The sequence below is a fragment of the Xenorhabdus stockiae genome (assembly GCF_002632825.1).
Lineage (GTDB): Bacteria > Pseudomonadota > Gammaproteobacteria > Enterobacterales > Enterobacteriaceae > Xenorhabdus > Xenorhabdus stockiae.
In genome coordinates this window covers 1-57,671 of the sequence record NZ_NJAJ01000020.1, presented here as the reverse complement: position 1 = coordinate 57,671, position 57,671 = coordinate 1, and the positions used below count along the sequence as shown (strand labels likewise).

At 47.5% G+C, this 57,671-nt stretch carries 46 protein-coding genes, 1 tRNA gene and 3 pseudogenes (1 of these 50 running past the window's edge); 19 read left to right on the top strand and 31 right to left on the bottom strand.

Annotation, left to right across the window (positions count from 1 at the left end; all coding sequences use genetic code 11):
• From phoA to Xsto_RS11765, 4 genes are all read right to left on the bottom strand, one after another.
• Positions 1-480, bottom strand: partial view of an alkaline phosphatase gene (phoA, locus tag Xsto_RS11780; RefSeq protein WP_211284312.1) — the 5' end (the start) only. The gene continues 993 nt to the left of window position 1, outside the view; only the first 480 of its 1,473 coding nucleotides appear in the window; it begins with the start codon at positions 478-480; the stop codon falls past the left edge of the window.
• A 259-nt stretch (positions 481-739) separates the two neighbouring features.
• A complete protein-coding gene (locus Xsto_RS11775; protein WP_099125173.1) occupies positions 740-2,233 on the bottom strand; it encodes an aldehyde dehydrogenase family protein in 1,494 nt (497 codons plus the stop codon).
• 14 nt (positions 2,234-2,247) lie between these two features.
• A complete protein-coding gene (locus tag Xsto_RS11770; protein WP_099108853.1) occupies positions 2,248-2,628 on the bottom strand; it encodes a cupin domain-containing protein in 381 nt (126 codons plus the stop codon).
• A gap of 80 nt (positions 2,629-2,708) precedes the next feature.
• Positions 2,709-4,010 carry an NAD(P)/FAD-dependent oxidoreductase gene (locus Xsto_RS11765; RefSeq protein WP_099125172.1) on the bottom strand — a complete coding sequence of 434 codons (1,302 nt, stop codon included), beginning with the start codon at positions 4,008-4,010 and terminating at the stop codon, positions 2,709-2,711.
• 373 nt (positions 4,011-4,383) lie between these two features.
• On the opposite strand from Xsto_RS11765, the gene uriH reads away from it, so the two are divergent.
• Positions 4,384-5,337, top strand: a complete 954-nt coding sequence (gene uriH / locus Xsto_RS11760; RefSeq protein ID WP_099108855.1) for a uridine-preferring nucleoside hydrolase UriH — start codon at positions 4,384-4,386, stop codon at positions 5,335-5,337.
• Between the two features lie 109 nt (positions 5,338-5,446).
• On the opposite strand, the gene Xsto_RS11755 is transcribed toward uriH, so the two are convergent.
• Complete coding sequence (locus Xsto_RS11755) at positions 5,447-5,686, bottom strand: helix-turn-helix domain-containing protein (protein ID WP_099108856.1); 240 nt, start codon at positions 5,684-5,686, stop codon at positions 5,447-5,449.
• A 147-nt stretch (positions 5,687-5,833) separates the two neighbouring features.
• Here Xsto_RS11755 and Xsto_RS11750 point away from each other — a divergent pair, with 147 nt between their 5' ends.
• Together Xsto_RS11750 and Xsto_RS11745 are read left to right on the top strand one after the other, a co-directional pair.
• Entirely contained in the window at positions 5,834-6,046 is a 213-nt protein-coding gene (locus tag Xsto_RS11750) for a helix-turn-helix domain-containing protein (protein WP_099108857.1), read from the top strand.
• Between the two features lie 297 nt (positions 6,047-6,343).
• Entirely contained in the window at positions 6,344-7,585 is a 1,242-nt protein-coding gene (locus Xsto_RS11745; RefSeq protein WP_099125171.1) for an MFS transporter, read from the top strand.
• A 346-nt stretch (positions 7,586-7,931) separates the two neighbouring features.
• Here Xsto_RS11745 and sugE read toward each other — a convergent pair whose 3' ends face one another.
• Together sugE and efp are read right to left on the bottom strand one after the other, a co-directional pair.
• Positions 7,932-8,246 carry a quaternary ammonium compound efflux SMR transporter SugE gene (gene sugE / locus Xsto_RS11740; protein WP_099125170.1) on the bottom strand — a complete coding sequence of 105 codons (315 nt, stop codon included), beginning with the start codon at positions 8,244-8,246 and terminating at the stop codon, positions 7,932-7,934.
• A gap of 199 nt (positions 8,247-8,445) precedes the next feature.
• Positions 8,446-9,012 carry an elongation factor P gene (gene efp / locus Xsto_RS11735; protein ID WP_099108859.1) on the bottom strand — a complete coding sequence of 189 codons (567 nt, stop codon included), beginning with the start codon at positions 9,010-9,012 and terminating at the stop codon, positions 8,446-8,448.
• A 40-nt stretch (positions 9,013-9,052) separates the two neighbouring features.
• On the opposite strand from efp, the gene epmB reads away from it, so the two are divergent.
• Positions 9,053-10,081, top strand: a complete 1,029-nt coding sequence (epmB, locus tag Xsto_RS11730; protein ID WP_099125169.1) for an EF-P beta-lysylation protein EpmB — start codon at positions 9,053-9,055, stop codon at positions 10,079-10,081.
• Between the two features lie 128 nt (positions 10,082-10,209).
• Here the strand turns inward: epmB and Xsto_RS11725 are convergent, their stop codons facing one another.
• From Xsto_RS11725 to Xsto_RS11710, 4 genes are all read right to left on the bottom strand, one after another.
• Positions 10,210-10,551 carry a DUF4156 domain-containing protein gene (locus Xsto_RS11725; protein WP_099125168.1) on the bottom strand — a complete coding sequence of 114 codons (342 nt, stop codon included), beginning with the start codon at positions 10,549-10,551 and terminating at the stop codon, positions 10,210-10,212.
• Between the two features lie 220 nt (positions 10,552-10,771).
• Complete coding sequence (groL, locus tag Xsto_RS11720) at positions 10,772-12,418, bottom strand: chaperonin GroEL (protein WP_099108862.1); 1,647 nt, start codon at positions 12,416-12,418, stop codon at positions 10,772-10,774.
• Positions 12,419-12,473: 55 nt separating this feature from the next.
• On the bottom strand, positions 12,474-12,767 hold the full coding sequence (locus Xsto_RS11715; protein WP_099108863.1) for a co-chaperone GroES: 294 nt from the start codon (positions 12,765-12,767) through the stop codon (positions 12,474-12,476).
• 177 nt (positions 12,768-12,944) lie between these two features.
• Positions 12,945-13,451, bottom strand: a complete 507-nt coding sequence (locus tag Xsto_RS11710; RefSeq protein WP_099125167.1) for an FxsA family protein — start codon at positions 13,449-13,451, stop codon at positions 12,945-12,947.
• 525 nt (positions 13,452-13,976) lie between these two features.
• On the opposite strand from Xsto_RS11710, the gene aspA reads away from it, so the two are divergent.
• From aspA to Xsto_RS11680, 5 genes are all read left to right on the top strand, one after another.
• Positions 13,977-15,401, top strand: a complete 1,425-nt coding sequence (aspA, locus tag Xsto_RS11700) for an aspartate ammonia-lyase (RefSeq protein WP_099108866.1) — start codon at positions 13,977-13,979, stop codon at positions 15,399-15,401.
• 140 nt (positions 15,402-15,541) lie between these two features.
• Positions 15,542-16,843, top strand: coding sequence for an anaerobic C4-dicarboxylate transporter (locus tag Xsto_RS11695; protein ID WP_099125166.1), 1,302 nt, complete (start codon positions 15,542-15,544; stop codon positions 16,841-16,843).
• A 228-nt stretch (positions 16,844-17,071) separates the two neighbouring features.
• Positions 17,072-18,880, top strand: a complete 1,809-nt coding sequence (locus Xsto_RS11690; protein WP_099125165.1) for a protein-disulfide reductase DsbD — start codon at positions 17,072-17,074, stop codon at positions 18,878-18,880.
• 24 nt (positions 18,881-18,904) lie between these two features.
• Positions 18,905-19,477: a division control transcriptional repressor DicD gene (gene dicD / locus Xsto_RS11685; RefSeq protein ID WP_099125164.1), complete on the top strand. Its 573-nt coding sequence runs from the start codon at positions 18,905-18,907 to the stop codon at positions 19,475-19,477.
• Between the two features lie 129 nt (positions 19,478-19,606).
• Positions 19,607-19,682: transfer RNA gene (locus Xsto_RS11680), tRNA-Phe, on the top strand.
• Positions 19,683-20,034: 352 nt separating this feature from the next.
• On the opposite strand, the gene Xsto_RS11675 is transcribed toward Xsto_RS11680, so the two are convergent.
• The 11 genes from Xsto_RS11675 to Xsto_RS22175 form a co-directional block, all read right to left on the bottom strand.
• Positions 20,035-21,042 (bottom strand): tyrosine-type recombinase/integrase, encoded by a 1,008-nt coding sequence (locus Xsto_RS11675; protein WP_099125163.1) that lies wholly within the window; start codon positions 21,040-21,042, stop codon positions 20,035-20,037.
• 207 nt (positions 21,043-21,249) lie between these two features.
• A complete protein-coding gene (locus Xsto_RS11670; RefSeq protein ID WP_099125192.1) occupies positions 21,250-22,137 on the bottom strand; it encodes a TraI domain-containing protein in 888 nt (295 codons plus the stop codon).
• Between the two features lie 168 nt (positions 22,138-22,305).
• Positions 22,306-22,989 carry an N-6 DNA methylase gene (locus Xsto_RS11665; protein ID WP_099125162.1) on the bottom strand — a complete coding sequence of 228 codons (684 nt, stop codon included), beginning with the start codon at positions 22,987-22,989 and terminating at the stop codon, positions 22,306-22,308.
• A gap of 108 nt (positions 22,990-23,097) precedes the next feature.
• Positions 23,098-24,021, bottom strand: a complete 924-nt coding sequence (locus Xsto_RS11660; RefSeq protein WP_099125161.1) for a DUF1281 domain-containing protein — start codon at positions 24,019-24,021, stop codon at positions 23,098-23,100.
• 91 nt (positions 24,022-24,112) lie between these two features.
• Complete coding sequence (locus Xsto_RS11655; protein WP_099125160.1) at positions 24,113-24,406, bottom strand: TA system toxin CbtA family protein; 294 nt, start codon at positions 24,404-24,406, stop codon at positions 24,113-24,115.
• A gap of 15 nt (positions 24,407-24,421) precedes the next feature.
• On the bottom strand, positions 24,422-24,832 hold the full coding sequence (locus Xsto_RS11650) for a hypothetical protein (protein WP_244590387.1): 411 nt from the start codon (positions 24,830-24,832) through the stop codon (positions 24,422-24,424).
• Entirely contained in the window at positions 24,825-24,992 is a 168-nt protein-coding gene (locus Xsto_RS22180) for a hypothetical protein (protein ID WP_244590386.1), read from the bottom strand. Before Xsto_RS22180 ends, Xsto_RS11650 begins: the two co-directional genes overlap by 8 nt.
• Positions 24,993-25,085: 93 nt before the next feature.
• A complete protein-coding gene (locus tag Xsto_RS11645) occupies positions 25,086-25,499 on the bottom strand; it encodes an antirestriction protein (protein ID WP_244590385.1) in 414 nt (137 codons plus the stop codon).
• Positions 25,500-25,536: 37 nt separating this feature from the next.
• Positions 25,537-25,983 carry an antirestriction protein gene (locus Xsto_RS11640; RefSeq protein WP_099125157.1) on the bottom strand — a complete coding sequence of 149 codons (447 nt, stop codon included), beginning with the start codon at positions 25,981-25,983 and terminating at the stop codon, positions 25,537-25,539.
• A 591-nt stretch (positions 25,984-26,574) separates the two neighbouring features.
• Complete coding sequence (locus tag Xsto_RS11630; protein ID WP_099119852.1) at positions 26,575-26,934, bottom strand: hypothetical protein; 360 nt, start codon at positions 26,932-26,934, stop codon at positions 26,575-26,577.
• Complete coding sequence (locus Xsto_RS22175; protein ID WP_244590384.1) at positions 26,931-27,416, bottom strand: hypothetical protein; 486 nt, start codon at positions 27,414-27,416, stop codon at positions 26,931-26,933. Before Xsto_RS22175 ends, Xsto_RS11630 begins: the two co-directional genes overlap by 4 nt.
• A 194-nt stretch (positions 27,417-27,610) precedes the next feature.
• Here Xsto_RS22175 and Xsto_RS22860 point away from each other — a divergent pair.
• A pseudogene (locus Xsto_RS22860) lies at positions 27,611-27,694 on the top strand (SymE family type I addiction module toxin); the annotation flags it as partial.
• Positions 27,695-27,746: 52 nt separating this feature from the next.
• On the opposite strand, the gene Xsto_RS11615 reads toward Xsto_RS22860, so the two are convergent.
• The 6 genes and pseudogenes from Xsto_RS11615 to Xsto_RS11590 all read right to left on the bottom strand — a co-directional run bounded on the left by Xsto_RS11615 (position 27,747) and on the right by Xsto_RS11590 (position 44,664).
• Positions 27,747-28,094: an immunity 8 family protein gene (locus Xsto_RS11615; RefSeq protein WP_075489515.1), complete on the bottom strand. Its 348-nt coding sequence runs from the start codon at positions 28,092-28,094 to the stop codon at positions 27,747-27,749.
• A gap of 14 nt (positions 28,095-28,108) precedes the next feature.
• Positions 28,109-40,156 (bottom strand): hemagglutinin repeat-containing protein, encoded by a 12,048-nt coding sequence (locus Xsto_RS11610; protein WP_099125154.1) that lies wholly within the window; start codon positions 40,154-40,156, stop codon positions 28,109-28,111.
• Positions 40,153-40,704, bottom strand: a complete 552-nt coding sequence (locus Xsto_RS11605; RefSeq protein ID WP_099125153.1) for a toxin-activating lysine-acyltransferase — start codon at positions 40,702-40,704, stop codon at positions 40,153-40,155. Before Xsto_RS11605 ends, Xsto_RS11610 begins: the two co-directional genes overlap by 4 nt.
• A gap of 11 nt (positions 40,705-40,715) precedes the next feature.
• The gene (locus Xsto_RS11600) at positions 40,716-42,428 is read right to left on the bottom strand and encodes a ShlB/FhaC/HecB family hemolysin secretion/activation protein (protein ID WP_099125152.1); all 1,713 of its coding nucleotides are present in this window, start codon (positions 42,426-42,428) and stop codon (positions 40,716-40,718) included.
• Positions 42,429-42,809: 381 nt separating this feature from the next.
• Positions 42,810-42,977 (bottom strand): annotated as a pseudogene (locus Xsto_RS22855) (IS982 family transposase); the annotation flags it as partial.
• A gap of 769 nt (positions 42,978-43,746) precedes the next feature.
• Positions 43,747-44,664, bottom strand: a complete 918-nt coding sequence (locus Xsto_RS11590; protein WP_099125151.1) for an integrase domain-containing protein — start codon at positions 44,662-44,664, stop codon at positions 43,747-43,749.
• 1,381 nt (positions 44,665-46,045) lie between these two features.
• Here Xsto_RS11590 and Xsto_RS21420 point away from each other — a divergent pair.
• Positions 46,046-46,210, top strand: coding sequence for a hypothetical protein (locus Xsto_RS21420; protein WP_169926634.1), 165 nt, complete (start codon positions 46,046-46,048; stop codon positions 46,208-46,210).
• Positions 46,158-46,808, top strand: a pseudogene (gene vgrG / locus Xsto_RS11585) (type VI secretion system tip protein VgrG); the annotation flags it as partial. The gene Xsto_RS21420 and the pseudogene vgrG, both read left to right, overlap by 53 nt.
• Positions 46,809-47,074: 266 nt before the next feature.
• Here vgrG and Xsto_RS11580 read toward each other — a convergent pair.
• The 3 genes from Xsto_RS11580 to Xsto_RS21415 form a co-directional block, all read right to left on the bottom strand.
• A complete protein-coding gene (locus Xsto_RS11580) occupies positions 47,075-47,347 on the bottom strand; it encodes a helix-turn-helix domain-containing protein (RefSeq protein WP_099125149.1) in 273 nt (90 codons plus the stop codon).
• A 252-nt stretch (positions 47,348-47,599) separates the two neighbouring features.
• Positions 47,600-48,475 (bottom strand): integrase domain-containing protein, encoded by an 876-nt coding sequence (locus tag Xsto_RS11575; protein WP_099125148.1) that lies wholly within the window; start codon positions 48,473-48,475, stop codon positions 47,600-47,602.
• On the bottom strand, positions 48,472-48,624 hold the full coding sequence (locus Xsto_RS21415) for a hypothetical protein (protein ID WP_169926633.1): 153 nt from the start codon (positions 48,622-48,624) through the stop codon (positions 48,472-48,474). Before Xsto_RS21415 ends, Xsto_RS11575 begins: the two co-directional genes overlap by 4 nt.
• A gap of 908 nt (positions 48,625-49,532) precedes the next feature.
• Here Xsto_RS21415 and Xsto_RS11570 point away from each other — a divergent pair.
• The 7 genes from Xsto_RS11570 to Xsto_RS11530 all read left to right on the top strand — a co-directional run bounded on the left by Xsto_RS11570 (position 49,533) and on the right by Xsto_RS11530 (position 57,100).
• Positions 49,533-51,314 carry a type VI secretion system baseplate subunit TssF gene (locus Xsto_RS11570; RefSeq protein ID WP_099125147.1) on the top strand — a complete coding sequence of 594 codons (1,782 nt, stop codon included), beginning with the start codon at positions 49,533-49,535 and terminating at the stop codon, positions 51,312-51,314.
• 35 nt (positions 51,315-51,349) lie between these two features.
• Positions 51,350-53,362 (top strand): type VI secretion system Vgr family protein, encoded by a 2,013-nt coding sequence (locus Xsto_RS11565; protein ID WP_099125146.1) that lies wholly within the window; start codon positions 51,350-51,352, stop codon positions 53,360-53,362.
• Positions 53,363-53,364: 2 nt separating this feature from the next.
• On the top strand, positions 53,365-53,853 hold the full coding sequence (locus Xsto_RS11560; protein ID WP_244590382.1) for a DUF4123 domain-containing protein: 489 nt from the start codon (positions 53,365-53,367) through the stop codon (positions 53,851-53,853).
• A 5-nt stretch (positions 53,854-53,858) separates the two neighbouring features.
• Positions 53,859-55,304, top strand: a complete 1,446-nt coding sequence (locus Xsto_RS22165; RefSeq protein WP_244590381.1) for a hypothetical protein — start codon at positions 53,859-53,861, stop codon at positions 55,302-55,304.
• Complete coding sequence (locus tag Xsto_RS11545) at positions 55,301-55,936, top strand: hypothetical protein (RefSeq protein WP_099125144.1); 636 nt, start codon at positions 55,301-55,303, stop codon at positions 55,934-55,936. Before Xsto_RS22165 ends, Xsto_RS11545 begins: the two co-directional genes overlap by 4 nt.
• A 107-nt stretch (positions 55,937-56,043) precedes the next feature.
• A complete protein-coding gene (locus tag Xsto_RS22160; RefSeq protein ID WP_244590380.1) occupies positions 56,044-56,799 on the top strand; it encodes a hypothetical protein in 756 nt (251 codons plus the stop codon).
• 37 nt (positions 56,800-56,836) lie between these two features.
• Positions 56,837-57,100 (top strand): PAAR domain-containing protein, encoded by a 264-nt coding sequence (locus Xsto_RS11530; RefSeq protein WP_099125142.1) that lies wholly within the window; start codon positions 56,837-56,839, stop codon positions 57,098-57,100.
• Positions 57,101-57,671 lie beyond the last annotated feature (571 nt).

Sequence of the window (57,671 nt, the reverse complement as noted above, 5' to 3'; positions counted from 1 at the left end):
GAGCGCGCCATTATAGGTTTTCACTCCTGACGCCCACGCGGTAGCTGAAGCAGCGGAATCCGTGACATAATCTGGTTTCTTGGTCTCTTTATCCAGTGAGTAGTGTGTATATTGCCCCGTGAAAGGAAGAGCATCGATTCCCTCGAAAAAACCACCAGCACCTTGTGCGTAGTTGCGGGCCAGCGTAATTTCAGAATCCCCCATGCCATCACCAATAAACAAAATGACATTCTTCGCTTTTGTATTATTTAAAGCTGCTTTAAGTGCATCAGTTTGATCCTGAGTCAGGCGACGGGCACCACCAAACTGAGTAAGCTCACCATGAGCAGAACGTTTTTCTGCCATGATGTTATCCGCACTCGCACTATTAGCTTGCGCAGATAAACATACGCCTGACGCTAATATAGCGACAGTCATAGCAAGAAAATTTTTTGTACGATTATGAAATGTAGAGCGATGGGACAGGTCATTGCAGAACATAGGTGATTCCTTATGATCGGGAGAATTAAAAAACACCTTCTACCCAAATAGTAAACACCCAATATGGCATTTTTGTGAAACCGCAATGACACATTTATGACAATACTTATACAGCATTATGGAAACATTGCTTTTGGATCAATGGCTTTGGAAATATCAGCCTAAAACCATTTTTCAACATTGATAAACGATTAAGTTGCCTCGTTTTGTCTGACACGAAGCAACTTTAAACCACTTAAGCATCGATATTCTGCAACGATCAATACCGTATCATGACTGATTTCAGTTCTGTGTAATACTCGATGAATGCCTTGCCAAACTCCCGACCGAATCCTGATGATTTTATCCCTCCGAATGGAAGGGCAGGATCAAGATACGTATGCATGTTAACCCACAAAACACCGGCCTGAATACGCGGGATCATTCGCATCGCCTTGCTGAGATCATTTGTCCATAAGCTGGCGGATAAACCGAATGGCGTTGCGTTCATCATAGCAATCAGCTCCTCCTCGTCATCATAACTGAGGAAAGTCCCTATTGGCCCGAATGTCTCTTCTTTCATCAACGTATCATCTGCACTTTTGGCTCTGATCACGGTGGGCATTACAAAAAAGCCTTTCCCTTCCAGTGCGCGACCGCCATAGACAATTTCATTCCCTTCCTGACGCGCTTTTTCAAACAGGGACAGAATTTTTTCATAGTGCTCTTTATTGGCTAAAGGCCCCATTTCCGTCGTTTCATCAAGGGGAGAACCAATTTTCATCGCAGACAGACGTTCAGAAAGTAACTTCAAAACCGCATCCATATGAACAGAAGGAATATAGAAACGTTCTGCTGCTGCGCAGATTTGCCCCTGATTCAGATATCCGGCTTCCAATATTCCATCAACTATCTTCTCTACAGGCATATCTGATAGAAAAGCCGCTGCGTTTTTGCCGCCCAGCTCCAGCGTTGCACGGAACTGCCCCTGTTCCATGACAGATTTGCCGATAAGTTTACCTGTAGGTACTGATCCGGTAAAAGACACTTTGGAACACAACGGATGAGTCAACAGCTTAGTTCCTACACCGGCTCCGGAGCCATTAACGATATTAATCACGCCGTCAGGAATTCCGGCTTCTTTTGCCAGTTCCGCCACGCGCAACATTGTTAACGGGGTATATTCGCTTGGTTTCAGAACAATCGTACAACCGCAGGCCAAAGCGGCCCCCAGTTTCCAGATGGCAATCATGATCGAGAAATTCCAGGGAATAATCCCGACGACCACGCCGACAGGTTCACGACGGGTAAAGGCGGTATATTCTTCACCCTTGAAAGATGGCAAAGAAACATTCAGTGTTTCGCCACTTATTTTGCTCGACCAGCCAGCAAAATAGCGCAAGTATTGGACAGAGGCTCCAACCTCCAGCATACGTGATAACTGAATGGTTTTTCCTGAACATAGAGTTTCCAACTGGGCAAGTTCTTCGCTATGTTTTTGCAGCAAATCCGCCAGCCGTATCAGACAATCTCCACGTTCCATCGGTGAAGTCCTAGCCCATGAACCATGAAAAGCATCAGATGCAGCCTGCATAGCGGCATTGGCTTCGACCTCACTTCCCTGATTAACGGTAGCGATCACCTCATCAGACGCGGGGTTGACGACTGAAAAGGTTTTGTCTCCCTGACCACGAACGGATTGTCCATTAATGTAATGGCCATGAGTACGCTGCAAAAAAGCCGTAACGGACGCCAGCAAAGTGATGTCACTCATGATGTTACCCTCCGTCAGCCGGAAATCTGAGAATTGATACACGCCATATAATGTTTCACGAAGCGTTCACTGGTAATTTCCCACAAAACTTCCGTACCTTTGGCAGCAAACCATGAATCACCTTTGTGATATTCGGCCACAACACCGGTTTTAACATCCGTCAGTTTCACAGAACCTTCATGCACCGTTGCCATTTCATCAAAGGGATAAACCATCTTAAATTTCCCTCTGGTACAGGCAAAAATACCGCAGGTCAGATTATCATTTGGTTCCCCGTGAACCATGGCAACACTTGCCTGTGGGTCACCTTCCACTACAACAGAACCAAGATTAGTCACACTACCAATCGGCATTAACTCAGGAAGTGATTTCTCTAACAATAACGGCTTTATCATGACTTTTACCTTTCAGAATTTATTGTGCAAAAAAGAAATTTATGTGCAAAAAAACAGTGAAAACCCAAAAATCAGTAAAACTAACGACGCCCTTTCCAGTAGCCTGAAAGCTGATGCCAACTCTTTCCGAGAGAAAGATATATATGCCTCAGCTGCTCTTTACCAATAACATTCATATGCGGGATAGAGCTCAGCAGAGAATAACGATCGGAGCCCTCACTCATACCTTCTGCCAGCACTTTACAGATAATATGACTTGGTGTTACCCCAAACCCTGAATAACCCTGAACGTAAAAGACATTGTTATGCTGTGGCAAAGAACCTATTTGCGGGAACAGGCTGACGCTACAGCACATCGGGCCTCCCCATGCCAGTTCAATCTTCACATCTTTCAGGTAAGGATAAACATCCAGCATGCGATTCCGGTTCCATGCTTTTAAATCAGAAGGGATATATTCGAGATACTGCGTTGCACTACCAAACAATAGCCGGTTCTCTTTAGTCACCCGCCAGTAATTGATGATGGGACTGATATCGCTATAAGCTCCGTGGATAGGGCTGACTCTTTCGATCATTTCGTCTGACAGCTCTTCTGTCATTAACTGAAATGCATAAGTATTGATTGTTTTTTTATAAATTGTTGGTTCAAGACCATTCAGAAACGCATTACATGCCCACAGCATTTTATTTGCCCGTACAGAACCCATTGCGGTGCGTACGGTAACTCTTGGGCCATATTCAACATTCAAAACCTGACTGTTTTCGAAAATTTTGATGCCGTACTCTGTGGCAGCCTTAGCTTCCCCTAACAACAGATTCAGAGAGTGAACATGCCCACCTCCCATGTGTTTCAATGCAGAGGTGTACAGATCTGAACCGATGACTTTTTTAACATCTGAACCGGTATAAAGCTCAATTTCATCATCGGGGCAGGCTGCCTGAAACTCTTTCAGCCAACTTTGCAACGTCTTATCCTGCCTGGAGTTATACCCTAAATAGCCATAACCAGAGCAAAAATCCGCATTGATATTATATTTGGCAATCCGCTCCCGGATTATTCCTGCTCCCATGTTGCTGATTTTAAATATGGTCTCCAGACCTTTCTCACCGACGTGGCGTTTAATCCGATCCAAATCATGACCAATGCCAGCCATAACCTGCCCACCATTACGCCCTGTTCCTCCATATCCAAGCGTTCTTCCTTCCAGAATCGCTATATTGGTAATACCTTTTTCTGCCAGCTCCAATGCTGTATTTACACCAGAAAACCCACCACCAATGATAACAACATCAACATCCAGATCTTCTGTCAATGTTGGAAAGCGAAGATCATATTTTTTAGTTGCTGCATAGTATGTTAATGAATCGATCTGATTATTCATATTACACCCCGTGAGCATCAGCCTATACCCTGATATGTTCAAGGATACCTGTGCATTGACTGAATGTTATTTATTCAATTAACGTTTTTTATTCAAGCAACACGATAAAGCCAGATCAAAAAACATTAATAAATTAATAAATATATAAATTTGCCATCTGCCATTTCTTATCATTTATATATGAATCATACGCAATTAAAATGCTCAAATCCTTTGTTGTTTATATGTTAATTAAATCACAATAATAAAAACAATTGTTAATAGATTGCATTTTTTATCATGTCGTTTTGTGATGGTCAGCGGAGGAATTTTTATTGATGCTGAATTATTCTTTGTGGGTATATTTACTTTAGGCACCATAAAAGGAATGAATATGTCTCCCAAGAAAATTATTCTCGATTGCGACCCTGGTCATGATGATGCCATTGCTATGCTGCTTGCTCATGGCAACCCTGATATCGAACTCTTAGCTGTAACAACTGTTGTGGGCAATCAAACTTTAGATAAAGTTACCCATAATGCGCTTTCCATTGCCCGTATCGCTAATATCCGTAATATTCCTTTTGCTGCTGGCTGCTATCGGCCGTTGGTCAGGGAGATCAAAACAGCTCCTGACATTCATGGAGAAACGGGACTGGATGGCCCTATTTTGCCTGAACCGGAAATAAAACTAGACGCTCGCCATGCCGTTGATTTAATCATTGATATCATCATGGAACATCCGCCCAAAAGCGTCACATTAGTCCCAACCGCAGGCTTGACGAATATTGCTCTGGCTGTGCGTAAGGCACCACAAATTGTGGAGAGAGTAAAAGAAATAGTATTAATGGGAGGTGGTTACCATGAAGGTAACAGAAGTGCCGTTGCAGAATTCAATATATTAATAGACCCGGAAGCGGCACATATTGTTTTCAATGAAAAATGGCCTCTGACAATGGTCGGATTAGATCTCACCCATCAAGCACTAGCAACACCGGAAGTTACTGAAGAGATAGCCCAAATAAATACACGCCCTGCTCAGTTTGTGTTGGATTTACTCCAATTTTATGGAAAAAGTTATCGGATGACACAGCGGGGTTTCGACTACCCTCCCGTCCATGATCCTTGCGCTGTCGCTTATGTGATTGATCCCAGTGTTATGACCACACAAAAAGTTCCCGTTAATATCGAAATGTCCGGAACCTTAACCACAGGTATGACTGTTGCTGATTTTCGCTTCCCGCCTTCAGAGGACTGCCATACTCAGGTTGCTGTAAAACTGGATCAGGCAAAATTTTGGCGGATGGTTATCGATGCCCTAAAAAATATTGGTGAGACCGATCACTGAGAAAGCTACCTGACAAACAGACCAAAATCACCTTTGAGCTAGTTGTATATGCTCAAAGGTGATAAAACTTCACTTTCAGAACGATATAAGAAACAGAACAACGGATTATTTAACCGGAAGAAATAGAAGCTTTAAAATCAAACAATTCATTCAGCTCAATCTGCAACCCATTCGCAATCACATAAATAATTTCTAAGGTAGGATTTCTGACACCGCGCTCAATACCGCTGACGTAGGTTCGATCCAAACCACACTTATCGGCAAAAGCCTCCTGCGACATCCCGGCTTCTTTCCTGAGATATCTAATCCTTTGCCCGAAAAGGGATTTGATGTTGTTAGGTGTTTTCATCCGATAAGTATCGATTCGTGTTACTTATCCGACCACGGACTATGAGTCACATTTAAATCTAAGTTATGTTATTATGCGTGACTCATAGTCTACTAATAAATTATTTCTTTTTAATTGAAAAATGACAGGTAACCGGAGAAATTAAAAATGGAAAATAAAGATTGGCACTCCGCCGATATCATTGCTGAATTGAAAAAACGCGGCACAACATTGTCAGAAGTCTCACGTACAGCGGGGCTGGCATCATCAACACTTGCGAATGCTCTACAGCGTCACTGGCCAAAAGGGGAGCGTTTAATCGCAACCGCGCTGGGGCTTACGCCAGAAGAGATATGGCCTTCTCGTTATGAAAAAAAGTAAGCAAAATAAAACCCAGCATAATGCTGGGTTTTATTTCTGATGACTGACAACGTGCTAGTATTTTATTCGTATCCGGTGCTTTGATTAAATCAAATTCCGTTCACCCGACGGGGCTTGCCGCCATGTTAAGAATGTCTCCCTGTCTTTCCTTCCCGAAGCACTCCCACACAATGATCTCGCGTCCCAAACCTCTTAATCCGAAAAATAGATGTAACCATTGATTTTGAATTTATCCGTGGCTGGGTAAGCTATCCAGCATCTATTCAATGCACTCAAAGAAACGAAAAAGCTCAATGTATGAAACTCTACTATGCTCTGAAGAATCGCATCATCTTTCGTTTGTGGGCTGCATTAACCCTTTCCTGTGTAGGCGCGGAAATATACTCCTTTGCTGTAGTCTGGATTGCGACAGACAGGTTTGGCAATGATTCCGGCTATCTGATAGCCCTACAAGCAGGGATCATACTCTTTGCTACCTTAACGTCAGGAGCTCTTACTGAGGGTTTTTATCACCGCAATATGATGATCCTGTCTGATCTTGCTCGCTTTGTTGCGACACTGCTTCCATTCATCAGTTGGCAGGTAAATGGGATAGTACCAACGTGGTTATTGGTCTTTGTGATTGCGGTAGTATCTTGGTTCCGCCCGGTTTTTGATCCTGCACTACAGGCTATCTTACCTGCGATTTCGGCGGATCGTTCACAGTTACAGACAATCAATGGGCTGTTTGATATTGTCAGGCGGATTGCACGAATTGCTGGTCCCGCGTTTGCGGCTATGATGTTTACTGTTATGTCAGTTTACAATTTCTTCTTCTTCAATGCAGTTACCTATCTTATCTCAGCCGTGTTTATTTTTAGTATTTCATCGGTGCTACAGAGAATTGAAGGAGCACCAGCTAATTACACTCGCTCCGGTGGGTTTATCAGAAGAAATGCTGAAGCAATATTTGGTGGTTTCCTTGCCCTTAATCGTCAGTTTTCAATTAATTTTCACCTCATTGCCTATGCACTTTGTAATGCAGGATGGTACGTCAGCCTTGTTATCGGTCTCGCATTAAAACTACATCAACAGTTTCCTGAAAAATCAGAATATTTTGGCTATATACTTGGGATATATGGTGTTTTTAATGTGCTGTCGAATCTAATCTTTTCTGAACTCACCATTACACGTCCGGTTCTAGCTATGTCTGTGGGTCGTCTGCTTTCTGGCCTTGCATTACTGATGATGGCAATGAGTGACAATATTTTGTTAATTATGTTCTTGTCCGGTATCGCTGCACTGGGAGCTCCAGTAACGCAAATTCCTCTGGCTACTTTGATGCAGACACAGTTTGCCAAAGAGGATGTTGTCAGGGTATTTCGTTGTCGAATGTTTTATGAATGGTTTTTCTTACTGCTGGCACTGTTGGCTATACCTGCCTTAATTCATATTATCAGTCTTTACTGGGTTATGATGTTATCTGCCCTATGCTACCTCATTCTGGGATGCTCTGGTCTTATATTAACTCGAGAAGTTGTTCATACGGGGCAATCGTGAATATTATCGGTGAACGATAAAATTTTATTTTTATCAAAAAATTGTGCAGCTAAGCGTCCATATATGGTCAAGAACTTTCGGACGCTTTTCTAGCCTCTGACCACTGTCTTGCGTATTCAGCAGGGGATATTTCCTTATTAAAGCTATAGGAACGAATCTCGTTGTAATACCGAACCAAGTAGCAAGTGGTTTCCCTGATGACATTATAAATTTCCAGATTGCACCATCTTTTTTATGCGAAATAATATCATGGGCATCGTTACGTACATTTTCACGGGTTGTCAGCAATCTAAACCCAGCATAATGCTGGGTTTTATTTTAATGCTAATCAATGAATTACAAAAAATCAGCTGGCAAGTTTCAAACCAATAATGCCAACCACAATCAGGCCAAGGCTTAATATTCTGGCAATATTTGCAGACTCACCCAATATCATAATTCCAAAAATCGCTGTACCTACCGCCCCAACGCCTGTCCAAATCGCATAAGCTGTTCCTGCCGGAAGACTTTTCATAGCATAAGCCAGTAACCCTACACTGATAGCCATCGCACTGGCAGTGATCAAGCTCGGCACTAAACGGGAAAACCCCTGTGTATACTTCAGGCCCACAGCCCATACAACTTCAAATAAACCTGCAATGAGAAGTATCAACCAAGACATGTTTTAACCTTATATCTAATGGAAGCGGGGCCGTCCCCAATGAGATGACGTTTATCCGGGTCGTCCCAGATAACGATAGGAAATGAAAAGGAATTATAACGATCAACCCAAACCGCTGCAATGGTCGTAAAAATGACCATAAAAAAACCGCAACCTCTGGACGAAGAGGCTGCGGTTTTTCTAAAATAACAAAGCGAGATTATTTCACGCGAGAAACGTATTCGTTAGAACGGGTATCAACTTTGATAACTTCACCGATCTGGACAAACAGAGGTACTTTTACTACCGCGCCAGTGCTGAGAGTAGCTGGTTTACCACCAGTACCTGCGGTATCACCTTTCAGGCCTGGATCGGTATCAACAATTTCCAGCTCAACGAAGTTTGGTGGAGTCACAGCGATAGGACGGCCATCCCACAGTGTCAGAACACATTCTGCCTGATCGATCAGCCATTTAGCATTGTCACCAACAGCTTTCACATCTGCAGCTAACTGCTCGAAAGTTTCGTTGTTCATGAAATGCCAGAATTCACCGTCGTTGTACAGGTAAGTCAAATTGACATCCATAACATCTGCACTTTCAACGGAATCGGTTGATTTAAAAGTTTTTTCTAGCAGTTTGCCAGAAATCAGCTTACGAATACGAACACGGGCAAATGCCTGCCCTTTACCTGGTTTAACAAATTCACTGTCAAGAATAGCGCACGGCTCGCCATCTAACATGATTTTAAGACCTGAACGGAATTCATTGGTACTATAAGTAGCCATGGAGATCCTCTAATTTTTAACGAAATGGCTTAGCCAAAAAATGGCACACATTATAACCCATATTCACCCTGCCAGAGAAGTCTGGCTACAACAACTTACTGATGTTATCACTGATCCCAGTGAGTTGTTGCAATTGTTATCCCTGAACACGCACGCCTTATTGAAAGAAGGTAATGAGGCGCGACGCCTGTTTCCCTTGCGTGTGCCAAGAGCATTTGTATCACGAATGAAAAAGGGCGATCCGCAGGATCCCTTATTACTACAGGTTTTAACTGCACGAGAAGAGTTTGATACTCCAGCCGGATTTTCCACTGATCCATTAGATGAACAGCATCCGGTCGTTCCGGGGTTATTACATAAATATCGCAACCGGGCGTTATTAATGGTTAAAGGAGGTTGTGCGGTAAACTGCCGTTACTGCTTCCGACGACATTTTCCTTATGAAGATAACAAGGGCAATAAAAGTAACTGGCAATCAGCGCTAGAGTATATCGAGCAGCATACTGAGCTTAATGAGATCATTTTCTCTGGCGGTGATCCTCTGATGGCAAAGGATCATGAACTGGATTGGCTGATTACTCAACTTGAGTCTATTCCTCATATTAAACGGCTACGTATTCACACCCGTTTACCCGTCGTTATTCCCGACAGAGTGACGCTTTCATTATGTAATCGTCTGGCACAATCCAATTTGCAGGTCATTATGGTCACTCATATTAACCATGCAAACGAAATTGATGAGGCATTCCGGGAGAGTATGGCTCGGCTGAAACAGGCCGGAGTCACCCTGATGAATCAGAGTGTTCTGTTACGAGGCGTAAATGATGACGCTGATATACTGGCTGATTTAAGTAATTCGTTATTTGATGCCGGTATTTTGCCTTACTACATTCATGTGCTGGATAAAGTACAGGGTGCAGCACACTTTCTTGTCAGTGATGAAGAAGCAAAAGCCATTATGCGGGAGCTATTAACCAAAGTTTCTGGCTATCTGGTGCCGTGTCTGACAAGAGAAATCGGCGGTGAACCGAGTAAAACCCCATTGGACTTAGGGTTAAAAAATAATTAACCAGCGAAGTTTCTTTAATATTTTCGCAATAACAGGCAGTGCACAGAAATTCAGACAGCTAGCTCACCATGTTGCAAGCTGCTTTTCTGGGCATTGCCCGAATTCAATATGCTGCTTATCACATACACTCAAGGGCATTTATAGACTTGACCAACCATCTTGCTGTCGAGGGGAATAAAGCTATTTAACAATCCCTCTGACGGGCTATTTACGCCATATATCACGTTCCCACCCATCTCAGCGGCTTTATTACGCAAATCATTAGCCGCACCACGCATAGAACTGCTTTCACTACCGACACCATTAAGCCAGTTACTTTGAGTTCCCGTCACTTCACCTAACCGCTGGCATTCATTACCCGGCTGAGTGTCCACAAAACGTACACTGGAACCTGCTGAAGTTAATTGATTATTTGTCGTGCATCCCGCTAACAGCAACACCGATGCGCCGAGCAAAAATTTTATTCGCATGTCTTCCCTCGTTGATTACTCTAACTTCATACACTTCGTCTTTCAAATTGCCTCTTTGTTGGCCGCGACGCATTTTGAAATGCATTGTGTATATTACGATGATAAATTTAATCTTTTGTATGCTATTAACAGAAGAAAGTAAAAAGGCGAGCAGAAAAATCTGCTCGCCTTCAAAGTTTTAGCCTAATGGGTGGGAGATCCCATCATCAGGATGAGCGCATTACATCATGCCGCCCATTCCACCCATACCGCCCATGCCACCAGCTGCACCTAAGTCAGCTTTGTCATCTTTTGGCAGTTCAGTGATCATCGCTTCAGTTGTGATCATCAGACCCGCGATAGATGCTGCGAATTGCAGTGCAGAACGAGTTACTTTGGTTGGATCCAGGATACCCATTTCGATCATGTCGCCGTACTGTTCAGTTGCAGCGTTATAACCGTGGTTGCCCTGACCTGCTTTAATGTTGTTCACAACAACAGATGGCTCTTCGCCTGCGTTCTCAACGATCTGACGCATTGGTGCTTCCATTGCACGCAGTGCAACACGGATACCCACGTTCTGATCTTCATTGTCACCAGTCAGGCTTGTGATAGCACCTGCAACGCGAACCAGCGCCACACCACCACCAGCAACAACACCTTCTTCTACTGCTGCACGGGTTGCATGCAGTGCATCGTCAACACGTGCACGTTTTTCTTTCATTTCAACTTCAGTCGCTGCACCAACTTTGATCACAGCAACACCGCCTGCCAGTTTCGCTACGCGCTCCTGCAGTTTTTCACGATCATAGTCAGAAGTTGATTCTTCGATCTGCTGACGGATTTGACCAACACGCGCTTCAATCGCGCTTGCTTCACCTACACCGTCAATGATAGTAGTGGTGTCTTTGTTGATAACAACACGTTTTGCCTGACCCAGATCTTCCAGAGTTGCTTTTTCCAGCTCCAGACCAATCTCTTCAGAAATAACAGTACCGTTAGTCAGGATAGCAATATCCTGCAGCATCGCTTTACGGCGATCACCGAAACCTGGTGCTTTAACCGCAGCAACTTTCACGATACCACGCATGTTGTTCACAACCAGAGTAGCCAGTGCTTCACCTTCAACATCTTCAGCGATGATGAGCAGAGGTTTGCTTGCTTTAGCTACACCTTCCAGAACTGGCAACAGTTCACGGATGTTGGAAACTTTTTTGTCTACCAACAGGATGTATGGGTTTTCCAGTTCAACAGAACCTGATTCTGGTTTGTTGATGAAATAAGGAGACAGGTAACCACGGTCGAACTGCATACCTTCAACAACATCCAGTTCGTCTTCCAGACCAGTACCTTCTTCAACGGTGATTACACCTTCTTTACCGACTTTATCCATCGCTTCTGCGATCAGTTTACCTACAGTTTCGTCGGAGTTTGCAGAGATTGTACCAACCTGTGCAATTGCAGTGGAATCAGAGCAAGGTACGGACAGTTTTTTCAGTTCTTCAACAGCGGAAACAACTGCTTTATCAATACCACGTTTCAGATCCATTGGGTTCATGCCAGCAGCAACTGCTTTCAGACCTTCGGTGACGATTGCTTGGGCCAGAACGGTTGCAGTAGTTGTACCATCACCAGCCGCATCGTTAGCTTTAGAAGCAACTTCTTTAACCATCTGTGCGCCCATGTTTTCGAATTTGTCTTCTAATTCGATTTCACGTGCTACAGAAACACCATCTTTAGTAATTACAGGTGCACCAAAAGATTTATCCAAAACAACATTACGGCCTTTAGGACCCAGAGTCACTTTAACTGCATCAGCCAGTACATTCACACCACGCAACATTTTGCTGCGAGCATCATTACCAAATTTTACGTCTTTAGCTGCCATTGTATCTTTCCTTTAAATTCGTTCAATTAAGAAGATCTGAGCGTAAGATTTTCAATTACGCTTCAACAATTGCCAGAATATCGCTTTCAGACATGATCAACACTTCTTCGTTATCGATCTTCTCTGCTTTAACACCGTAACCTTCATTAAAAATAACGATATCACCCACTTTAACATCCAGAGCTTTAACATCACCGCTTTCCAGGATGCGACCATGGCCAACAGCAAGAACTTCACCACGGGTAGATTTGCCCGCAGCTGAACCGGTCAGAACGATTCCACCAGCAGATTTAGATTCAACTTCTTGACGTTTGACGATAACACGGTCGTGTAATGGACGAATTTTCATTGATAGATCTCCTATAAATAAAGTCCATATCAGGTAAGAGGATTGATACCAGAACCCAACAGAACCAGTACCATGAAGCTACAAGTTGGGGCTTATAGGCAGTACTTCAAGGGGGGATAGCAAAAAATATTTCACTTTTTTATTACCCGTGACACTCTCAGGCAGTATGGGCTGAAGTTATTTCTTATTATGGTCATTATCATTATGATTTTTTTGATCATCGCGAGTAATCTTATTCGAAGCATCATCCTGCCTGCGCTCATACTCTCCTTCAAATGTCTGACCATGATTACTATCCCGGCCATATCCACCACGAACATTCGGACGGTAAAAAGTCAGATGTGGCAGTAACTTAGCTGTCAGCAATTTTTGCACAGGCGGCAACAACAACAAGAGCCCGAGAAAATCGGTAAAAAAGCCGGGAATAATTAACAGGAAACCCGCAATGACCAAAGAAACACTTTTGATTGCTTCTTCCGCAGGGCTTTCTCCGGCAGCCATTTTCTGCTGCATTGACATAAAATTTTTTATGCCCTGATTACGAACCAGAGAAACCCCAACACAGGAAGTCAGAACAACCAATAACAGCGTTAACAGAACGCCGACCTCAGAAGCGATGCGGACAAACAGTACTGATTCGATATAAATCAGCAGACATATCAGGATAAGAGGAAACCAGCGCACGTTGTTCTCCTGTAGTTGAAGAAAATGAGTTGAAGAAAATGAAATTGGAGCAATTTAAGTTAAAGCAAATTAAGTTGAAGCAACTTAAAATGTGGCAGCCTAAAATGAGGCACCTGAAAGATGAAGGATATAAGCCGGTATTCTCATCCGCTTTAGGCGCTGTATATACTACCAACGCATTTTTATTACCACGAATCGCGTTTATAACCCAGCTCATTGATAGCAACATCTATAGATGACTAGTTTGCATGGATAACATATGTGGGGATAACAATAACGGTTTTCAATACTTAAGACATTTGACTTTTTACCTGAGTAACCGTGACCTCAATCACACATATGTCATTTCATTAGTAAAATCGTACTATAAAGTGATCCAGGTTCAAGGCATTTCTGACAAATCCACATATGATCGCGCCTGCAATTTTGTGGTAATCACCTAATATCACAGCGATTGCTGTCGGCAACATTATCTCAACAAACATATAACAAACAGTAAAACGTATCCAATTTAAGAAGGTTCTCATGTCAAACAACATTCGTATCGAAGAAGACCTGTTAGGTAAACGTGAAGTCCCTGCTGAAGCCTATTACGGTATTCACACTCTACGTGCGATTGAAAACTTCTATATTAGTGACCGCTCCATCAACGATGTCCCTGAATTCATTCGCGGCATGGTCATGGTGAAAAAAGCGGCAGCACTGGCAAACAAAGAACTCCATACCATTCCCGGCAAAGTTGCAGATATCATTGTCAAAGCGTGTGATGAACTGCTCAACACAGGCAAATGTATGGATCAGTTCCCTGTTGATGTTTTTCAGGGTGGCGCAGGTACCTCGCTGAACATGAATACGAATGAGGTGCTGGCAAATATCGGTCTTGAATTGATGGGGCATCAGAAAGGTGAATATGAGTACCTGAACCCCAATGATCATCTGAACAGAAGCCAGTCAACTAACGATGCCTATCCTACCGGTTTCCGTATTGCTGTTTACAACGCAATCATGCAGTTGGTTGATTCAATCGAATTATTAAAAGCGGGCTTCGACAAAAAAGGGATTGAGTTCGACGATATCCTGAAAATGGGTCGTACTCAATTACAGGATGCGGTACCAATGACTCTGGGTCAGGAATTCCGTGCTTTTTCCATGTTATTAAAAGAAGAAATTAAAAATATCACTCGTACCGCAGAGCTGCTGCTGGAAGTGAACCTTGGGGCAACCGCTATCGGTACTGGTCTGAACACAGCACCTGGCTATCAGAAACTGGCTGTAGAAAAGCTGGCAGAAGTGACCGGCTTGCCTTGTGTACCTGCAGAAGATTTGATTGAAGCGACTTCTGACTGTGGTGCTTATGTTATGGTTCATAGCGCCCTGAAACGTCTGGCTGTTAAGATGTCTAAAATCTGTAACGACCTGCGTCTGCTCTCTTCCGGCCCACGTGCTGGTCTGAACGAAATCAACCTGCCAGAATTGCAGGCAGGTTCTTCCATCATGCCAGCCAAAGTAAACCCTGTTGTTCCAGAAGTTGTTAATCAGGTTTGCTTTAAAGTTATCGGTAACGATACCTGTATCACTATGGCAGCAGAAGCTGGTCAGTTGCAGCTGAACGTTATGGAGCCGGCTATTGGTCAGGCTATGTTTGAATCTATTACTATCCTGAGCAACGCTTGCCGTAATTTGGTTGAGAAATGCGTTAACGGTATTACTGCCAACAAAGAAGTCTGTGAAAGCTTTGTCTTTAACTCTATTGGTATCGTGACCTACCTGAACCCATTCATCGGTCACCATAATGGCGATATCGTAGGTAAAATCTGTGCAGAAACAGGTAAAAGCGTCCGGGAAGTTGTTTTGGAGCGTGGTCTGCTGACAGAAGCGGAACTAGATGATATTTTCTCTGTTGAGAACCTAAAAAATCCGACTTACAAAGCAAAACGTTTTGATGACTAATTAAATGATTATAATAACGAGTTCGTCTTAATTTTTAAGGCACGCTATTCCAACCAGAAGCGTGCCTTTTTAATTGGCAGCAAACACAAATTATTAACCATAGATTTTCATAAAACTAAATAAATGAAGGAGTATGTAACATGTTAGCCGTAGAATTGGTTATTGTTCTGCTGGCCATTTTTCTGGGGGCAAGATTAGGGGGAATCGGAATTGGCTTTGCGGGTGGAATTGGCGTTTTAATCCTCGCCATTCTAGGTGTAAAACCAGGCAGTATTCCATTTGATGTTATCTCAATTATTATGGCTGTGATTGCTGCAATATCAGCAATGCAAATAGCGGGTGGGTTAGATTACCTCGTCCAGCAAACTGAAAGATTACTGCGTAAGAACCCAAAATACATCACAATCCTCGCACCTATAGTCACTTACTTTCTGACTCTATTCGCAGGTACAGGGAACATCTCACTGGCAACACTGCCTGTTATTGCCGAAGTTGCTAAAGAACAGGGCATCAAACCGTGTCGTCCACTTTCGACTGCTGTAGTCTCCGCTCAAATCGGGATCACCGCCTCCCCTATCTCTGCGGCAGTGGTTTATATGGCTTCGGTTATGGAAGGGCAAGGTATCAGCTATATTCATTTGCTGATGATACTGCTGCCATCCACATTTTGTGCCATCGTGTTAATGTCATTCATCATTTCATGGCTTTTCGATTCCAAGTTGGCAAATGATCCTATCTATCAGAAACGTCTGGCTGACGGCCTGATAGAGATGCGCGGTGCGTCTCAGATTGAAATCAAACCGAAGGCAAAGCTCTCTGTTCTGTTATTTTTGCTGGGTGTTATCGGCGTCGTTATCTATGCGGTTATCAATAGCCCGAGTGTCGGGTTAGTTGAAAAACCCCTGATGAATACCACCAACGCGATTCTGATTATTATGCTGAGTGTTGCAACGCTCACCACGATTATTTGTTCCGTCAATACAGATGCTATTCTGAATTCGAGTACTTTTAAGGCTGGCATGAGTGCCTGTATTTGTATTCTGGGAGTGGCCTGGTTAGGTGATACTTTTGTTCAGGCGAATCTCGACTGGATTAAAGAAACTGCCGGTAACCTGATTCATTCTCGCCCTTGGTTACTCGCGGTTATTTTCTTCTTCTGCTCAGCCTTATTGTATTCACAGGCAGCAACTGCGAAAGCATTAATGCCAATGGCATTAGCGCTGCATGTCACACCACTGACTGCAATTGCCTCTTTCTCTGCTGTTTCCGGGCTGTTCATTCTGCCAACTTACCCAACTTTAGTTGCCGCAGTACAGATGGATGATACCGGCACAACCCGTATCGGACGTTTTGTTTTTAATCATCCGTTCTTTATTCCGGGTACGATTGCTGTTGGGTTGGCAGTCACATTCGGCTTTCTGTTCGGTGGTATGATTCTGTAGGCTTCAGGCTTTATGTTTGATTTTCAGGGGGGATTAAAACCCCCTGAAATATTTTCTTTCTTTTATCTTCTATTTTCTTCTCTGAAAAAAACACCTCTTTGCATTAATATTAATCAATCAGCTTTTTGTCTCAGATTCCATCGGTTATAGTGCTCGTTTTAGTCGTAGTGCCGATTCTGGTAAATTTCACCCATTGACTCCCTATAACTGGCAGGTAAAAAAGTATCTATGATGAAACGTATTCTCATATTGTTTCTACTGTTCGGTGCAATCAGTGCGTTCCCTCTTAAATCCAGTGCGCTGTTTGAGCAACCCGGACAATTGGGGCAGAATCGGTATCTTCCCGCTGAACAGGCATTTATGTTTGATTTTCAGCAAAAAGGGGAACAATTGACACTAAGTTGGGATATTAAGCCCGGTTATTACCTCTATAGAAAACAGTTCATCATCACACCCGATCAGCAAACTTCTTTAGGCCATATCGATTTTTCCAAAGCAACAGCTCATGAAGATGAGTTTTTTGGCAAAACTGAGGTTTATTTTCAGTCAGCACACATCAATATTCCTATCCTTGGTGCGACAAATGACTCAACACTTCAGGTAACCTATCAGGGCTGTGCGGAAGCAGGATATTGTTATCCTCCAGAAACAATCAGCGTGCCACTATACGCCGTAAGCGCACCCATAAAACCATTAACAGATGAAACACCAAAACAGTCAGAATCTAAATCTTCTGAGATAAAAGCATCCCAAAGTGAATCACAGCCGCAGGAAAAAACGTTACTCAAAACGGATCAAATGCCATTTTCGCCCTTATGGGCATTATTGATTGGTATAGGTATCGCATTTACTCCATGCATCCTGCCAATGTATCCGTTAATTTCCGCTATTATTCTGGGACAGAAACGCCCTGAGAGCCTGAAACGTATCTTCTGGTTGGCAATGAGCTATGTGCAGGGAATGGCCATCACTTATACAGCCTTAGGATTAATTGTCGCCGCAGCAGGTTTACAGTTTCAGGCCGCACTACAAAGCCCTTATATTCTGATAGGGCTTTCCGTCCTGTTTATTCTATTGGCACTATCCATGTTCGGAGTGTACTCACTCCAGCTCCCTTCTTCCGTTCAGACCCGTTTGGTGAACTGGAGTAACCAGCAAAAAAGTGGTTCCTATTTTGGTGTATTCGTCATGGGGATGTTGGCGGGCCTGATTGCATCTCCCTGCACAACCGCCCCGCTCAGCGCCATTTTACTGTACATCGCCCAAAGTGGTAACGCTGTGCTCGGTGGTCTGACACTTTATCTGTATGCACTGGGAATGGGTTTACCACTTATAGCCGTGACTTTATTCGGCCACAAATTCTTACCCCGCAGTGGCCCGTGGATGCAATACGTGAAAGAAGCATTCGGCTTTATTATCCTCGCACTGCCAATATTTTTGCTGGAAAGAGTTCTGGGAGATGTATGGGGAATAAGGTTATGGAGCATATTAGCGGTTGCCTTCTGTGGCTGGGCTTTTTCATTGACGCTAAACCACAAAAACGGTTGGTTACGTACCCTACAGCTCATCTTACTGGCACTGGCTTTAATCGCCTCACGCCCTTTACAGGACTGGGTATGGGGAAATCCTGTTACAGAACAACAACAAGCATCTTTAGCATTCCAACAAATCAGTGACTGGCAGGAGTTGAGTCAGATTCTGGCTGAAAATCGCCATAAACCGATCATGCTGGATCTCTATGCAGAATGGTGTGTCGCCTGTAAGGAATTTGAAAAATATACGTTCCGTGACCCACAGGTACAAAAGCAACTAAGTCACTTTCTCATATTGCAGGCCAACGTTACAGAGAATGGCCCTGACCAGAAAGAATTGCTGAAAAAACTGGAAGTGCTGGGGCTTCCCACTATCTTATTTTTTGACACCCAAGGCCAGGAAATACCCGACTCGCGAGTCAACGGATTTATGGATGCAGAACGTTTTAATCGCCATTTACAGCATTTATACCCAATAGCTTCAGAACAGATAAAAGATCAATAAAAAACATTTAAAAGGAGAGCAACAGTGCAGCGTGAATACGTACTTAATCATGTACTCAATTTACTTGAGCAACAGGGTCTGTCAGTAACACTGGAGGCACTTTTGGCTCCCCTGAACATTGATATCGACCAAATAAAACATTTCTGGCCAGACCGCGAAGCCCTACTTTATGACTGCCTGCGTTTCCACAGCCAGCAAATAGAAGCCTGGCAACGCCATATTCTGCTGGATGAAACATTATCCTCGGAACAAAAGCTATTAGCTCGTTACGATACTCTCAAAGAAAAAGTACAGGAAAATCGCTGTCCCGGTTGCCTATTTATTGCAGCCTGTAGTGCTTTTCCTGATACCGACCACCCTATCCATCAATTAGCTGCATTACAAAAACAAAGCTCATTCCAATATTCGAATGGGCTACTACAGCAAATTGGCATTGAAAATAGTGAACAAGTTGCCAAACAGATGGAACTTATCCTTGAAGGATGCCTTAGCAAGCTATTAGTGAAAAAAGATATTGAAGATGTGGTAACCGCAAAACTGCTGGCTCAGGATATTCTGACCATAGCTAATTGCCGAAAAGAGGGTGCTTTAAGTTAAAAAAAGCTAGCAAAGCTGAATAATTGCGCTTAATTAGTATAAAAATTCCGCCAACGACCATTTTTCATGTTTTTTTCTAAAAAAGTCGTTGACGGATTGGAGTGAATACTGTTTAATGCGTCCCCGTTAGCCCGGATAGCTCAGTCGGTAGAGCAGGGGATTGAAAATCCCCGTGTCGGTGGTTCGATTCCGCCTCCGGGCACCACGATTTTAAAGCTAATTTGTTGAATACTATCAGGTAATTAACAAATAAGTTAAAATTTAGGGCTGTTAAGAAGATGTTAAACAATTGATCGCTTAGTTTGTACGTTCAATGTTTAAAAAAGCCATAAATTAAAGAATACAGAGTGCCTGCATTTGCAAGCACTCTTTTTTCGTTCAAGGTAATGATTTCAGTAATTGATTCTGATGTCAAGTAAGGGAAAGACTTTACGGGACAGGGGATCGCAAATAGCCATTTTTTCGTACCATCCCTGTTGATGCAGGGCAGTGACTCACACCTCCACCTCCTCGATCCTGTCTGAGACCTGCCCTGTCTTTTTTACTGCCGGTTATCCTTACACCGCAATATCCAGGTAGATTGCCAGTTCATTCTCCAGCGTTTTACCTGCGATTTCCATATCGATATCAATATATTCCAGTGTGGTTGCCAGACTGCGGTGCCCCAGCAAACACCTGACCAGCTGCAAATTACGATCCGGTGCTTTCATCAGCTCAGTGGCCAGTGTATGACGAAAACGGTGAGGGGAAACGGCAAAACCACACTCTTTCGACAACCGGTTGAAGAACGAACGGATATGCTGCCTTTCTTTATCGTGATCATACCGGTAACGGCTCATCCGTCCATGAGCGTGCAAATCCAGACGACTTAAATCAAACAGCGGATCATCGTCTTTCGCCCCGCAGGCTTTTGCCTGTTCAACCAGTTTCGCCAGGCGGGGTTTAAGCTGCCGGATCATCGGTATCCGCCATTCACTGTGGTTTTTACTCCCTTCGACCCGCAGAACAATATAATTGCTGTCCAGATTGATATCCCGTAGCCGCAGGTGCAATAGCTGATTCTGGCGCATCCCCGTTAACCGGAACGTATCCAGTACCGTCAGCCAATATCCGGTCGGGTACAACGCACAACGCCCTCCCCGGGGAGTCACCTGCCTGCGCTCCTCTTCCTCATACTGTCCCATCAGCAGATAGAGGCGGGTTATCTGGGATTTACTCAGAATTTTCTTTGTCTTCTTCTCTTTTTTCACTGCCGCCTCGTTAAACGGGTTTTCAGTGAGCGGCAGCAGTTTTCTTTCCATCACGAAATTAAAAATCGCCCGCAGGTGGGCTACCTTATTGTTCCAGGTGTAGCTCGACTGTTTTTTCTCGGTCAGAAGATAGCGTCGCCACCGCAGTACATCACGGTGAGTCACCTGTTCCGGCAACACCGTATCGCCCATAAACCCGATAAAAACCCGGGTCACCTTGCGATAACTCCACTCCGTAGCCGGTCGCAGCATATGCGAGAAAAAGTATTCTTCCAGTAATTCATCCCAACCCATTTTTTCCTCATTATTGAACATGATGGTTTCCTTCGTGTGTCAAGTTGTGTCCCGGTACAGCCACGTCCTGTTAATAAACTAAAAATTAATTAACACGTTGAATTATTTTATTTTTCATATAATGACCTTTTGTACATTGCTGAAACAAGGCATTCTGACGCTGATACGGGGCGTTTGAACAATTTCAAATCGTTATTGTTATCATTTGTATTATTTCCCACCCAAAGTTCACTCCGCTGTCTGAAACAGTGACAGTAATGTCCGGGTATCATCACGGGTGTCGGACGCAGGGACGGTTATCGGTGTGACAAACGGAGTCATCGGATCGGGCGATGCCTGAGTGGTATCCGCCCTCGCTTCAGCAGATTCAACCGACTTCAGCAATGGCGATTTCACCTGCTCAGCCGCTGACTGAAGCAGTAAATCCATCAACGGAACAGAAGAAGGTGACCCGCCAAGATGCAACATCAGACATTGCCACGCACCGGGCACTAAAGACAGCCAGGTGACCGCTTCCTCCGGTAACAAACGGGCAGCCAGCAGCGTTTTATGAGAAACAGGCAGCTCAGACAGTGAGGCATGAAACCGGAAGCGGAAACGGCGTGCTGGCACCCACAACCCCGGCAGCCAGGGGTGTCCATCATCCAGTTCACCTTCCAGTTGCCGCAACAGCGGCAGGTGGTAAAACAACGCGGCCCAGAATACCACTGCCTGCCACAACAAGCTCTGTGCGGCCTGTGTTTCCGGTGCCACGCCGGGTGGCAGCATGTGTCCTTTCGCCAGCCGCACGGCACAGGCAGTAAATTGCAGTGTCAAATCTATAAACCCACCACGAAAAGACCAGACGCCTTCCTGTGTGGCAGGAATATGCTGCACACGGGCGCATAATTGCCGGAGCGGATCCAGATAAAACTGCTGATACAACCCGGCGGGCAGCGCACTGTTTTCCCACAGTTGCCGGAGAGCCTGACCACGTTCTGAGGTTGCCAGCAGCGCTTCCGCTGACTGTGGCTGAAAATACCCCCGGTTGTCGCGAAGAGTTTCCGCTTGTTGTCCGGATGATTTTGATGGTGTCACAGACGGGCGGGCAAAATGGGATTTAAAACGTTCCAACATGGGCTTTTCCTCTTTGGCTTCAAATTTAGCCCAGTGTCGGTCAATCCCACGCTGAAACAAGGCGAAACTCTTTTTGCGAAAATGAAAATTGTTTGTATGACTTACCCTTAAACGTAAAAAAGCGCCCCGAAAGGCGCAGTAGTGAAACAAAGAAGATGCAAACAGAAATCAGGCCGCGTGTTCATAGGCCTGCAAACGCTGCGACCAGTTGCCCAGATAATGAGCCGGTGTGTAGCGTGTCCGTTGGCTGCCGGGATCCTTCAGCACATCACCAATCGTGACCGCTGCCGGAATACCGGTCAGGGAAAGCTGGATATAGGCCATCACCGCTGCCAGCGGGTCAATATCAATCGCAGACACCCACATACTGGACAACGGATCATGTCCCTGCTCTCTTAATACCTCCGCGGCGGCCAGCATCATACAGGCCGCACCACAGCAAGGTTCGTGGAAGGTGACAAAGGGTCGGGTCTGCAACAAGTCAGACACCTCATGCAATTGCAATTGTGCCATGACTCTGGCCACACTCCAGGGCGTAAAGAACTGCTGAAGTTCCTTATTGCCCAGCTCCAGTTGCATAAACACGCTGCCGAGAAAATCACCGGGTGCTTCCGACAATGCCAGCACGGTCATCGAAAAAAGTTCCACAATCCGGTCAATATCTTCCCGTTCGTATTTGTTGATGGTTTTCAGATAGAACTGCTCGAGTTCCTCACTGAAACAGTATTTATTGTGAATGGCCGCCATCGCACAGTTGCAAAAATCCTGAAAAACCCGATAACGATTACGGTAACGGGCGGTTTGTTTAAACAGCGAAATAAAGTCTTTCTGGTAGTCAGGGCGAGAGGCCATAGCATGTTTTCCTGATAAGACTCAAAAAGGAAAACACGCCCCGAAAGGAGAATGTGTTTCCCCTTTCGGTTGAAGTAAAGATAAATTGATGCTGCGTTGAACAAAGAGTTACTGGCCGACGGCCATCGCCGGTAATACCAGTGCCGTTTCGGGCTTATCGCCGTTAACCAGATACAGGGCCGGACGGTTTTCGTGTCCTGCCTGCCCGTTATGACTGTCCACATGCTCGCCCTGGTCATAGCAGTCATAGCCTTTGAGGTTGCCTGACGGTTCGCTGTACCAGTGGCGGATTTCACAGTCAAACACTGATGACAATCCGCCCATCAGTTCCGCCGAAGGCGGTACCCATGGAGTGTCAAAACGCACGGTTAAGCTGCTGACATGGCGCCTTTCCCAGCGGACATGATGACCGAACGGCCATTCCAGCCCATAGTGCTCATCGTAGAACTGCACCGTGGAGGCCATCCCTTTCAGTAAACCACTGTTGCCGTTAATTTCCGTGGCCAATCGGGTCGGTCGTATCATCAGCATATCGCAGGGCTGAGCCGAGGTCGGATAAACCGACAGCTTCTCCCAGCACACGCCGATATCAAGGTTGTCCGACCAGCTCACCACGCCGAACCAGTCAGTGTACTGACGGGTCAGCAGGTGGGTGATAATGTCACGCGCTGACGCCGGCACAGTCTCCCAGCGCAGCAGGCTTAAGCCCGACTGACGGTAGATACTGTCAATCCGCTTCATGTTTTCTGTGGTTAGCAGCACATTGTCCTGCAACAACGCCAGCCACTGTTCAAACGCCAGATTCTGCGCGGTCGGCGCTGCCGTACCCCGCACCAGTTCCGGATACGGTGTGTAAGTGAGGGGTTTGGTGGATTTCAGTATCCCCGCACAGCCCGCCAGAAACAGCCGCAGGCTCTGCAATACCGCCTGACGGTAACGGGGAAATTCTTCCCCACAAACCCATTGCTGCATCACATCGAGACAAACGGATTTGCCGGTGACGTCCAGTTGATTAGTGACCCATTCTGCCATGGTTAAGTTCCTTTGATTTTTAAGTTTAAAAACCGGAGAAACTGTTCCCCCACGGGAGTCAGTTTCCCCGATGGGTGATTGAAGAAAAGTGTCAGTTGAAATCCCGTCTGAAGATACCGGCAACCTGACTGTCGAAAATGACCGTCAGTTCATCATGCCCCCCCGGATACGGTGTATCGGGCGTCATTGCCGAGGCGTCCAGTCGGGTTAAATCGTATTTATCCACCCGTTCATTGATCGCATCAGACGGCCGGATGCCACTGGCGATAAGTTCGGTTACCGTTTCGGTTTCACACAATGCCGTGTCATTCAGGCTCAGACCAAAATGACGTTTCAGCAACGCGGCGGCAATCATCTGCCAGACGGTTAAACGTAAAGGCTCCAGAGTGATACCTCACGTTCAGATACTGACTGTGGTACTGTGCCGGAGAATGTCCCGGACTTCATGATGGTGCTGATAATCGGGCGACACCACATGCAGCGACAGCAAATTCGCCTCCTGCCACAAGACACGCGCCGCCCCGGCATTCTGCCAGCTCAGCTCAAAGGTGGCTGACTGACACAATCGCTGTTGTTTCTGCACCAGTGATAAACGTTCTGATGTCACGGTGACCGGCTGTGCCCAGACAATCTCGTCATAAAAGCGGCCACCGAGCACCTTGTTATCTTTGGCATCATAAATCATCACCGTGAGTGGAAAAAAAGCCCGCCGGCACTGAGCTGAGGGCATTTCCGGTACCGGCCAGTCACCCAAAAGATGGATCACTTTCAGCCGCTGTACCGCTTCGGTGACCGAGTCGGTCTCACACACGGTCAGCGTTTCCTCCCGCAGCGATTGGGGCCGTTGGGGATGCTGTATCAGGCCAGTGACCTGGACGGTAAAAATAGCTTCCTGCGACGCCGGTGTCGTGCTCTCCGGCGCAGGTAAAAAAATCGGGTTCATGGTGTGGCTCTCCTTGATTTGACGTCAATAAAAGACAACACCCACCCAATACGGGAAGGTGTTGTCGGCTCCCCGGTCAGGCGCTAAAGAAAAGGGTTAACAATCTCATAGGTTGATAACGTCAGTGGTGATTATTATTGTTATGGATAAGTGACGAACTGATGATGTCCTCTTTGGGCTGCATCGCCAGTACCGCCCGTAGCAGCCCGGTTTCCGGGTGGTGCAGCGCGTATTCGCGTAGTTCGCAGAACCGGAACGCATCGGCATTCGGTTCATCCAACTCAGCAATACGGGCAAACACAATCGCGGTGACAGCCAGACCAAACGCATCCGCAGATAACGTGGCCGTCAGTGTCGTTTCCGGCAGATAAACCGAATAGGTTTTTGCCGCGGTGGGGATCATATACGTCAGGGAATCAGACACGTTCCGGCTGCGCCACTGCTCAGGACGATATTCACCGCACAACTGTGAGGCGGTATTCGCCAGCAGGAATCCCAGAAACAACCGTTCCAGTGGCGTTTTGTCGGGAAACACGACCGACAGGGCCAGGCTGTCCAGCAGCATCAGTTCATTATCCGGCATCACGTTCTCCCTTTAAACCCAGGGCCGCTCGGATACACTGAGCCTGAGGATGTTGCCGCGCATATTCACGCAGGGCGCAAAACCGCTCAGCATATCCGTCCAGCTTCATCAGGTCAGTCAGGTAACCCAATACACTCAGGGTCACCATCAGCCCAAAGGCATCGGCGGAGACTTCACCTTTAAAGTCCGTCGTACTCACGTTGACCACCGACGTATCCAACAGTACCGGCACAATATAGGCGATACGGTCTGACACCTTCCGGTACTGCCATCGGTCACACCGGTCATCGTCACACAGCCCGGCAGCCGCTTTAATGAACGTGTGCTCCAGCAACATCAGTTCCAGTGAACCGGTGTGCGGAAAAATTTCAGCAAAAGGGGAGAGTTCAGCCGGGAACACAGTGTGCACCGTGGCCGGGGGTGTATTTTGTTGCATGGTATTCTCCTGATAAAAACAACGGAGAACACCTGACCCAATGGGAAATGTGTTCCCCGTTGGGTGACTGGCCGGTTGGCCATCATGGATGAGATTAAGAGACCTTCATCGCCATCAGACTGACGATATCTGCTTCCAAAGGGGCGCAGATGTACCACACCGTGGTGTACTCCCTTGCAGGCTACGGGAGTGTTGCTGTCGCTGCCCGAAGGTGATCCTCACAAGCGACCGGATCATGGATAAGTCTGGCTACGCTAATCAACAGAAATCATCCGGTCAATGGGTAATTCATTTCCCGGGACAAAAAATAATGTCAGGAGCACGACGGAGTTTTTGGGGCGTCAGGGAGAGGGTCATGACTCCAATAGTTAGATTGACATATGCTCTATGGCTTTCAAAAGATAGCAAACTGCAAATGAATTAGTGAATTACGAACTAATGTTCCTCTTCAAAAAAATACGCATCTAACCATTGGAAGCACGCCCCCCTTTTTCGGCAACGGGAGAACGCTGACCAGCTTGTCTGGACGGCTGGTTGAAAAAAACTGACGGCTAAAAGTAAGATCCCAGCGCTTGGGCTGGGATCTTTTACTTACTCTTTGTTATAGCACTCAGGCAGTTTGTAACCTTCTGGTATTTTTGACCATTCGCCTGTCCGAAGTAATGACTCAGCATCTTCTACAATAGCATCAAAGAAACTCGTTAAACTCATTGCATGAGTTCGTAATATTAACAATGCCGATTGCATCGCTAACTCATCCCCTTTTTTTCTGGCTTGTGACAATATAACCACTTGTGATTTAAAAAGTTGCAAATACCTTTCAAAATTCTGCTCAAGTGATTCTTTATAATCGATAAATAAATTATCGTAATCCACAGGTTCCGTGGATTTTTCGTCAAATAGGGAGATGAAGTTTTCCTTCATATCATCCAAAAATTCATCATGCGTCATTTCAATCTCCGGCCTTCTTTTAGAGCAGCTTCTGTTTTTGATTGGTTATATGAACCATCAAGATTTAACACCACCTTGGCTTTTCCTCTGCTATCAAAAACCTCCAAGTAATTTTTATGGTCACCATCTAAATAAAATTTATCGCCTTTTTTGATATATTCACTAACCTTACCTGAGGCCTGATACACACTTTGGCCTTGATAAATTTGGTTGGTTTTCTGCGAATTTTTCTTAGTTTCGCTACCAAAGCCTGCTTGTCCAAAGAACTCCCCCATATTTCCAACAGCCCCCTGATTAGGTTGATAAGGCTGTTTACCTTTCGCCGCCAGATAGGCTAAGTCATCAATACTAGGCTGTTCAGGTACTGGCGTTATTAATATATTACCGCCAGTATTGGGTTTACCTGCATTATTCCCTGTATGAGTGGCCCCAGTATTAATTTGACCATCATTGTTACCCGTGTGATTCGGTCCCGTATTCACCTGACCACTGTTATTATCGGTATGATGAGGCTAGGTCTCAGGTCGGGTCGTGCTGCCAATAGTTAGATGCGTATTTTTTTGAAGAGGAACATTAGTTCGTAATTCACTAATTCATTTGCAGTTTGTCATCTCTTGAAAGCCATAGAACATATATTAATCTAACTATTGGAGTCATGACCTAACTATGGCTAGCTGCGTTGGGTTTTACCACAGGGAAGCCGATCACTATTACCAGCGAAGCCGGGCAGTTAATCATTCAACTGGCTGAGAATGACTGACAGCTAAAGGAAGAGTCCAGTTCTTTAGCTGGACTCCTTGGATAACAGCAGGTTAAGGTTGATAATCCTCATATTCCCAGGCAAAGACACGGGAAAGCTTTTGGGCTATCTCCATCCAGTCATTACCTTCACACTGTTCAATATAATCCGTGATGATCTTTTTAATTTCATCCAAATTATACTCACGTACCAGAAGCGTATGACGTATCAATTCCGGTTGCCAATGATGATTACACAGCCATTCAGGTGTACAGATAAAAAGATCAAAATATTCACTCCCACTTTCCAACTCTGGCCCGATTAATAGGGATAAGGTTATATTAATAGTTCCGTCATCTTCACCGGAGTACATGACGGGATCTTTATGCATACAATCTATGCCTTTTAGTACTGCTTTCACTAATGCATCCTCTTTTAATCCAGAATATTTAAATGACCGTTTCCAGTCTTATTTATTTTTCCTTTAGAATCAATTGAATATGTCTCAAAATTGGCTTGCACACCAGTAGTAGCATGGGCACTATTAGGTTTCTCTGATGGTGGTCTATAACCTCTTGTACCATCCGCACTAACCCAGCCATTTCCAGTAGTCTTCTTGGCTCCATCTCCTACCCAGATTTTGCCTAATCTATCCGCTTCTGCTCGAGTTCCTGCCCCAATGCCATAATTGAGCTTACCATTATCACCTTTAACTACAGCTGCCAACCTTGGATCTTGCGAAGCAATATGACTCAGGTTTCGTTGCACTAAGTCTTCTTTTAACTTCGGATAAGTTGCCGCATTTTCCGCGCCACTTGTGTTTTTCCCTGCTGACTCAGGCTGAGCACCTTTGCCGGCATTATTTTGCGATGATTTTGGTGACGACTTCGGCCCTTTGGCTCCCTCTATCACAATAGGCAGTGTCATCGCCATTGCAGCGGCAGTTTCCTGACTCATGCCCATTGCTTCAAAGCGTTTTGTCCAGCCGAGTTCGCCTACCTTGCCTGTAGCCGCCTGACCTAACGTATTCACCGCCGACAGGTAATTCCTGAACTCAACCGGCAATGTGCCGTCCCGGTCCATATTTTTGAGGGTACGCTCAAACACCGGCCACTGATCAACCAGATAACCATACTTCTGCGCACACTGGGTCGGGTTGCTGTTGCAAAAGTCCATCATTTCCTGCTGATTACGGACATTGGTCTCCACCATATCCTTGATCACCTGTTTACAACTGTTCCCTTCACAGGTGCGGGCTTTATGCGCAAAATTGTCCAGCTCATTGACGCTCAGATAGTTATTCTCAATCGCATTCTTCGCCGTCTGCGCCCCATCAATCCCACCTGCCGTGGAGTTCGTGGCCAGTCCTGCTGCGATCCCGCCGGCTAAGGTAGACAGGTTACTGATTTTTTCCTTTTCATCCGGGGTCAGTTCATTGAATTTCTTGCCCGGATACAGGGCATGGGCGATTGCCGATGCCGCCAGTTCACCACCGACCGCCCCTGTCGCGCCCGCTATGGCTGAACCGCTTTTCATTTCAGCAATAACACCGCCCAGTATCGCGTGCGCCAATAGGTTGGTGGCTTTCTGCTCCGGCGTGAGTTTTTCATACCCAGTGTTGCCGTAGGTCGCGGCTTTCACCGCATTGGCCAGATACGGTGCGGCCCCGCCGGCCATCGCCGCCTTGATATCGCCCCCCGCCAGTCCCTGAAGGACCGAGACAACTGCCGAAACCGCCTGACGGCGATTACCGCCAATATCGGCCCCCTGTTTCTGGAGAGCCTCATTGTAAGCCAGTTGATAGGTCCGGTCTGCCAGTGCCTCAGCGGTGACGGGCACGTTTTCCTGCTCCAGTTGTTTTCTGGCCTGTGCTTTCCAGTGTTGCTGGTTTTGCGGGTTTTTCAAGTCAGCGGTGGCTTTTTGAGTGGCTGCAATGGCTTCCTGAGTATTGTAAATATCCAGCACCTGTGTGCCGATATTGGCGATGGCCTGCGCCTGTGCCAGCCGTTGCTGCTCTTTCTCCTTATCGAAAATGGGGGCGAGACTGTTGGCCGCGTTTTCCGGGTCACGGCGGAGACTGTTCACATCCTGGTGCTGTTTTCCGCTGTCACGGACAATCAGCGTGCCTTCACTCACCGCCGCCTGCGTGGTGGACGTTTTGCTGCCCTGATTGCCGGTGCCGGAAAGCATATTCGAGGCCATGTTCGACACCAACTGGTTGCCGACGGCCCCGCCTGTGCTCATCCCGGTACTTTGCTGTTCGGTCTTAAATGCTGCTTTATTCTGAATATCCCCAAAGCCCAGTGTGCCCGTTTCCAGCCGGTTCTTATCTTTGCCGGCCGTGCTGGCCATCACAGCCCCGTCCAACTGGGTATGGTTCCCCACCTGAATATCAAACCCGCCCTGCCCGGCAAAAATCCCAGTCTGCTCTTTGACGGATTGATAGTGGCTGTCCATTTTTTCCCGGCTGGCGTTGGCACTGGCAGACCCTGTCATCGAACCGTAGGTGAAGCTCGCCCCGGCACTGACGTTCTGCTGTTTGCTGTGGTAGTTGTCCCTATCCTGTTCACTCGCCAGATGCAGGTTACGGCCCACATTGGCCGTGACTTTATTGCCGCTCACCTGCGCCCCTTTCAGCAAGGCATCCTGTCCGGCATTCAGGGCTACCTGATTGCCCGCTGTGAACTGGGTTTCCGTATGGGTGAGCGTATCCCCGGTTTCATGTCCTTTACCGGTATTGACCCCAGCCGAGAATTTCAGGCCGGTGCCACCCTGCCCGGCGGTGAGGCCAAGCCCGATATTGCCGCCTTTACTGCTGTTCTGCCCCCGGAGCGTCTGGGTATTTTCCGCTGAGGTCAGGGCGATGTCCCGGTTCGCTGTCAGGGTGATATCCTGCCCGGCGTTCAGGGTGCTGCCCTGCACCTGAATATCCCCGCTGGCGCGGGGTTTTTCTGTTTCGCCGGTGGCCGTGATACGGATATCCTGCCCGGCATTCAGGGTACTGCCCTGTGCCACCGTCTGTGCTCGCCGGGTTTCCGATTTCGACGACTGGCTGCCCAGCGACAGTTGTACCCCGACCACATCGGTGGGTTTCTCTGCCTTGCCGCCTGCCTGATTGATTGCCTCTGCTTTGGCAGACTGCGCTTCGCTCAACTGCCACGCCTGAAGCGCCTGAGCCCCGGATAAGGTGGCTTGGGTGTTTTTCAGCGCCTGTAGCCGGCGGTCCTGATTATTCTTGCTGTCCCGCGCCTCCTGGGCCGTTTGGACGGCGGTATTCAAGGCGCTGCCCACCGTGCCGCCGAGTGAGACAGTCAAGCCGCTTTGCTGCTGTTCCGTTTGACTGACCGCCGTATGGCGGTTCTGCACGGCAGTCATGGCCACGTCCTGACCCTGAACAAACAGGTTTTTCCCCGCCACGATGTCACTACCCTGTATCGTGGCCTGATTTTTGGCACTCAGAACCACATTACCGTCACTGCTGCCAACGGTACTGCCCTTGTGTAACAGATCTTCACGGGCACTGGACTGTTTCATTGACTGGCTGCCGATCATAAAACCAATTCCCCCCGTGCCCATCAGACCGGATTTTTTCTCTTCCTGACGGGACAGTTCACGGTTATGCTCCTGTGCGGTTGTGACGGTCAAATGGCGGTCAGCCCTGATGTCCACATCCTGTGTTCCGATCACATGACTGCCGCCAATCAGGACATCCTGACCGGCCTGCATGGTCACTGACTCCCCGCTCAATTGGCTACTCAGGGCCTGCTGGCGATCAAACTGGTGTTGCGTAGTGGTTGTGCCGGAAGCCAGCCAGCTGTTGCTGCCTTTTACTTTCAGATATTCATCGTGACGCTGCTGTTGCTCACCCGCCAGTAAACGGATATCCCGGCCGGCGTTGGCGTGTAAGCGATCACCGGCGGTGACCTCCCCGGCTTTCAGCGACATATCTCGGCCAGCCCGCAGTTCAACCTGTCCTGCGCCGTGGATCACGGTGCCGACATCCTGTGATGCATGTCGGGTAATACGGTTATTGCCGCTGAAAATCACCTGCTCATCCTGTGTGGTTTTCACGGCCCCCAGTTCGATATTCCGGTCCGCGTTCATCTGTATCTGGCTGTTCTTATGCTGTGCCGTCAGTTGCGCCGCCGTCAGTTTCACATCTTGTCCGGCCTGAAGGCGCAGTTTGCCATCCGCCCCTTCCACATAAATCCCGGCCTGATGATTGACATAAGTGTCGCCATACCGGCTGCTCCCGGCCCGTTGTTCACCCGAATGGGTCGTACTGGCAATATCAATATTGCGGTTAGCCTGTATACGGAGGTCATTGGCGGTCACCACTCCGCCGCGCTGGATCACATCCGTACGGGCCTGCAATGACACTTTATCGCCTTGCAGAGACCCGCCCTGATGACGGATAGTGTCAGCCAGCACATGGAGTTGCTGCCCGGTCACGTTTCCCTGATTGAGCCAATTACCGCTGAGCTGCATATTCACCTGCTGACCGCTCATTAATGCCCCGCTACCATCCAGCTGGCTGCCCTGAGTACGCACATAAACCTGCGGGGCTAACACCATTTGCTGACTGCCGTCCGGTAATCTCACCGAGGTTTTCACCAGCCACACCATGTTTTCCGTTAACCGGGCCATTTGGCTTGCGCTGAGAGCCACACCGGGAGTCAGATTAAACGCCTTCTGGGCACGGATACCGGCATTCATCAACGCCTTAAACTGCTCTTCATCGTTCTGATACCCCGACAGGTAACGCTGCCCCGTCAAATTGATGATTTGATCCCGGATCAGGCGTTGTTCATAAAAACCATCGCCCAGTCGCTTGTGCATATTATTGTGATCCCAGCGCAGACTGTTCTGCATATAGTCCGTGCCCAGCCAGCGTTTGTATTGCGTGAACCGGGGATCGGTTTCAATCAGTACCTGTGCCTCCGGAACCGGAGGCGGTGTCAGTGAATGACGGCTTGAAGGCGGAGCCAGAGGCAGTTCAGGCTGTTGACTACCTGATGACGGCGTCCGGGTTAGTGGCGTAAGCGATGACAAATCCAGTGCTAACACCGGTTGTGTATCATCTGTCGGCGCGGTTCGAGTCAGGGTTGAAGACTGACCGTCGGATGATAGATTCAGTTTAAACAGGCTGTTGTTCGGCAAGCGGTAATCCGGCGTTTCCGTGCGTACCCGCCACGGTTTTTCGCCGGCGGAAGCCGGCTGCTGGCTCACCACATCCAGTTGCTGGCCCGGCCGTTGAACGATCTCCGGCGTTTTGGCTTCTCCGCTGACAAAGAACGCCTCAATCTGGCGCTGATCGGCCGGGGCCATCTGCGTAGTGCGTCCCTGATAGTGCCCGGGTGACTGCCCGTTCATCGCTATTTGCCCTTGATTGGCGTCGAGGGTACTGGTTTTTAACTGAATATCCTGTACCTGTGAACGCTGATACGGCTGGGCCTCCCACCCCTGCTTATCGCGGCCCTTTTTCCTGATACGCCAGAACGATTCGACCTGTCCCTGATCGGTGATATGCCGCTGACCCGGCGTTTGGGTATTTTCCACTTCACCGCCGGTGACAGTCAGTGCGCCTCCGGCCACAATCTGGCTGTGGTGATTTTTCAGGCGGGGTTGTCCATTCGGTATTTTTGCGGTTTCAAGGGTTAAATTTTTGCCGGCCAGAATTTTCGCCGGATCGGTGGCAGTAACCCGCGATTCCTGTACCGTGCGGGTATAGCTGAGCGTCTGGAACACATCATTATCGGTAGAGCAATGCTCACCGTTGAAACACAGCAGCGCCACTTCCTCACGTCCGATATACATCGGATAATCTTTGGGGTTATAGCGATTGCCACGCATCTGATAGATCACTTCCGGGGTTTGCGACACCAGCGCCAATTCGGTTTCCTGGTGATCATTCACGTTGTTGATCGTGTTCATCGCTAAGCGCATATTCCCGGCGGACTCGATACTGGCACTGAGATTGTTTAACAGCCGACCTTGCCCTGTTGGACGTTGCTGGTTATCCAGCCCACCGCCCACGGCCAGCTCACCGTCACTGTAAATCAGACTGTGTGTCTGGTTGTTCAGGGTCTCCACCCCGATATCCAGCCGCTGACGGGCCGCAATAACGGCCGATTGGCTGTTGGCAACGAGGTTTTCATAACGGGTTGCCGGTTTTTTCCCGGTGTTTTTTTGGTTTCTCCATTTTTCCAGCGCATCGACGATCCCGGCCGCCGGCAAGTTATTCAGCGTCTTGGCCTCAATGGCCACCTGATCCCCGTAAATGCGCCCGGAGGCCTGATTGGTCAGGGTATCGGCTTTCAGGATAGTTTTCGTGCCGTCCATCAAACCAGCGTTGTACAAATTCCCCTTGACGAGCCATTGGTGGTGATTGGCTAAAATCTCCCCGGGGGCGTGGTTGGTGAGCTTCGCCGCCCGACCATGCAAGGTATCCGCACTGATCAGGCTGTGGTTAACCACGTCGCCCTGTGTATCTAATTGCAGACGCCCATTGGCAATGGTTTCGCCGGTGTGGATAAAGCCGTTCTGCACGTTTAACGTGATATCCCCCAGTGAATGCAGTTTGCCGTCGCCGGTGGCCGATACCCCACTGATCGACAACGTCTGACCCGCCCGGATGTCTCCTCCGGTATTGGTCAGAGCCAGCCTATCACCCCGGGCGCTCAGGTGCTGATGGGCCTGTAACTGCCCTCTGGTGTTATCCAGAGAATGCGTCAGTGTCAGTGTCGCATTACGCAGCGCCGTAAGTTGCCCCTGACGGTTGTTCAGCCCGCGTCCCGTGAGCGTGACATGCTGGCCGTCAATTCCTTTGTCGGCCCGACGGGTATTGGCATTCTCTATTCTGGCCGCGTTCAGGCGAATATCCCCACCACTGCGTATCAATCCGTCGGTGTTATCAATCTGCTCTGTGGCAGTGGCGTTTAAATGACGCAGGGCCAGTAGATGTCCCTGCGTATTGCGCAGCGTTTGGGCATCAATATCCAGCGTTTGTTCACTCAGCACTTTACCGCCGTGCCGGTTATCCAGTTGCGTGGCACCTAACCGGACGGCAGATTTTCCGTGCAGCATCCCGCCATGATTCGTCAGATCACCACTCCTGACCGTTAGTGTCTGTTGGCTGTCCAATACCCCATCCGTATTATTCAGTCCCTTTCCGCCGGTATCGACCGACAGGGCCTCATCGGCCTGAATACGACCGGACGAGTTATTCAGCGCCAGACTGTGCAGATCCAGCGCCTTTTTCGCCGCCAGCTGGCCTTGTGAGTTATTGACCTGACCGGCCTTGATGTTCAGGCTGTCTGCCGACACGATCACACCCTGCAAATTATCCAACGTGTCGGTTTCCAGCGTCATGGCCTGTTTACTGGTGATACCGTGCTGGCTGCCGCTCTGGCGATTAATGAGTGACTGAGTGTTCAGGGCCAGCGTACCGCCGCTTTGCAGCAGGCCCTGCTCATTATTCAGTGCCGTTGCAGTGAGCGAGGTGGCTTTTCCGCCCAGTATCTGCCCGTCCTGATTAGTAACATAGTTTCCTGTCACGCTCAGGCGATCGTGGCTGCCGATATAACCGGACTGGTTATGGATGTCACCGGTTGTCAGTAGCATCTCGCCCCTGCGGCTGATGAGGCCCGATGCTTGCCCGCTGTCACGGTTATCCAGCGTGTGACCGTGTGTATTGAGACGCAGATGCTGGCCGCTTTGTATCAGGCCATGACGATTCAACACCTCCCCCGTGCTTAAAACCAGATCGTGCTCGGCCACCACCCGGCCCGACTGATTATTCAGCCGCTGTTGTGCCGTCTCAATATCGACTGTGCCGCCCTGGATCTGCCCTTTTTCATTATTAATTCCCTGTGTTTTCAGGCGCAGTATGTGTTGGCCGACAATCCGGCCAGACTGGTTGTCCAACTGAGATGTAGTCAGTTGGATCCCGCCGGCTGATGACGTGATATGTCCCTGCTGATTGTCGATGGACTGGCCCGACAGGTGGATATCGTGGGAAGCCAGCAACTGTCCTGTCTGATTGTTCAGGTGGTTTGCCACCGTCACATCCAGCTGGCCGTCTTCAGCCGCGATGATATAACCAGGTTGGTACGTCAGCGCCTGATTTTCCAGCCCGCTGCCCGGTGAACCTTGTTTCTGGCGGCTCAGTTGATTGTCGGTCAGTGTGCTGTTATTCAGGCTATCCGCACGGAGTGCCACCGACCCGTTGGCGGCAATCCGGCCGCTGGCATTATCCAGCCCCTGCTTCACGTTCAATGACAGTAAGGCATTACCGTGCTGCGTCATCTCCCCCAGACGGTGATCCAGTGACTGAATGTCAGCGGTGATGTGTCGGGCTGAGGTCTGACTTTGCGCCAGCGCGTAATCCCCGCCGGTCAGCGTCAGTTTTCCCCCGGAAAGCAGGCGACTGGCGCGCCCCTGAAACTGTGGTGTCTCAATGGACAACTCGCCAGCACCAGCATGGTGCAATGTGCCTTTTTCACTGGCAATAGTTTGACTTTTCAGGACCAGATCCTGCCCGTTGGCGGTAATCACCCCATCGGTATTGTCAATGCCGTCCTGATGATCCAGTACCAGCGAAGCGTCGCCGGTTTGGGTGATTTTCCCCCGCGTATTTTTTAATTGTCGGCTGTTCAGCACCAGTGTGTCTGCGCTCAGTTCGCCCCGCTGATTGTCAATCAATTCGGGGGCCGTGAGCGTCAGGTTGTGTTGCGCACTGAGTGTGGCCGCCTGTAAGTTCAGTCGCTTTGCTGAGGTCAATTGCAAGTGTTTTGCCCCTGCCTGACTGCCCGACATGTCGATATCATGAGCAGTGATGGCCAAATCATTGTGCGCCAGATGCTGGCCGTGTAATGATGCCGCATCGTGGGCACTGATTGTCAGGTGTCCCGGTCGGGTCAGTTTACCTTCATCATCAACCCCTGCGGCCAGTGTACTGCCCGTTTGGCTCATAAAGGTGATACTTTGGCTGGTCAGATGACGACCAGCCAGCATGTGTCCCTGATTATTGACCTGCTCACGGGTGGTGATGGTGATATCCCGGCCTGCGGCGATATTGCCCTGATTTGTCAGACTGCCCTGATTCTGGAAGGTGGCATCCTTGGACACGGCGATCTTTCCGGGGTTACTCAGATTCCCGTCACTGCGGATCGTCAGCGAGGTGGCCTGTACCAGCCCCTGATTGAGCCAGTCTCCCTGTGTGGTGAAAGTCGCCTCTTCTGAAGCCGCCATGATCCCCTGATTGGTAAGTTTGCCGCGACTATTGAGAGCCAGATTACCCGGCTGGGTCAGTTTGTCATCGTTATCGAGCCCGGCGGCCAGTATCCCTTTTTCGCCGTTATCCAGCGCGGTACTGTGAACTGTCAGGTGCCGACCTGCCTGCATTTTCCCCTGATTACCGAGTTGATCCCGGATAGTCACCGCGAGGTTTTGGCCGGCCCTGATATCGCCCTGATTGTGTAAGCTGTTGTTGTTTAGGAGGTCAACTTCCTCTGACGCCGTTAATATCCCATCATTATTTATGGCTCCCTCAGTCTGGATATTCAGCGTGCCCGACTGGGTCAGTGTGCCTGTTTTATCGACCCCCGCCGCCAATGCGCCGGCTACCTGATTGTCAAAGGTGCTACCGTGGACAGCCAGATGCCGGCCGGCCAACATTTTGCCCGCATTGACAACCTGGCCGGGCGTACGGAGGGTCATATCCCGGTCAGCGGTGATCTCCCCCTGATTGTCCGCCTCTGTCTGGCTCTGAAGGTCGATATCCTCAGACGCGGTTATCAGCCCCTGATTAGTGACCCGGCCTCGGCTGTCCATGGTCAGCTGGCTGGCTTTATTGACACCCGCCCGCAGTACCCCGTGCTGCTGATTGTCAACCCCGGCACTTTGGATCGTCAGCCGATGCCCTGCCCGCAGTTTGCCCTGATTGGTGAGTTGATCACGGGCGGTGAGGGCCATGTCTTCTCCGGCCGTGATGTCGCCCTGATTCGCTAACCGTCCCTGATTGGTCAGACTGACCGCTTTTTTCGCGTTTATCACGCCGTGATTAGTCAGGTGCCCGTCACTGCTCACCGTCAGCGCGGTGGCCTGCACCTGCCCCTGATTGAGCCAGTCTCCCTGCGTTGTGAAGGTGGCTGCCCCTGATGCCGCTATCACGCCTTTGTTGATGAGCGGACCGAGACTGTTGAGAGTCAGCTGTCCCGACTGAGTCTGCGGGCCGTTTTTATCCATGCCAGCGGCCAGTACCCCTTTTTTGCCGTTATCCAGTGTGGCACTGTGGACCGTCAGGTGCCGGTCTGCCCGCATTTTTCCCTGATTACTGAACTGATCACGGATCTTCACTGAGAGGTCACGCCCGGCTGTCATCTCACCCTGATTGTGTAAAGTGTTGTGGTTTTGCAGGGTAATACCCTCTGCTGCCGTTACGAGCCCCTGATTGTTAATCGCTCCCTCAGTCTGGATATTCAGTGTACCCGGCTGAGTCAGTTTGCCTGCTGTATCGACCCCCGCAGCCAATGCGCCGGCTACCTGATTGTCAAAGGTGCTACCGTGGACAGCCAGATGCCGGCCGGCCAACATTTTGCCCGCATTGGTAACCTGCCCGGGCGTACGGAGGGTCATATCCCGGTCAGCGGTGATCTCCCCCTGATTGTCCGCCTCCGTCTGGCTCTTGAGGTCGATATCCTCAGACGCGGTTATCCGCCCCTGATTAGTGACCCGGCCTCGGCTGTCCATGGTCAGCTGGCTGGCTTTATTGACGCCCGCCCGCAGTACCCCGCTCTTCTGATTGTCAACTCCGGCACTTTGGATCGTCAGCCGATGCCCTGCCCGCAGTTTGCCCTGATTGGTGAGTGAGTCACGGGCGGTGAGGGTCATGCCTTCTCCGGCCGTGATGTCGCCCTGATTCGCTAACTGCCCCTGATTGGTCAGACTGACCGCTTTTTTCGCATGTATCACGCCGTGATTAGTCAGGTGTCCGTCACTGCGGACAGTCAGTGATTTAGCCTGTACCTGTCCCTGATTGAGCCAGTCTCCCTGCGTTGTGAAAGTCGCGTCTTCTGAAGCGGCCATTACGCCTTTGTTAGTGAGTCGGCCGTGACTGTCTATAGTTAATTTTCCCGGCTGTGCCAGTCGGCCGTCTTTATGCACGCCAGCCATCAGGACGCTTTTTTCTCCGCTATCAAAGGCGGTACTTTGGATAGCCAGATGACGGCCTGACAGTATTTTGCCCTGATTATCGAGCTGATCACGCGCCTGAACCGTCATATCCTGTCCGGCATTTATCTCACCCTGATTCGCTAACCGGCCCTGATTGGTCAGACTGATGCTTTTTTCGGCACCCATCACACCGCTGTTGGTCAGGTGCCCGTCACTGTGGATCGCCAGATCGTGGGCTTGAACTTTACCCTGATTGACAAAATTGCCCTGATTGCGGAGCGTGACTGCGGTAGCGGCAGTGATTGAACCGGTGTTAGTGAGTTTGCCGTTGCTGTCCAGTACCAGCTCCCCGGCCTGTGCGCCCAAATGCCCGGCATTACGCACCCCAACCCCTTGTTCAGTGCCCACCAGTTTGATTTTGTTCGCGTACATCCCGCCAATCGCTGACACATCCAGACTGAATTCAGGTTTTTCCTGTGCTGGGCTACCTCGTGTCTGGACCACATTCCCCTGAGCATCCACCCGATTTTTCCCGGTTGTCACGGTTAAGTGCTGGGCGTGCAGTTTGGCATTCATATCTACAGCCCTGGCGATCAGGCGGGTATGATCACTTTGGGTATCATTCAGCCCTTTCCCGTCCACCGTAATCCGGCCGTTATTCACCTCAAAGCCTTTCAGGCGGCCATTCTCCAGCACGGTCTGCCCGGCGGCCAGCGTTGTTTGCTGGGCATTGATAAAACCACAGCCTCGGCAGGTGATCCCGGCGGGGTTCGCAATGATCACATCCGCGCGTTTACCGGCCACTTCGACGAATCCATTCAGTTGGCTGGGATCACGACTGTTCACTTCATTGAGAATGATCTTCGCTTCCCCCTGAGCCAGCCACGGGTTACCGGTAATATGTCCCGCCAGATCTGTCTTGGTATTCACAGCACTGTTATTGAGAATGGCTCCCTTTTGTTCTACATCGAACTGACGGTATTGGTTACGGGAGACCCCATCCGGGTTGGGGGTCTGAATATTGACCTGCGGCACGCCGTTAGCCGATGAAATCACGGTAGGCTGCTCTTTTCCGGGCGCATGAGGGTCGGCCACAATGTTCGCATAGCCCGGCTGGCTGACCAGCCCCAAGGCCAGTGACACACTCAGGATCAACGGCAGCAGGGAAACCCGGCGGGATGAAGGCGAAGTCTGCGCCGGGTTTTCTTCCCGCACCTTTCCGGCGGTATGGCTGTTGGCCAGTTCGGAAACCACCATTAACATTTGTCGGGTTTTACTGAAAATCACGCGATAACAAAGTTTGTTCATAGTGTGAAACCTCTTTCAGGTAAGTCCCGTACAAGGGGATATTTCTGCCACCACTGAGCCGCCTGTTGGCGGCTGACCCCGCGTCCTCTGAACCGGAGCACCTGTGGGCCATGCTGATCCCCTTTGTGGTACAGGGCACGACAGCAATGGTTGAGCAGAACCTCACGCTGCATTAGCGCCGCCATTTCACGGCTGTGCCCCAACGGGGCCAGCCAGTCTAGGATCCAGAACCGGTCACCGTTGCACAGGGGCAAGGCCCGGCCATCGTCACCGTAGCCGGCATAGTCCAGTGTCAGATACCGTAATTCAGTCTGGGCATTAAACAGGGCAAAACTGAGGTAGAAAATGGGCCGGGCTTGGTGATACACCAGAATATATTGTTCGGTGGTGAGAAAAGGTAAGACCTGCGTCTCCAGCTCTCCCACATAGGCTGACCGCTGTTCGGCAGATTGCATCCACAGGAGCGCCACGGCCCCGAACATTTCGATAGCGTTGGCGGGCTCCCCTAACATCAGCGGAGCATAAACATCATAATCACCAATCCGCATCCTGTTTCCCCTCAGTACTGCCAGTTCAGGCTGAACGCCACATAAACCGGATCGGTCTTAAACCCGTCCGGCTTCGAAAAAGGCGTCCCCACAGCGATGTCGTAAACCAGATTTGCCGGTCGGATCGGACCTTTCAGCCCCACTACCCCCCCGGCCAGTGTGCGCCCGACGTTAAAGTCCGCACCATTGCCTCCTATCCGGCCATAATCCGCGCCCAGATACAGTTGCTGCTCCGGCAATGGTGTCTGCCAGGACAGGGTATTGCGCAAGGTCCAGCCCGCATCCGCACTCAGTGAACGCTCTCCGTCAAAGCCCCGTACCGTCCAGCGGCTGCCGATACTGAACCGATCCTGAGGTGTTAACGGGGTCTGGCTCCACTGACGCAGGTATTCCACCCGGTGCTGGAATGCCTCCCCGGCCAATGAAAATGGGGTGTTCAGTGATGCTGACACCTGAATGATCCGGGCTTGCGCGGTGGCATAATGCTCACTGCCCCGTGGATTGAGTTCCTCTTCCGGTGCGGGCCGTGCACCAAACCAGCGCGTTCCGTGCTGGTAACTGATCCCGGCATCCAACACAGCGGGCCCCAGATAATGGCGATGATCCAATGCCAATCGCCAGTGGCTGGTCCGGCGCTTTTGTCCGGCAATTTCCGTTTGTTTGATGAAGTTCCGGGTCTGACGTACATTCACCCCGTAGGTTAACGTTGTCTTGGAATTGGCATTACGGTGCAGAACACGGCTTAACTGCGCATTCAGGCTGTGACTTCTTCCCCGGTACTTCGCTGCTTCCGTGCGATGAGGCACCGTTTGGGCATAATTGTATTTACTGCCGGTAACTGCAAACAGCCAGTAGCCAAACGGCACGGAATAATGCGCCGTGTAATTGGCCGACTGTTTTCGGTCAGAAAACGCCAAATCCCGGGTCACCGCCACATAAAACAGGTCACTCAGAGAGGTAGGATTATCAAGCGCAAACATCAGTCCGCCCTGATTCTGTCCGGTGGTTTTCGTGCCGCTGTTATCCAGCCAGGCCCCCACATGCCAGAAACGGGACTGCTGGCGCTGAATCATGATATCCGTTTCACCGGGAGCGTCTCCCGGCACCAGTTCCATGGAGGCTTGAACATTAGGTATACGCTGGAGGTTTTCCATGCCTTGTTCAATCGCCCGTAAGTCTAACAACGCCCCTTCCCGGGCCGGTATCGCTGTCAACAGGGAAGCGTAGGTGTCCGCCCCCTCCGCATACCGGATCTGGCGGATTTTTCCCGGGACGACCATCAATTTCAGGTCTCCCTGACGGAGATCTTGTTCGGGTGCCAGTATCCGTGTTGTTACCCAACCGTGTGAAATCAGCCGGTTCTGCATCGTGCTCATCAGCAATCCGATGCCCTGTGCCCCCAGACACTGGCCAATGGCCTGATCCGCCAAACGCTGCAAGGGCACCCAATGCGGCAGTGCCTCGTTCCCCGATAGCGTCACTTTACGAATATCAAAACAGGGGGATTCGTTGGGAAACGCCTGAGGAGACGCGGCAACTGTGGTTGCCTCCTCAGCCAGATTGACCCGAGGCGGCCGGGCTTCCAGCCGTTGTTCTTGTGCCTGCTGTTGCTGTTGTTGATGAATTAAGGTCTGGTCATCCGGTTGTGCCTGAGCAGGGAATATTGCCAAGACACTGGATCCGGCCAACCCGAAGCATAGATTACTGAAAAGTTTATTTGGCATATTTTTTCCAATAAAAATTGGCGCATTTTTATTTTCAATCGAGAATTAACAAAAATATGTGAAGAGCAATTATGCGGAGATTTGATCACTTTTCAACCAAGCAACAATACAAAATAAATTCCACCTGATTAGATTAAAAAAATAATAAATGAGTTTATTTGAAGTAAATAACTGCTTTTTGACAGATAAACACACATATAATGAAATTATAATCCAAATAAAGGTGAAAAAATAAAAAGCGATGAAATAACATTCAGAACATTCTTACAGCAATTATTTTTATCAAAAAACGAAAAACAATAACCACGATTAATTTGAAATAAATTAAACAATCGATAACAAGAAATAGTGATAAAGATAAGGCGAGAGTTTTAATTAATCTCAACGTTTCTTAAGCATCGCAATTTCATGGTCACGTAAATCTAAGCGCGGCTTTTTCGGCTGAAATATATAAGCAATCAGCCCTGAGACTATTTTCAGTAAAAAGCCGACTACGCTTCGGTGCCTTCAATGTTCCATCTGAGAAATATTTCTCAACTCGTCATTCACCGGATGAGTAGGCCACGGGAACTGCTCCCGCAGCCTCTCGCAGAACGGTACGTGAGCCTCTCGACTCATACCGCTCTCTTCAGGCAAACACGCCTGTTATTCCTGCCCGACAATGGGCAAGCCCCCCCTATGCTCCTTTGCAATCCTTTGAAGACGTTTTGAGTCTTGGGTTTTATATCTGCTCAGAGCTTTGAACTTTCATCTGACTCAGCGCACCAGCGCTTTGTTGAGTTGCCTGAAAACCTTATACAGTGCCTTCTGGTTATGATGGCAGTGGGCGATCAGACGTCATCCAACTAAATCTAAAGATTGGGTAAGTCGAAAATACGACATGAACCACCAAGGAGAATGGTAATTTCATGGCTGGCAGAAAATAGTCAATATGGACTGCCACTTTAATCTGGTTCAAATAGCTCAAACGCTGATAAAAAGGCATGTGAAGATTAGGAGTGTGGCTACGCCATTCGATCCTCAATACCAAACCTATTTGGTTAAGAGGGAATCGAAAAAGGAAAGTCATCACTCTTGGTACGATCCTGCTCTGACTGCAATTTAGGTTGCTGGGTAACGTAATACGACTTAGTGAAGGCTTGAGCCGTATGCAGTGAAAGCTGCACGTACGGTTCTTAGGAGGACGGCACTTGGTAACAGATGCCGTCTATCCGACAAAAATGAGTTAGCGATAACATAGGAATAATCGCCTAAGACTCAAGGTTGCTTCGCTCATATTCCAATGACCAAAGCAGCGACTGTGTGTGCTCCATACAACTTATTCACACTCAATATTCTGGTAATACACCTGCTTAATATAACGCCCTCGTCCATCGCCATGCCCTAAATCCATCGAGACCAGTGCCAGTGCTTCCCGCTCGCTGAATCCTTGCGCTATATAATGCTCCCCAGATTGCTGAGCAAAATGGTAACGCATACTATGCGGCGCTTTATTGCCGCTCAGCCCTGCACGTCTGACAATATAGCGGTAACGGTCGATGGCCTGCGTGATCGTCGGCTTATCAATCAGCTTACCGCCACGCCCGGTCTGCTCGCGTTCAGCATAAGCAATCGCGTGTTGCAGGGCTTCCCGATCCAGTATAACCGTCTGCCTGGGGCGTCCACCTTTAGTACCGAACACCACCCGCACAGACGTATGCCCGTTTTCCAGTGCTTTCTTCCAGGTCGCTAACGATTTGTAGGCTTCCACCGCTTCTTTAGTACGCAGTCCCAGCACATACGCCAGTTGCATCACCGCCGCGACACGCCGGTCTTTTTGCTCCACCTGCTGAAAAATATCCCGGAACGCAGCCGGTGCCAGCGCCATTTTCGTTCCCTTGCGGCTGGTATCCGCGATACCCAATGCCCGGTTACTCAGGCGGGCATTATTGGGATCAGCCAGCTTATGCTTTCCCGCCTGCGCTAAAATGGCTCGCAGCACCGACATTTCATTTTGCAGTGTCCGGTGACTGAGATTGTTGGCTTTGCGTCCAGCGATGTAGCGCTCAATATATTTCACCTTCAGGCTATCCACTTGGCGGAGTTTGATGCCATTGTTTTTCAAATAATCAAGGAAGTACCGGGCAATCCGTTCACGATCCGCCACCGTAACAAAACTTCCACCCGCCTGTCGGGCATGCGTGATAAAGGCTTTTCTGAACTGCTCAACCTTTGAACGTGTCGATCCCTGCGCCATTCTCGCCTCTTCTGCTACTTTGCGTTTGTTTTATTCATTTTTAGTCGTTTTTAAAACAATTCCCTGCGTGTCGGTTCAGGTTCACCGTTCCGTGGTGCGTCAGACAATGTGTAGCAGGGCGGGATTGTGTTGAGTTATTGCAGGAGCTCGCGACGTGCTCAGCACAACGATGACATGCTCCCCGTTCAGAACCTGATCAGCTCAGGATGAACGCCTCATTATCTTGACGTGATTCATTTCTCCTTAATTTTTACTGCATCAGCCTGCAATCAGGCAGTGGGTTGAAAATCCGCTAGGACAATCGTTTAACAGGGTGGTTAATGATCTGTTTTGCGTGGTTTCACTGAGTAATGCAGGGTTCAAATCGGTCGTAAAACCAGACCGGATGGGCTATGGACGTTTGCCGCTTTGCGGCGTCACTTGGTAATCGCTGCGCTTCAACACAAGTGACGCCGCGCAATATTCGGGACGTTTACCGTGATGAATTGAAAATGTGAATGCATGTTTTACAGATAAAAACTGTATCAGTTGACGTAAGACAGAGCCTGTTTTGCTCTGTTGTGTGAGTAGCCGGTGATGAATCACACCGGGAAACTTTCATCCTCAGACGGAGGGTTAGGTGTCCGGGGATATCTGCTTCCAAAAGTGCGCAGATGTACCGCATGGTATGCACTTCCTTGCAGGCTACGGGAGTTTTGATTTCGCCGCTTCACGCTGATCCTTACAGACGGAAGATCATCAGATAACAGAACGATAGTAGCGATTGTGTCAGCCACGGTCAAACGATGTTTGAGACCCCGTTTTCACGGTTTATTTTCAGCCAGCCTGAATAACTGTCTTTCTAAAAGAAATAAAAATAAATTTTCATCTTTTTTATATCCATATTATTTCATCGTGATAATTGTTATTATTTCAAATAAGCCTCTCATTTGTATTTTAACAAGAATAAAATATCTATTTTTGTCAGGGTATATTATTTTAGGATTCGGTTTAAAAATGTGTTCATTATTTTAAACAACCCCATTTGTGATCGTTATCATAAAATGAACATGATCATGATTTCTAAGATACTTGTAGTTTTATATTTATAAATAAATCATTGCGTTAATTAATTCACCCTGAATCTGACAGCAATAAATCACAACACAATCCATTCACTATTGATAAAAACAAAGCGCATTACCCTGATGGCGCAATGATTTTAACTTTTTCCGCTGTCATTGCCGGACGAGTTTTTTATTTCGCTTGATTTCATTTGGTTTTCATTCAGGCCTTATTTATCATTTCCTCTCCTGATTGTTTTTCATGCATTAAACGAAATAGTCCGGTCTGTGCGTCTTTTCAGATTATTTCCGGTGCCCGGTGTAAAAACAGCCGATGGATGTTTTCATCTCCCGTTTACCAGAGACAACGCCGGACGAATTTCAATGTTGTGCCCGGACGTGATGGCCGACGGTTATCACGTTATCCGTCATCACCTCAGGGAGACACCTATGTCAGTGAAAAAGCACATCGCAAAACTTCAGCAGGGAAAGGCCCTGTTTGAGCAGGGGCAACAAGCCACCCGGCTGGCTCAGCAGACAACCGGGAGCTTCGTTGGGCACGAACCGGGGCTGGCAAAGAAAGCCGCCGGGGGTCACAGCGCCGCCACTAAAACCCTGCAAAAAGCCAGTCAGTTTCTCAGTGATGGTGCCCCCAGCGGTCTGCAATTTACCCTGACGGCGGGCGGTCTGGCACCAGAAACCTTTGTCGTCACGGATTTTACCCTGAATGAGCACTTTTCTCAGCCGTTCCAGCTGGAGGTCGGACTGGCGAGTGCTGACCCTGCCATCGACTTTCCTGCGGTACTCGACCGCGCTGCCACGCTGACAATCACACAGGATGGGGTTGAAAGCCGGAGTATCACCGGTATCGTTGCCAGCTTTGAACAGGGCAATACCGGGTTGCACCAGACCACCTACCAGATGAGTATTCGCCCGGACCTGTGGCGCACCACCCTGCGTCAGAATTCGCGTATTTTCCAGCAACTGAACATTGAATCCATTATCACCAATATTCTGAAAGAGCACGGTATCCGCGATGTGGTCTTCAGCCTGCGCCATGCCCACCCGGAACGGGAATTTTGTGTGCAATATCAGGAATCATAAATAAATATAATAAATTGAATATAAAGGATACATTATCTATATTTGATTTTATGCCCCTTTTAATGCCCCAAGATTTTTTTGTTTGCTTTTTTTCATATCTGACTGATTTTTATTATTTATATCATTAATTGTGTGCTTTTCAATCATTTTAAAGAAAAAAAGCCTTGAAGGTTAAAAATGGTCAAATTAGGCTGCCATTTTAATCTCAGGGCTTGATATAAAAAATATTCATTTTTACGAAGTCGATCACAAATTAAGGCGGGTTATTCCTGTGGCTGAGAGCGGGCTTTCCTTTCTAATAATTCTCCAGTATGAGAATCGAAATAACGGCTGGGCCAAATCTCTGAGGGATGGATGCCAAGGTAATTTGCGATAATCCATTCACCTTTCGGCCACGGTCTGCTGAATGCGTTTGCCAGTGTTGATGAACCGAGTCCTGCTTCGCGGGAAACCGCCGCTAAGGTAGTACCGCGTTTACGTAATGCAGCGATAATATCAGCTTGGTGCCAGTCATTTTGAATATTGTTGCTATTCATTCCTGTTACCCCTTTCCATTAATTAATATTGATGGTGGTGATTCAAGGCAGGGTTAGCAGACCGGGCTAAGATTCCGGCGAGACGTGAGTCTCCCCCACCCGAACCACCATTGAAAGGGTGATAACAGGCGCACTGGTAGAAAAGATCCTACCAGTGTTCTTAGCTCAAGGCTGCTAAACCTTGACCATTAGATTTGGCTAATGGCGGGAATACTTTAACTGATTGTTTTATCTAACTCAATAACCGAACGGCTAAGTTGAACGACTATAAACCCGTTCAACGTAACGCCCGCGACCATCACCGTGCCCCAAATCCATTGATACCAGTGCCCGTGCTTCCTGACGGCTAAAACCCTTCTGTTGGTAAAAATTAAGTGCCTCCTGTGCCCACGCATAGCGCAGACTATGAGGAGAATAGCGGCCTGTTAAACCAATCTTTGTGGTATGTGTCCGCCAGTAATTCATGGCCTGTCTGAGATCCGGTTTATCAATCAACCTGCCGCCGCGTTGCTCTGCAATAGCCATCGCCTGTTCTACCGCCTCTTTTACTGCTGCAATACCCAGTACGCGGGTTTGTCTTGGCCGGCCGCCTTTTGTACCGAAGACAATATGCAGTTTCGGCTCTGGCTGTTCTAATTGTTTTAGCCAGCTTTTTAACGAAGCACTGCATTGCACCGCTTCCTGAGAACGTAATCCCAATAAGCGGGCAAGTTTCAAGGTGACGGCAAATCCAACATCGCGTTCAAGTGCTTTTTGATAAACGGCCTGAAACGTAGTATCAGGGATCGCCTGTTTCGTTCCGGCGCGGCTGGTGCCGCTTAATCCCAATGCCTGATTACTTAAACGTGGTGAAGTTTCCAGTTTTTCCCGGCCTGCCATGCGGAAGATATTACGCAACGCGGACATTTCATTTTGTACTGTTCGTTTGGCAATCCCCTGAGATAAACGGGTATCAACGTACTGCTCTACATGTTTGGCTTTCAAATTCTTAAGGCTTTTCACCTGAATATTCAGGCTCAATAACAACGCACCCAAACGCCCGGCGATCCGAATGCGATCATGACAGGTTTTATGACTACCGCCGCCTTGTCGGGCAAAAAACTTTAATTCTTTAATCAATCGACTCATTGGCTTCCCCTTGCGGATGTTTGACAACATGCGATCTCTGGCGCGCGACCATTCTGGCAAAACAGAAAATAACTGCCTTGCCCTTGATCGATATCTGTGCGCCAGAGTGAACGCAGGTTGAGGTATTGCGGGATATCGGTTGAGTACACGGTACTGCCGCCTGCGTGTGCAGGTCATCCCCACCGGCAAAAAGCCAGCCTCGATATCGTCAAGTTCTCTTTTTTCAATCTAAAAATGCAGTGTCAGATTCACTGAGTGGTGAAACAGGCCTGAGCCTGTCAAGGTTGTGATGTTATTTGGCTGCGGCGTCACTTTCAGCGGTAAACCTGCAAAAAGTGACGCCTTAAACCCGCAAACGGTCAGCAAAAGTCGTGCGAGAGTTGAAATGCCAGCAGGCATAGCAAAACGCCGCAAGGTTCGGTGTCAAACGGGAGCAATGAGTTAATTGTTCAGGTGTAAAAAGTTGTCTGCTGAATATTTCAAATAAGAGCAGTTAATACGTTGAATCAAAAGTAAAAACTATCCTGGATGTAGGGTGTGAAATGAGTTCAGGACGTCACTCGATCTCACTATGCAAAAGTTAAGTGAAGATGAGGTCTGATGTTGATATGAAAGAAGTGCATGGCTCAATGCACTTGGGAGACAATATACAAACACCTTTTTGAGGTTTTTTTCAGTTTAAGAGACTTTCACCGCCAGACGAGGGGTTAGGTGTCTGACGATATCTGCTTCCAAAAGTGCGCAGATGTACCGCATGATATGCACTCCCTTGCAGGCTACGGGAGTTTTATTTCGCCACCCGAAGGCGATCCTGACAGGCGATGGATCGGTTTTGTAAGAAAAGATATTAACGGTTTTGCGGAGCAGGGTCAAAGACGTATTTAGCCTGTTTTCAAAAATGTCGTTCTATCAGACAAAAGTCAAAATTTATTAATTTAATTAACGTAAAATTCCATATAATAGCCAATTTAATCCTGATTTCTTTATCATTTATAAACATTTTCAATTAAATGCCGATAGATGATTCATTTGAGTCTCCGTGCAAGGAAAAAGCAACGTGAAAAATCAGAAGGAGTCTTTGTACCAACAAGAGTTGGCCTACTTGCGCGAAAAGATGAAGTTAGCTGCCACCGAAAACTCGCAGTTAGCCGAGTTTCTGGAGCATCCCAATGATCCTGATATCCAGCGTCTGTTGGAAGGTTTTGCGCTGCTGTCTTCAAATTTGCGCAGCACTGTCGAAGACAGCCTGCCAGAAGTTACTCATGAAATGCTGGCGCGCATCTGGCCTCACACCTTACGCCCCGTGCCCCCGACCACGATCATCCAATTTACCCCCCATCAGGGTGTTCATCAGGGAACGGCTGATATCCCGCAAAACGTACCAGTGACTGCCACTGTCGGGGAACAACATTTCCCGTTTAACACCTGCCGTTCCTTACATATTGAACCTGTGGTGGTACGGGATAAACAAATCCGAAAGACCCGTGAATACAGTGATATTGTGCTGACGCTGCATCAGACGGGTAACACTGTGTCGGGCTGGTCAGGCGGAAAGCTGTCTTTCTTTATGGGCACCGATAACAACCGGGCCGCCCAGTTAAGCCTGTGGCTGGATATGCATATCGATGAGGTCTACTGGCGCACGGCTGAGGGCAAAATCAGGCTCAGGCACAGTGATTTTCTGGGCTGGCCGGAGAATTTACAGCAACCCTTGTTACCTACTGACGACCTGCCTATTGCCCGATTACAACAGATGACTGAGTATTACTGCCTGCCGCATGTGTTCAGTTTCATGACGTTAAATATCAATGAGTCACGCGAGTTGCCGTTAAACCCGGATGGCACCGGTGAACTGGTTATCCGCCTGCACGGGGAGTTGCCCATTGAGGCGCTGGGCGATGCCTTCCAGTTGGGGTGTGTCCCGGCGGTGCATCTGGTGCCAATGGTCAGTCCGCCAGTTTCATTGTTACCGGAGATACCGTGTTATCCGCTACCATTGGCTGAAACAGAACGGCTTTTCCGGGTGGACAGTATCCAGACGGCGAAACAACCCGGCGAGAAAGTCACTCCAGACAGCGCTCCGCGTGGCAAGCCCTGCCATTTCGTGCCAATTGACCAGTTTCACGCCAACAGTGACTGGCTGCTGGAGGCCGGTGAACCCGGTAACGTCTATTTTCAGGCACTGATAACCGATGATTTGCTGGGACGTCTTCACAACCGGCTACACTTTTACGGGATGGACGGGAACGCAGCGGATAACCTCGCCTCCCAGACCGTCTGTGCGCACGTTATCGGCTATCATGAGCAGGCCATGCAACTGGCTGTCGGTGATATCACGCTCACACAGGGATCTATGCCCGCCCATTTACACGCCCGCAATATCACGCCGGTTTCCCCGGATTTTCCGCCGATGGTGATGGGAAAATCAGACTGGTCACTGATTAACCTCTTAAACTGTCCGCCGTTCTTGTTGTTCCATGCCGATGCCCTGAAAGATTTTCTCCGGTTGTATGATTGTTATGCCGGGCATGATCGCATCCTCAGTCGCCGGATGCAGCAGCATATCAACGGCATTATCCGGGTTGACGCCCGGTCAGGCGAGCGTCTTGACTTCACCCGGCAAGGTCTCCCCATCAATGGCAACACACTGCATCTCTACCTTGATACAGCGTGTTATGAAAATGACGGTGTGATGTATCAGTTCTGCCGGATGCTTGATCAGCTGCTGACGTGCTTTATCGTGCGGAATAATTTCATCATGTTAAAAATTTACCGGCAGGGGGAGCAGGCCGTGTTATGGGAATTCCGGCAGCGGATTGGTTTGCGCAGTGAAATGTAACGCGATTAACGGAAACAGAAAAATCAGGAGAAATCATGCAAAAAAGTGGATTACGTTTTCTTTGCCAAATAGGGAGTTTACCCGAAAATACCTTTGCTGTGGCGGATTTTACCCTGCGGGAAGGGCTATCTGATCTTTTTACTCTGAACCTGACGCTGGTTCAGTCCCTGCCCGACAATCCTTTCAAACCGAAGACAGAAATCGATTTAACCGCGCAGCTGATGCAAGAAGCCGTATTACAGGTTTTTCACGGTGAAACAGAGCAACGCAAAATCACCGGCATCATTTCCCATGCCGACTGGTGCGGCACTGATGGCAACAAAACCCGGTATACCTTCACGGTACGTCCGTATCTCTGGCGGCTGACGCTCAATCAGGACAGCCATATTTATCATCGTCAGCGTGTGCCGGATATCATGGATCTGTTGCTGAAAAAACACCATGTTCAGGCAGATTCCCAACTGGAAGATCCGCACCAGAGCCGGGAATATACCACCCAGAAACGGGAATCCGATTATGCGTTTTTCTGTCGGCTGGCCGCGGAAGAAGGGATCAGTTTCTGGTTTGAGGATGAAACGCTGTTTTTCAGTGACAGCCATCTGGGGATGACGGCTAACCTGCCTCTGCAATACCAGCCACAACCGGATACGGCGCACGGGCAGGATGTGATTTATCAGGTTCATCTTGGTGTCGGCATGGCACCGAAGCGCAGTATTCACCGCGATTATAACCCGGACAGTCCGCTTTCTCAGGTGTACCAACTGGAAAGCAGCCCGGAATATCAGGCAATGGGCACGCTGACACCGTATACCATTTACGAGAGCTATGGCCGCTTTCAACAAGAAGCCGAAGGTAAACCGTTTGTAAAATACCGGCACGAAGTGCTGAAAAACCAGACCCAAAGTGGCAGTGGCAACAGTAATTGTATCAAACTGATGCCGGGTAAAATCTTCGAAATCGAAAATCATCCCCATGCTCCGCTCAATACCCGCTGGCAGATTGTCGGGATCAGTCATTATGGTCGCTGCCCGCAGGCACTGGGAGACAATAGCGGCGAAGGCACAACACTGAGCAACGATTTCAGTTTTATCGATGGTTATGCCGACTGGCGTCCCCCGTTTCATTACAAACCACAGTCAGACGGGGATGAAAGTGCGACTGTGGTCGGGCCGGAAGGGGAAGAAATTTTCGTCAACAAAGACGGTGCGATTAAAGTGCATTTTCACTGGAACCGTTACGATAAGGCGGATGACAGCGCCTCCTGCTGGGTGCGTGTAGCTCAGGGCTGGAACGGTCATGGCTTTGGTTTTATGGCGATACCGCGTATCGGACAGGAAGTGATAGTTTCCTATCTCAACGGCGATATTGACCGCCCGATAGTCACCGGCTGCGTCTACAATGGCCTGAACCGCCCTCCGCTGGATTTACCGGCCCAAAAAACCCGCACCACATTTAAAACGAAAACCCACAAAGGGGAAGGCTTTAACGAACTGCGCTTTGAGGATGCGAAGGGCAGTGAGGAAGTGTTTATTCATGCACAAAAAGATATGAACACGCACATTCTGAATGACGAAACCAGCAATATTAGCCATAACCGGACACACCATATTAAAAATGACGCGCATTTACGTATCGATAATGAATACCGCGTACAGGCAAACAATGATATTTCGCTGTCCACCGGGCAAAAGCTCCATATCAAGGCCGAAGATGCGCTATTAACCCAAAGTGGCAATGAAATTCACCTGAGTGCCGGCGCTAAAGTTGTGATTGATGCGGGGGCTGAACTAACTATTCAGGCCGCCGGGCATTTTCTGAAAATCGACGCAGGCGGGATCACCAGCAGCGCTGTCGTTAACTTTGGTAGTGGCGCACCGGGCAATGGCTCAGGCTGGGGCGGTAAATTACCGGATATACTGGATAAGCTGTCATCCATTAATGTGGCTCAGGCAGAAAAAATAGTTACCCCACCGCCGGAAAAAATTTGCCTGTCCTGCTTAATGGAAGCGGCATCAACGGGTTCAGTGATGGTCATGAGAGGCGAATGATGATGACCACCTTAAAGGAAAAATGGGCAAAATATCGGGAAACTTACCCGGAAATGCAGCTATATGCGCTGGTAGACGGTTTACAGTATGAGCGGTGCTTTGACGATGAATTGACTTATCTTGAAGGTACGAATAATCCGCTGTTCCGGCAATTCCCGGATGCGGAAATTGCCTTTGCCGGACCGTGGTTGTTCGATATGAATCAGTCTCAGGCATGGGAAGAAAAATTCTTACGGCTGGAGAACGTCGCTCCCGCCGTTTCCTGGCTGTACTCAACACGGTCATTGGATAAACTGACCCGCCATCTTGAATCACAGTTAAATATCCGGTTAAAAACAGGTAAAACTGCATTATTGCGTTTTTACGATCCCCGCGTTCTGCATCAAATGCCGCATATCTTTACGCCGGAACAATTAATTGAATTCACAAAAGATATTGAAGAGTGGAGTTATCAGCTTGATAACAATCATTACGTTGTGAAAGGAAAATAATAGCTATGGACAAAAACAGTATTGCTTCCGTCTTCTCAGATTTGAAGAACAAAGCCTCCAAAGGTATTGAGCAGCAACAAAAAAGTAAAGTTACCCATCCAACTAGCGTGCCCAATTGTGCGGGAAAAGTGGGTGATCCAGGCGTGAAATGCAATCAAAAATTCAGTCATCAGCTAAAATTATTACCGATTGAGAATCAGGTTAACGTCAATAACGTGCCGTATGCTTTTATTTCCATTCCCGCCAGAGGATTTGGTAAAACGAATGGCAAAGGCGAAACCGACCGTATTATGACCCGCCAACCCGAAGAAGTGACCGTATTGGTTGGTAAACTGGCTAAAAGTTACGAAAGAAGGCGTGGCAGTTTTGGTTCATTAAAGGAACTCGAAGAAAGAAAAATCAGCCTGCTCACAAATACGGGTGAGCCAACCACCGAAAAACCGTATATCAGTGGTTATGATTATATTACCGTGGTTGGTGCCAGAACAGCACCCGGAGAATTTAGCTTAGGAGCAGCGAAGAGAACAGTTACAACAGTTGTGGATCCTCTTATAGATTGGGAAAAAGATTGGAATGTCTTTACAGAATCACCGGGAAATCAATACCGTTTTATTAATTGCGGATTACATCAGTTGCAGCTTTTTCCTCAAGCCAGTCAGGGTGATCACGCAGTGCAACGTATTATGGTAGTATTTGAGCAAGGATATACTAAAAAGGATATTAAGAGGATTGACGAATACACTAAAGGGTTAGGCGGACGTATTGTTTATGTAAAAAACAAGCAAGGACTTATCGATTTTCTAAATCAACGAAAAGAAAAGAAAAGGTTGATTAAGGAGATGGTGTTTTTCTGTCATGGAATTATTGATTATGCCACTTTTCATTATAAAGGAAAGGATGAAGATAATGGACAATTTGGACCAGAAGAGATTGAAAAGGTGTATGAATCAATATTTGATTTTGATGCTAAAATAACAACTTATGCTTGTCGTGCAGGCATTTCAGTTAATAACGGATGGCCTGGGGATTTTACAGGAATACCTGATGCTGGACAGAATAAAAGCCCGGCACAACGAATGGCGAATATCTGGGATGTTGAGGTAAAAGCTTTTGAGAGGCGTTCCACTTATATAGGAATATATGGCACGGATAAGGAGACTAAAGAGGCAAAGGAATATAGTAAAGTTATTAAAGAATATAAGGCTGCACTTGATGCATATAATTATGAAGTATCTATAGGTATTAAGAATGCCAAGCCCCCGGAAAAACCCAAAGATTATGATATAATGGAAAAACGGAATATAGATTTAAAAACTAGGGATTCTAATGAAAAAGAGGGTGGTGGTCCTATTGCGACAAATGGATCGTGGAGATTACCTGGCACAGGGAATACACCTCACGGACTAAAAAAAGGTCTGCAAGATTATAAGCCAATAGAGTGGAAATTATGAAATTTTTACCACGTAAAAACAGTGCAAGAATATCTATTCTGATACTTTTAATTTTATTTTTCCTAGGGGGTTATTATATGTATATGCAAAAATATAAAATGGCAATACTGGTGCCATCGTATGATGAAAATTCTTCAGAATATCCGAGTAAAAAAGTGTGGTTTGATGCCAGTGAATGGTTGGCTACCTCTCAATATATTAAAGTAAGTGATTTCTTTCTGATTAATAAAAAATTTGATACTATTGAAAATGTTAATAGCGTTGATGTACTTAAGTCCTTGAAAATAACAAGAACATTACAAGAAAAGATTAATGACTCAAGAGATTTTCCTGAGCTTAATGTTTTAAAAAACATGAATTCTATTGATTTTTTAAAGTTAATGCAAGATAAATTGAATTATGAGTACGTCTATACGGAATTTGATGAAGAATCATTAAAACCAGTTAGAGACTTTTTTTTGTTAAAATTTCCTTGTAAAGAAAAAAAATATGAATTACTAGTTATTAGAAGTATATATAAAAATGAATATACATATGATTCATATTGGTTCATTCTGAGAGAAAATGAATGGCATAATAGCCATAGAGATATTATGACCTACCGCGATTACCTAGAAGGTAAGATTGATTAATATAAATAATAAATTAGAAACTATAGTCGCTGAATTGAAAATGACATAAAAAATATATTTCACCAGCGATTATAGCCTTAGCCATTATGATCGGAGACATCATAAATATGCCTATAGAGTTTAATGAAGAACAATATAATAAATTAAAAAGCCATTCGATCAATACATATATTGATGAATTAGTGACGAATTGTAATGAATCTTATCCTTATCTTGATTTAAATTTAAGTAAGGATGGTTTAAGATCAGCGCTGGAAAATGCAATAAAAAAAGCAAAAAACGAGGGTTTTGATCAACGAGGGGCTGTTCAGTTTTATATTGATATGCTTATTTTGTTTGGTACAGAATTTCAGACTGACCCGCAATATGCATGGATAAAAACAAGCCTTGATAATCATGCTCATCTTGGGCAATTAGAAAAAACAAGTCTGCTTTATCATGAGGTCACTCGATATTTGAATGAAGTGCATGGTGAGAAAGATGAACATCTGAAAGCCAGTATATTTAAATTTCAAGATATCAATATTGAACGTTTAAATGTTCAATGGAGTACCTATCAAATTAACATTGATGATATATTAAAATACCTATTTCCACAAAAGTACAGATGTATTAAACAGGATGATATCAAAAAGCTCATACAACTTGGTGTTGAAAAATCCAATCAGTATGGAATAGAAAATGCCAATCAATCTGCATTCTTAACGCTGAGCATGTTTTTATTAGGGCATGAATTCGATCAGGATATTTTCTTGCCACATTTAAATTCAAAATTGTTCAAGCAATATTATTCTGATGCTGACATGTTAATTATGATAATGGAAAAACAGACAAAAGAGTACCTAAAAATATTTATTCAATAGTATAAAAATATTTTATCCTATTGTGGAAGGAATCAATATGCCAAATAAAGCTGTTATCCGATTAAATGATACAACTGATCATGGTGGTAAAGTCATCACTGCCATTGATGGTTATGTTTATCAAGGTGTTCCTGTCGCAGGCAAGGGTGATTTAGTTATTTGCCCAAAATGTGAAGATAAATTTCCAATAGTAGAAGGAAGTGAAACTTTAAAATATCAGGGTAAGCAGATTGCTCTGGAAGGTATGAGCACTGCTTGTGGTGCCAAACTGATTGCCAGCCAGAAAACCTTCTCTGCTTAGGCACTGACGCGCTGCGCTTGTCTTCTCCGTATTACCGGGCTAATACATTAACCCGGTAATACGGAGATTTGAAAAAATATAATCGTTACTATCGATTATCTTTATATCACTGCGCCAATTTTCACGGGATAACGGGGTAAATGACATATTTATTATATATTTCATTTAGTTACTCTATCCCATGTTATCCCAGCTTATCCCGTAACATAACCTCACAGTTTTAAATTACTTTAAATTCAAAGAATTAATACCTGCCAGAGCAAAATCTTTTTCGGGATAACACTGCCATTGCCACGATATCACTTTATTTGTAATCACTTAATATTACGGGATAGTGCGGGATAATACGGGATAAGTAAAATACCCATAACTAACTGATATATCTTAAAATAAACCTGTCTTATCCCAATATCCCGTTATCCCAACGTTTTTTTCTCCTACGTGAGGTTAATCCTCATCCCTGAAAATCAGTACCACAAACCGTCCCTGAGTGCCATTCACTGAGATGGTTTTGCTGATAAAGCGATCTTTCTCCGCTTTAACCAACATTCCGGCCTCTTCTAAGGCTTCA

Coding starts and splice junctions, on each gene's coding strand:
- Xsto_RS11695 (WP_099125166.1), top strand. CDS start 15,542: ATGTTAGCCGTAGAATTGGTTATTGTTCTGCTGGCCATTTTTCTGGGG.
- Xsto_RS22165 (WP_244590381.1), top strand. CDS start 53,859: ATGGACAAAAACAGTATTGCTTCCGTCTTCTCAGATTTGAAGAACAAA.
- Xsto_RS11640 (WP_099125157.1), bottom strand. CDS start 25,983: ATGCAACAAAATACACCCCCGGCCACGGTGCACACTGTGTTCCCGGCT.
- aspA (WP_099108866.1), top strand. CDS start 13,977: ATGTCAAACAACATTCGTATCGAAGAAGACCTGTTAGGTAAACGTGAA.
- sugE (WP_099125170.1), bottom strand. CDS start 8,246: ATGTCTTGGTTGATACTTCTCATTGCAGGTTTATTTGAAGTTGTATGG.
- Xsto_RS11765 (WP_099125172.1), bottom strand. CDS start 4,010: ATGAATAATCAGATCGATTCATTAACATACTATGCAGCAACTAAAAAA.
- groL (WP_099108862.1), bottom strand. CDS start 12,418: ATGGCAGCTAAAGACGTAAAATTTGGTAATGATGCTCGCAGCAAAATG.
- uriH (WP_099108855.1), top strand. CDS start 4,384: ATGTCTCCCAAGAAAATTATTCTCGATTGCGACCCTGGTCATGATGAT.
- Xsto_RS11565 (WP_099125146.1), top strand. CDS start 51,350: ATGCAAAAAAGTGGATTACGTTTTCTTTGCCAAATAGGGAGTTTACCC.
- Xsto_RS11690 (WP_099125165.1), top strand. CDS start 17,072: ATGATGAAACGTATTCTCATATTGTTTCTACTGTTCGGTGCAATCAGT.
- Xsto_RS11580 (WP_099125149.1), bottom strand. CDS start 47,347: ATGAATAGCAACAATATTCAAAATGACTGGCACCAAGCTGATATTATC.
- Xsto_RS11775 (WP_099125173.1), bottom strand. CDS start 2,233: ATGAGTGACATCACTTTGCTGGCGTCCGTTACGGCTTTTTTGCAGCGT.
- Xsto_RS11715 (WP_099108863.1), bottom strand. CDS start 12,767: ATGAAAATTCGTCCATTACACGACCGTGTTATCGTCAAACGTCAAGAA.
- Xsto_RS11670 (WP_099125192.1), bottom strand. CDS start 22,137: ATGTTGGAACGTTTTAAATCCCATTTTGCCCGCCCGTCTGTGACACCA.
- Xsto_RS11725 (WP_099125168.1), bottom strand. CDS start 10,551: ATGCGAATAAAATTTTTGCTCGGCGCATCGGTGTTGCTGTTAGCGGGA.
- Xsto_RS21420 (WP_169926634.1), top strand. CDS start 46,046: ATGTTTTCATCTCCCGTTTACCAGAGACAACGCCGGACGAATTTCAAT.
- Xsto_RS11750 (WP_099108857.1), top strand. CDS start 5,834: ATGGAAAATAAAGATTGGCACTCCGCCGATATCATTGCTGAATTGAAA.
- Xsto_RS11590 (WP_099125151.1), bottom strand. CDS start 44,664: ATGGCGCAGGGATCGACACGTTCAAAGGTTGAGCAGTTCAGAAAAGCC.
- Xsto_RS11605 (WP_099125153.1), bottom strand. CDS start 40,704: ATGCGGATTGGTGATTATGATGTTTATGCTCCGCTGATGTTAGGGGAG.
- Xsto_RS11665 (WP_099125162.1), bottom strand. CDS start 22,989: ATGGCCTCTCGCCCTGACTACCAGAAAGACTTTATTTCGCTGTTTAAA.
- Xsto_RS11610 (WP_099125154.1), bottom strand. CDS start 40,156: ATGAACAAACTTTGTTATCGCGTGATTTTCAGTAAAACCCGACAAATG.
- efp (WP_099108859.1), bottom strand. CDS start 9,012: ATGGCTACTTATAGTACCAATGAATTCCGTTCAGGTCTTAAAATCATG.
- Xsto_RS22160 (WP_244590380.1), top strand. CDS start 56,044: ATGCCTATAGAGTTTAATGAAGAACAATATAATAAATTAAAAAGCCAT.
- Xsto_RS11545 (WP_099125144.1), top strand. CDS start 55,301: ATGAAATTTTTACCACGTAAAAACAGTGCAAGAATATCTATTCTGATA.
- Xsto_RS11560 (WP_244590382.1), top strand. CDS start 53,365: ATGACCACCTTAAAGGAAAAATGGGCAAAATATCGGGAAACTTACCCG.
- Xsto_RS11575 (WP_099125148.1), bottom strand. CDS start 48,475: ATGAGTCGATTGATTAAAGAATTAAAGTTTTTTGCCCGACAAGGCGGC.
- Xsto_RS11630 (WP_099119852.1), bottom strand. CDS start 26,934: ATGACGCATGATGAATTTTTGGATGATATGAAGGAAAACTTCATCTCC.
- Xsto_RS11530 (WP_099125142.1), top strand. CDS start 56,837: ATGCCAAATAAAGCTGTTATCCGATTAAATGATACAACTGATCATGGT.
- Xsto_RS11660 (WP_099125161.1), bottom strand. CDS start 24,021: ATGGCAGAATGGGTCACTAATCAACTGGACGTCACCGGCAAATCCGTT.
- Xsto_RS11600 (WP_099125152.1), bottom strand. CDS start 42,428: ATGCCAAATAAACTTTTCAGTAATCTATGCTTCGGGTTGGCCGGATCC.
- Xsto_RS11770 (WP_099108853.1), bottom strand. CDS start 2,628: ATGATAAAGCCGTTATTGTTAGAGAAATCACTTCCTGAGTTAATGCCG.
- epmB (WP_099125169.1), top strand. CDS start 9,053: ATGGCACACATTATAACCCATATTCACCCTGCCAGAGAAGTCTGGCTA.
- Xsto_RS11745 (WP_099125171.1), top strand. CDS start 6,344: ATGAAACTCTACTATGCTCTGAAGAATCGCATCATCTTTCGTTTGTGG.
- Xsto_RS11675 (WP_099125163.1), bottom strand. CDS start 21,042: ATGTTCAATAATGAGGAAAAAATGGGTTGGGATGAATTACTGGAAGAA.
- Xsto_RS11755 (WP_099108856.1), bottom strand. CDS start 5,686: ATGAAAACACCTAACAACATCAAATCCCTTTTCGGGCAAAGGATTAGA.